This is a genomic window from Spirosoma arboris (genome assembly GCF_009754945.1).
Classification (GTDB): domain Bacteria; phylum Bacteroidota; class Bacteroidia; order Cytophagales; family Spirosomataceae; genus Spirosoma; species Spirosoma arboris.
This window is the reverse complement of the sequence record NZ_WPIN01000004.1, coordinates 1-57,671: the sequence shown is the minus strand read 5'-3', so window position 1 is coordinate 57,671 and position 57,671 is coordinate 1. Positions and strand designations below refer to the sequence as shown.

At 45.6% G+C, this 57,671-nt stretch carries 44 protein-coding genes (1 of these 44 running past the window's edge); 29 read left to right on the top strand and 15 right to left on the bottom strand.

The genetic code is table 11. The features are described 5' to 3' along the window. Positions 1–883, bottom strand: partial view of a D-arabinono-1,4-lactone oxidase gene (locus tag GO755_RS11475; protein WP_157584905.1) — the 5' portion only. It extends 464 nt beyond the left edge of the window; only the first 883 of its 1,347 coding nucleotides appear in the window; the start codon lies at positions 881–883; its stop codon lies off the left edge, out of view. Between the two features lie 77 nt (positions 884–960). On the opposite strand from GO755_RS11475, the gene glpK reads away from it, so the two are divergent. After that, on the top strand, positions 961–2,460 hold the full coding sequence (glpK, locus tag GO755_RS11470) for a glycerol kinase GlpK (protein WP_157584904.1): 1,500 nt from the start codon (positions 961–963) through the stop codon (positions 2,458–2,460). A gap of 73 nt (positions 2,461–2,533) precedes the next feature. On the opposite strand, the gene GO755_RS11465 is transcribed toward glpK, so the two are convergent. Then, the gene (locus GO755_RS11465; protein ID WP_157584903.1) at positions 2,534–3,649 is read right to left on the bottom strand and encodes a mechanosensitive ion channel family protein; all 1,116 of its coding nucleotides are present in this window, start codon (positions 3,647–3,649) and stop codon (positions 2,534–2,536) included. Between the two features lie 73 nt (positions 3,650–3,722). Then, positions 3,723–4,148, bottom strand: a complete 426-nt coding sequence (locus tag GO755_RS11460; protein WP_157584902.1) for a lasso peptide biosynthesis B2 protein — start codon at positions 4,146–4,148, stop codon at positions 3,723–3,725. Positions 4,149–4,706: 558 nt separating this feature from the next. Here GO755_RS11460 and GO755_RS11455 point away from each other — a divergent pair. The 3 genes from GO755_RS11455 (at position 4,707) to GO755_RS11450 (ending at position 9,196) form a co-directional block, all read left to right on the top strand. Then, entirely contained in the window at positions 4,707–7,811 is a 3,105-nt protein-coding gene (locus tag GO755_RS11455; protein ID WP_198174815.1) for a lamin tail domain-containing protein, read from the top strand. Between the two features lie 497 nt (positions 7,812–8,308). Continuing rightward, complete coding sequence (locus GO755_RS40900; RefSeq protein WP_198174814.1) at positions 8,309–8,461, top strand: hypothetical protein; 153 nt, start codon at positions 8,309–8,311, stop codon at positions 8,459–8,461. A 24-nt stretch (positions 8,462–8,485) separates the two neighbouring features. Beyond that, positions 8,486–9,196, top strand: a complete 711-nt coding sequence (locus GO755_RS11450) for a hypothetical protein (RefSeq protein ID WP_157584901.1) — start codon at positions 8,486–8,488, stop codon at positions 9,194–9,196. 8 nt (positions 9,197–9,204) lie between these two features. Here GO755_RS11450 and porU2 read toward each other — a convergent pair whose 3' ends face one another. From porU2 to GO755_RS11400, 10 genes are all read right to left on the bottom strand, one after another. Continuing rightward, the gene (gene porU2 / locus GO755_RS11445; RefSeq protein WP_157584900.1) at positions 9,205–12,438 is read right to left on the bottom strand and encodes a putative type IX secretion system sortase PorU2; all 3,234 of its coding nucleotides are present in this window, start codon (positions 12,436–12,438) and stop codon (positions 9,205–9,207) included. A gap of 60 nt (positions 12,439–12,498) precedes the next feature. Beyond that, positions 12,499–13,950 carry a DUF1501 domain-containing protein gene (locus tag GO755_RS11440; RefSeq protein WP_157584899.1) on the bottom strand — a complete coding sequence of 484 codons (1,452 nt, stop codon included), beginning with the start codon at positions 13,948–13,950 and terminating at the stop codon, positions 12,499–12,501. A 5-nt stretch (positions 13,951–13,955) separates the two neighbouring features. After that, positions 13,956–17,429, bottom strand: a complete 3,474-nt coding sequence (locus tag GO755_RS11435) for a DUF1553 domain-containing protein (RefSeq protein ID WP_157584898.1) — start codon at positions 17,427–17,429, stop codon at positions 13,956–13,958. Between the two features lie 122 nt (positions 17,430–17,551). Then, the gene (locus tag GO755_RS11430; protein WP_157584897.1) at positions 17,552–19,093 is read right to left on the bottom strand and encodes a c-type cytochrome domain-containing protein; all 1,542 of its coding nucleotides are present in this window, start codon (positions 19,091–19,093) and stop codon (positions 17,552–17,554) included. A gap of 13 nt (positions 19,094–19,106) precedes the next feature. Continuing rightward, a complete protein-coding gene (locus tag GO755_RS11425; protein WP_157584896.1) occupies positions 19,107–20,177 on the bottom strand; it encodes an NHL repeat-containing protein in 1,071 nt (356 codons plus the stop codon). Positions 20,178–20,364: 187 nt separating this feature from the next. Then, complete coding sequence (locus tag GO755_RS11420; protein WP_157584895.1) at positions 20,365–20,829, bottom strand: DUF4890 domain-containing protein; 465 nt, start codon at positions 20,827–20,829, stop codon at positions 20,365–20,367. A 97-nt stretch (positions 20,830–20,926) separates the two neighbouring features. Then, positions 20,927–21,409: a GAF domain-containing protein gene (locus GO755_RS11415; protein ID WP_157584894.1), complete on the bottom strand. Its 483-nt coding sequence runs from the start codon at positions 21,407–21,409 to the stop codon at positions 20,927–20,929. Between the two features lie 88 nt (positions 21,410–21,497). Then, positions 21,498–22,004, bottom strand: coding sequence for a hypothetical protein (locus GO755_RS11410; RefSeq protein WP_157584893.1), 507 nt, complete (start codon positions 22,002–22,004; stop codon positions 21,498–21,500). A gap of 75 nt (positions 22,005–22,079) precedes the next feature. Beyond that, on the bottom strand, positions 22,080–22,916 hold the full coding sequence (gene mreC, locus GO755_RS11405; RefSeq protein ID WP_157584892.1) for a rod shape-determining protein MreC: 837 nt from the start codon (positions 22,914–22,916) through the stop codon (positions 22,080–22,082). An 84-nt stretch (positions 22,917–23,000) separates the two neighbouring features. Beyond that, positions 23,001–24,026, bottom strand: a complete 1,026-nt coding sequence (locus tag GO755_RS11400; RefSeq protein ID WP_018619308.1) for a rod shape-determining protein — start codon at positions 24,024–24,026, stop codon at positions 23,001–23,003. A 191-nt stretch (positions 24,027–24,217) separates the two neighbouring features. On the opposite strand from GO755_RS11400, the gene GO755_RS11395 reads away from it, so the two are divergent. From GO755_RS11395 to GO755_RS11370, 6 genes are all read left to right on the top strand, one after another. Next, positions 24,218–25,720: a GH3 auxin-responsive promoter family protein gene (locus GO755_RS11395; protein WP_157584891.1), complete on the top strand. Its 1,503-nt coding sequence runs from the start codon at positions 24,218–24,220 to the stop codon at positions 25,718–25,720. Positions 25,721–25,805: 85 nt separating this feature from the next. Continuing rightward, positions 25,806–26,978, top strand: a complete 1,173-nt coding sequence (locus GO755_RS11390; RefSeq protein WP_157584890.1) for a 1-deoxy-D-xylulose-5-phosphate reductoisomerase — start codon at positions 25,806–25,808, stop codon at positions 26,976–26,978. 158 nt (positions 26,979–27,136) lie between these two features. Further along, the gene (gene rseP, locus GO755_RS11385) at positions 27,137–28,453 is read left to right on the top strand and encodes an RIP metalloprotease RseP (RefSeq protein WP_157584889.1); all 1,317 of its coding nucleotides are present in this window, start codon (positions 27,137–27,139) and stop codon (positions 28,451–28,453) included. Between the two features lie 82 nt (positions 28,454–28,535). Next, on the top strand, positions 28,536–29,033 hold the full coding sequence (locus GO755_RS11380) for a DUF6702 family protein (protein ID WP_317165842.1): 498 nt from the start codon (positions 28,536–28,538) through the stop codon (positions 29,031–29,033). Positions 29,034–29,212: 179 nt separating this feature from the next. Continuing rightward, complete coding sequence (gene lon, locus GO755_RS11375) at positions 29,213–31,708, top strand: endopeptidase La (protein ID WP_157584888.1); 2,496 nt, start codon at positions 29,213–29,215, stop codon at positions 31,706–31,708. Between the two features lie 94 nt (positions 31,709–31,802). After that, positions 31,803–33,038 (top strand): AGE family epimerase/isomerase, encoded by a 1,236-nt coding sequence (locus GO755_RS11370; RefSeq protein WP_317165841.1) that lies wholly within the window; start codon positions 31,803–31,805, stop codon positions 33,036–33,038. Here GO755_RS11370 and GO755_RS11365 read toward each other — a convergent pair. Together GO755_RS11365 and murQ are read right to left on the bottom strand one after the other, a co-directional pair. Next, a complete protein-coding gene (locus GO755_RS11365; RefSeq protein ID WP_157584887.1) occupies positions 33,032–33,601 on the bottom strand; it encodes a hypothetical protein in 570 nt (189 codons plus the stop codon). The genes GO755_RS11370 and GO755_RS11365 overlap by 7 nt on opposite strands. 164 nt (positions 33,602–33,765) lie before the next feature. Next, positions 33,766–34,575 (bottom strand): N-acetylmuramic acid 6-phosphate etherase, encoded by an 810-nt coding sequence (murQ, locus tag GO755_RS11360; protein WP_157584886.1) that lies wholly within the window; start codon positions 34,573–34,575, stop codon positions 33,766–33,768. 125 nt (positions 34,576–34,700) lie between these two features. Here murQ and ilvD point away from each other — a divergent pair, with 125 nt between their 5' ends. The 19 genes from ilvD to GO755_RS11265 all read left to right on the top strand — a co-directional run bounded on the left by ilvD (position 34,701) and on the right by GO755_RS11265 (position 57,584). Then, positions 34,701–36,401: a dihydroxy-acid dehydratase gene (gene ilvD / locus GO755_RS11355; RefSeq protein WP_157584885.1), complete on the top strand. Its 1,701-nt coding sequence runs from the start codon at positions 34,701–34,703 to the stop codon at positions 36,399–36,401. Between the two features lie 62 nt (positions 36,402–36,463). Then, entirely contained in the window at positions 36,464–38,209 is a 1,746-nt protein-coding gene (ilvB, locus tag GO755_RS11350; protein WP_157584884.1) for a biosynthetic-type acetolactate synthase large subunit, read from the top strand. Then, complete coding sequence (gene ilvN / locus GO755_RS11345; protein ID WP_157584883.1) at positions 38,206–38,739, top strand: acetolactate synthase small subunit; 534 nt, start codon at positions 38,206–38,208, stop codon at positions 38,737–38,739. The genes ilvB and ilvN overlap by 4 nt, the downstream gene beginning before the upstream one ends. Before the next feature lie 119 nt (positions 38,740–38,858). Beyond that, positions 38,859–39,158 carry a GIY-YIG nuclease family protein gene (locus tag GO755_RS11340; protein ID WP_394351021.1) on the top strand — a complete coding sequence of 100 codons (300 nt, stop codon included), beginning with the start codon at positions 38,859–38,861 and terminating at the stop codon, positions 39,156–39,158. Between the two features lie 105 nt (positions 39,159–39,263). Next, positions 39,264–40,307, top strand: a complete 1,044-nt coding sequence (gene ilvC / locus GO755_RS11335) for a ketol-acid reductoisomerase (RefSeq protein WP_157584881.1) — start codon at positions 39,264–39,266, stop codon at positions 40,305–40,307. 105 nt (positions 40,308–40,412) lie between these two features. Beyond that, on the top strand, positions 40,413–41,702 hold the full coding sequence (ilvA, locus tag GO755_RS11330) for a threonine ammonia-lyase (RefSeq protein WP_157584880.1): 1,290 nt from the start codon (positions 40,413–40,415) through the stop codon (positions 41,700–41,702). 48 nt (positions 41,703–41,750) lie between these two features. After that, entirely contained in the window at positions 41,751–42,611 is an 861-nt protein-coding gene (locus GO755_RS11325; RefSeq protein WP_157584879.1) for a helix-turn-helix transcriptional regulator, read from the top strand. A gap of 127 nt (positions 42,612–42,738) precedes the next feature. Next, entirely contained in the window at positions 42,739–44,751 is a 2,013-nt protein-coding gene (locus tag GO755_RS11320; protein ID WP_157584878.1) for a M1 family metallopeptidase, read from the top strand. Between the two features lie 235 nt (positions 44,752–44,986). Then, positions 44,987–47,341 (top strand): outer membrane protein assembly factor BamB family protein, encoded by a 2,355-nt coding sequence (locus GO755_RS11315; RefSeq protein WP_157584877.1) that lies wholly within the window; start codon positions 44,987–44,989, stop codon positions 47,339–47,341. A 58-nt stretch (positions 47,342–47,399) separates the two neighbouring features. Further along, complete coding sequence (locus tag GO755_RS11310) at positions 47,400–47,837, top strand: DUF1801 domain-containing protein (protein ID WP_157584876.1); 438 nt, start codon at positions 47,400–47,402, stop codon at positions 47,835–47,837. Between the two features lie 113 nt (positions 47,838–47,950). Continuing rightward, a complete protein-coding gene (locus GO755_RS11305; protein WP_157584875.1) occupies positions 47,951–48,769 on the top strand; it encodes an SDR family oxidoreductase in 819 nt (272 codons plus the stop codon). 18 nt (positions 48,770–48,787) lie between these two features. After that, positions 48,788–49,690, top strand: a complete 903-nt coding sequence (locus tag GO755_RS11300; protein ID WP_157584874.1) for a helix-turn-helix domain-containing protein — start codon at positions 48,788–48,790, stop codon at positions 49,688–49,690. A gap of 301 nt (positions 49,691–49,991) precedes the next feature. Then, the gene (gene leuC, locus GO755_RS11295) at positions 49,992–51,395 is read left to right on the top strand and encodes a 3-isopropylmalate dehydratase large subunit (protein WP_157584873.1); all 1,404 of its coding nucleotides are present in this window, start codon (positions 49,992–49,994) and stop codon (positions 51,393–51,395) included. 81 nt (positions 51,396–51,476) lie between these two features. Next, positions 51,477–52,073, top strand: a complete 597-nt coding sequence (leuD, locus tag GO755_RS11290; RefSeq protein WP_157584872.1) for a 3-isopropylmalate dehydratase small subunit — start codon at positions 51,477–51,479, stop codon at positions 52,071–52,073. Between the two features lie 82 nt (positions 52,074–52,155). Then, positions 52,156–53,676, top strand: coding sequence for an alpha-isopropylmalate synthase regulatory domain-containing protein (locus tag GO755_RS11285; RefSeq protein ID WP_157584871.1), 1,521 nt, complete (start codon positions 52,156–52,158; stop codon positions 53,674–53,676). A 75-nt stretch (positions 53,677–53,751) separates the two neighbouring features. Beyond that, entirely contained in the window at positions 53,752–54,447 is a 696-nt protein-coding gene (locus GO755_RS11280; RefSeq protein WP_157584870.1) for a class I SAM-dependent methyltransferase, read from the top strand. A 101-nt stretch (positions 54,448–54,548) separates the two neighbouring features. Then, a complete protein-coding gene (leuB, locus tag GO755_RS11275; protein WP_157584869.1) occupies positions 54,549–55,625 on the top strand; it encodes a 3-isopropylmalate dehydrogenase in 1,077 nt (358 codons plus the stop codon). Positions 55,626–55,885: 260 nt separating this feature from the next. Continuing rightward, the gene (locus GO755_RS11270; RefSeq protein ID WP_157584868.1) at positions 55,886–57,025 is read left to right on the top strand and encodes a 2-isopropylmalate synthase; all 1,140 of its coding nucleotides are present in this window, start codon (positions 55,886–55,888) and stop codon (positions 57,023–57,025) included. Positions 57,026–57,122: 97 nt separating this feature from the next. Then, on the top strand, positions 57,123–57,584 hold the full coding sequence (locus GO755_RS11265) for a hypothetical protein (RefSeq protein WP_157584867.1): 462 nt from the start codon (positions 57,123–57,125) through the stop codon (positions 57,582–57,584). Positions 57,585–57,671 lie beyond the last annotated feature (87 nt).

Here is a 57,671-nt window from a genome sequence, read left to right as displayed (position 1 = left end):
CAGGCACACCCATTTGCTCTGTACAATTGACAGCAGACAATTCGGCAATGGGGTGAAGATTTTTCGTGGCACGTTTTGCCCCATAAAATTCAGGTTTGGCGTCGAACGTCTTTCCTTTTTCAATTCGACTTTTTATCCAGACTTCGTTGATACGCTTCTTTTGCCAATCAGTGAACAAACTCACGCTGTAGCCACTCGACACAATGGCTTCGAAGTGTTGCTGAAGTTGGGCTAGTGGCAGGTTTTCATAAACATCCTGTCGCATCATAAACGTCGGCTGAATATCCAGCGTGACTTTGGTAACGACGCCCAGAGCACCTAAATGAACAACTGCTGCCCTGAATTGCTCACCGTCTTTAGCCCGCGATAATGTGCGGATTTCACCTTTGGCCGTAACGATTTCCATAGCGGCAACCGCTGTCGAAAGGTTACCATTTTTCACGCCCGAACCATGCGTAGCCGTGGCACAGGCACCGGCAATAGAAATATGGGGTAACGAAGCCAGATTATGTAACGCAAATCCTTTTTTATCAAGATAAGGAGCCAATTGGCCATACTTCATAGTGGCGTCAACCGTCACGGTATGAGCTTTGGTATCCAGCGAGATAACATCATCCATCTCGCCCAGAGAAATAAGATTATTCGTGCTGTCGGCAATGCCGTTAAAGCAGTGGCGTGTGCCGAGTACTTTCAGTTTACTGTATTTTTTGACAAGTTCCTGAACCTGCGGAATCGACTTGGCTTTGTATAATTTATCAGTGCTATACTGGTAATTACCAGCCCAGTTTTTGAGTTTATCGTCTGCTGCCCAACTTGTTAGTGGTGCTAATATAGGGGTTGCCATTAATGCGGAGGATAATTTCAGAAAGGTTCTTTTTTTCATTGGTATAGGGTTTTTCGCTAAACTAATTGGATAATTTGACAATATTACGCTCCTAAACGAATATCCCTAAACACCTTATGCCTACCTACGTAGCCGCCATTGACCAGGGAACAACCAGTACCCGCTGCATCGTATTCGACCGACAGGGCCAAATTGTCTCTGTGGCTCAGAAAGAACATAAACAAATTTACCCACAACCCGGCTGGGTCGAGCATGATCCCGAAGAAATCTGGCGGAATACGCTTGAAGTTGTCGCCTTAGCCCGGATCAAAGGCAAACTCTCTGTACAGGATATTGCAGCCATCGGCATCACCAACCAGCGCGAAACCACTGTAGTCTGGAACCGAAAAACGGGGAAACCTTACTACAATGCGATTGTCTGGCAGGACATGCGTACAGCTGATTTAGTTGCTCAATTTTCAGCAGATGGAGGGCAAGATCGTTTTCGAACCCAAACAGGGCTCCCCTTAGCTACCTATTTCAGTGGATTGAAACTAAAATGGCTGTTAGACAACGTAGCAGGCCTTCGCGAAGACGCTGAGCGTGGTGACGCTCTTTTTGGCAACATGGATACCTTCGTGGTGTGGAACCTGACAGGTGGCCCACATGGGGGTCTTCACCTCACCGATGTAACAAACGCCAGCCGGACTCAATTAATGAACCTTCGCACCCTTAATTGGGACGACGCCTTACTCAGTGATTTTACGGTACCACGAGCCATGTTACCTCAAATCCGACCTAGTAGCGAGATATACGGAAACGTGACATCAGAAGTTTTGCCGGGTGTCCCAATCGCTGGTATTCTCGGCGATCAGCAGGCAGCTCTGGTTGGCCAAACCTGTTTTGAAGCGGGTCAGGCGAAAAACACCTACGGTACTGGCTGCTTCCTACTCATGAACACTGGGACCGAATTACGTGAGTCTACTTATGGATTATTAACGACGGTAGCGTATCAATTCCAGAACGAGCCTGTTCGATATGCACTCGAAGGCAGTGTAGCCATTACAGGCGCGCTCGTACAGTGGCTTCGTGACAATTTGGGTATTATCAAGAAAAGTACTGATATCGAAACACTCGCTCGTTCGGTAGACGACAATGGTGGAGCTTATTTTGTGCCTGCTTTTTCGGGCCTGTATGCACCCCACTGGAAAGCCGACGCCCGTGGCGTTATTGCTGGCCTGACGCGTTTCGTGACTAAAGGTCATTTGGCACGGGCCGTATTGGAAGCAACTGCTTATCAGACGGTTGATGTCGTTCGAGCGATGGAGCAGGATGCGGGCGTTTCTCTCAAATCGCTACGGGTTGATGGCGGTATGGTTGTCAACTCACTACTGATGCAGTTCCAGGCTGATGTACTGAATGGTCCCGTCGTTTGCCCGCGCATGACCGAAACAACGGCCCTTGGAGCCGCTTATGCCGCTGGACTTGCTGTAGGCTACTGGCAGAATCTGGATGACTTACGTCAGAATTGGGGAATCGCCAAAACCTACGAACCCGACATGGATGAAGCTCAACGAGCGCGACTCATGCGAGGCTGGCAAAAGGCCATTGAACGGTCGTTTGGCTGGGAAGAATAGAGGGATGTAGGATATATGATGTATTGCTTTCGCGCAGCCACATCATATATCCTATATTATACGTCATATATCTTTACACTTCTTTTTCCACTGGCTTGAGTTCCTCAGCCAATACTAATCTGGTTTGCGGTAAGCTTTGCGGATATTCATCGCGGATGAAGGCAATTAGTTGCTCCCGCATGTGGCAGCGCAAATCAAAGGCCGATGGTGCGTCTTGAGCTGACACCAATATACGTATCTGAATACAGGTTGGCATTGTATCGGTTACCTGCACAGCAAAGGCATCACCTGTCCAAAGCGGATCATTTTCGGCTATCTTTCTGGCTTGTGCCCGGACTTTATCGACGGGTACGTTATAGTCCATATACAGAAAAATAGACCCGACAATAGACGCGTCGGATCGAGTCCAGTTTTCAAAGGGCGTTTCAACGAAATAGGTGATTGGGAGAATCAATCGACGACGATCCCAAAGCCGTACAATAACACTTGTCATATTAATTTCCTCAATACGTCCCCACTCCTTTTCAACGACGACGGCATCATCCAATCTAATCTGCTGATTAAAAGCAATTTGGATACCAGCCAATAAATTTGCGAGTGTTTTCTGCGCAGCAAAACCAATAACGACCGATACAACACCCGCTGATGTCAGTACACTCAATCCTACTTTCCGACTTCCCTGAAACGAGATGAGCAGCAACGAAGTCCCCAGAATAATCACAACAATCGCTATCATTCGGCGAAAAAAACGAACCTGCGTAACGAACTTCCGTTGTGAGAGATTAACATCTTTCGTTGTGTCATACTCGTTGATCAATCGTAATTCGCCGACCTTCAATAATTGAATGACCAGCCAGGTCGTGGCAATTAGAAATAGAATTTCGGCCGTTTTATCGGCCATAGGATGCCGTCGAAGAAATCGCTCCGATTGTATATTGGTTGCCAGCAGAAAAAATAAGGAGGGTACAAACACCCAGAATGCCCAACGTGCATAGATTTTGAGCAAACCCAGGGTTCGAAACGACCGACGGCGCACGATAAACCGGATGATTTGTGTCACCACGAAATCAACTGCCAAGCCCAACAAGACAGCCGTTAATAGTAGTATCCATCCCGACAAATCACGATTGGGAATGTAGCCAAACCAGCGAACCACCGCCCTTATCCATATATCCAATTGTTGCTGCATAGACACTCTTATTACCTTATAGTCTAAACGGCTTAAGACTCTGTATGTCTTTTTTTAGCTGTTTTTTTATGGGTTATTGCCACACCCAAAGCGGTTTAAAGCTATTATCGGGTGATTCTCCAATTAGGATTCTCCCACTTTTCTCGACCCATGCGTGGGCTTCAAACGCCTGTTTTTTCTGAACACCTACTACTAGCTCAATACCTTTTTCTTTCCTTAGAAAATACGTTAGAGCCAAGGCTTGTGGCAAGCAAACCGCTGCAAGTGTACCACTCACCTTTTGTATAGCCCAAACTTGTCGTTCTATTAATTTGTCGGATGTAGTCGTGGACTTCCTTACTGTAAGCAATTTGCCATAAAGCTTCCTGAATTGCTGAAACGAAAGCAGTTTAAGGCCTGCTCGTATCACGATCATAATCGCGACTGTCTGTCCGATCAACAATTTGTCAGCAAGGGATAAATGAGAAAACTCACTAAACCGTTTCCACCAGTCTTTCATACACTTAAATCAGCCAGCAATTATTCAGACTTATACTACTCTTAAACTGCGCCAAAAATAATCTCTTTAGTACTACTGACTGTATGATTTAGCATCCTACCCGCTTATACGAATCCAGATAAAATTTGCTATCGGGCTAATTTTCCATAAAAGTAATGCGGAAGAATTTATTCTAGTCCAATACTGGCTAAACAAACAATAAACCAAAAGTTAACATATTGATAATAAACAATATATATCCTTTTGTTCTTATACCTTGAAAGGTTAAATCAGCTACTTATTATCGGTGCAGTTCTTTGTATATCAGTGGTATATATAGGGAAATTTATGCTCATTTTATCCTTAAAACATAGCGTATTCTGACCCAATTCGTTTGGGTAGGCTAACAGACTACGTTATTTCATAAAATTTTAAATTTTAATTTGTACATAATTATGAACATAAATAAATAATACACTAAAACACTCGTTGTACACGATTGTGTTTTTAATTTATAAAATAATTAAACGTTAAATCACTTCAATTTTTGCCACTCGGCGGTCTCTGAATCATTTTATTATGCTAAAAAACTTACTCTTCGTCCTATCTTTTCTTTTGGTAACGCACGCACTGCAAGCGCAGATGGCATTACCACTTAGCTCCTTAGCTAGTTCCAGTCCTTCGATGGCCTGGGCAGGTAATAACAAGAATCCAGGTCGCTATTCGGCAACTTCTGGTAGTTCAGCCAAGGTATTTACTACCCATGTTGCTAGTAAAGGGAATCTAGCCCCAACAGTATCCGCAAACATTGTTATTAGTCAAGTGTATGGTGGTGGTGGAAACGCTGGAGCTACTTACAAAAATGACTTTATTGAATTATTCAACCGAGGCAACACGCCTGTTAATATTGATGGATGGAGTGTGCAATATGCATCATCTTCAGGAACGAGCTGGCAGGTAACCAATCTTTCCGGCACAATCCAGCCTGGCAGATATTACCTAGTACAGGAATCGATTGGTTCAGGAGGTACTGTGAACCTTCCTACGCCAGATGCCATAGGGACTATAGCTTTGTCAGGAACTGCAGGTAAGGTAGCCCTGGTGAGTGTTCCCACAGCCTTATCAGGTTCATGTGCTGCAGGTGCTAATGTTGTTGATTTTGTTGGTTTTGGCACTGCCAATTGTTTCGAAGGCTCAGGCCCTACTCCAGCTCCCAGTAATACAACGGCTATTTTGCGAGGGAGCAATGGCTGTACAGAGACTGACAATAATTCCTCTGACTTTGCCACTGGCGCTCCCAATCCACGTAATATATCAGCATCGGCAAATCTATGTAATCCAACCGGGCCAGCCCTTAGTGTTTTGCCAACTACAAAATCGGGGATATACTACATTGTAGACAATGGCCCATCATCTCCTGTTTCATTTACAGTTACTGGCAGTAACCTGACGCCTACTACTTCTGTTACGGTTGTCCCTCCAGCTAATTTTGATATTTCAACTGATGGCACAACCTATGCAAACAGTCCTATTGAAGTTTTACCTTTAGGAGATGGGACGGTTAACAAAACTATCTATGCTCATTTAACTGCAGGGCTTTCTACCAGCACTTATTCAGGTAGCGTAACAGTAAGTAGTTCTGAGGTAACGGGAGCCAAAACCGTCGCTCTAAGTGGCGCTGTTTATCCTGCGGGCTCAGTAGGCCCATGTGGTACTTCTATTCCTATTGGTGCAGTCAGAGCCGGAACAGATGGTACTGTATATACGGTTACCGGTCGGGTAATTTCGAATATAGGCACCAATATTTATATTCAGGATGCAACTGGCGGTATTTTACTCTATACGGGTACAGGCACCACAACACCTATTCCAGAGCTAACTATTGGCGATGAAATTCAGGTAACAGGTACACTAAGTACCTACAATACAGACAAAGAGCTAGGCACCTTTACCGGATGCTTTGTCAATACGGGTGCGGCCAACGTAATACCAACCTCTACAACTGTTACAACAGCTACACTTTGCGATCATAAAGGGGAACTGGTAACCCTGCCTGGTGTAACGATTGCCTCATCAGCGACAGCCTTTGCGGGTAATACCAATTACACCTTAAGCGATGGCACGGTTATACGGATTCAGAATGGCACTAATCTGGTTACGGCATCCAAGCCTACGGGTACCATAGATATTACAGGTGTAGTTAGCCTGTTCAATAATGTTTGCCAGTTATTACCTCGTTCGACAGATGATGTTCCTGGCTCAACACCAACTGCGGCTGCATGTCCGGAAGTGGGTACAGGTGGATCAGGCACTGCGGTTACTGGCACCTTAGATATTGTCTGGTGGAATGTCGAATGGTTAGGCAACACAGGTTTTGGGCCTACAAATGAAGCGCAGCAACAAAGCAATGTAGCGACTCAACTCCAGACAATGAACAAGGATATCTATTGCCTGGAGGAGATTTGTGATCTTACCAAACTAGACGCTATTGTTGCTACTTTAAGTACAAACACAGGAAAATCATATACGTATACATGTGGTGCTGATCCAACCCGTACACCAGCTATTTACTATTCGCACTGGTTCGATGATCCAGAAGTAACAGGAGATGCGACAACATATGCCCAGAAAGTATGCTTTGTGTACGATAAAGCGATTGTCACCAATGTATCAGCAAGCCAGATTCTGACAGGTACTGCGGGTAGCAGCGATTGGGCATCAAACCGATTCCCTTTGCTAATGAATTGCGATGTCACGATAAATGGTATCAAGAAAAATCTTAAACTGGTTGGGCTTCATGCTAAGTCGGGTTCTGATGTATCATCATACAATCGCCGTATAGCTGATTTCAATTCCTTAAAAACATACCTTGATGCTACGTATCCAAACGATAACGTGCTAATTATGGGCGATTATAATGACGACGCAGATCAATCAATTTATATTGATGGAACCACCACTTTTGTTTCGTCATTTAGTGCTTTTACAACTTCTCCAGACTATACGGTTATCACCAAGCAACTCAGTAATTGTAATGTACCCAGTACGGCTTCTTATCCGGATATTATCGACCATTTAACGGTCTCGAATGAGATTAGCACAAACGGAACATTTACGGCAAGCGGTATACAGTACATAACAAATTCGGTAAATAATGTCCGACCTGTTACAGGGGGTACAACTACTTCCGACCACTATCCAGTAACAGCTCGTTTTCTGTTTGCCGCCCCGGATTTGACACCTACAATTGATCTACCTCAGGCTAACTTCAGTGATAATGCGACCAACACCTTCCTTGTTACTATAACAGAGGTTGGTAATATGCTTTCTGCTACTGGCAATACTGTTATAACAATCACGGCGCCAGTGGGCTATACCTTAGCTTATGATAATACGCTCACCACAATCAATGTCACAGATGGTGAGGCTAATCCAGTTACGGTAGATAATACAAAATGGAGTGTCACGAATAACTTGTCAGACAAGCAATTAACGTTGACCGCTGTCGGTGGGCAGCCTATTGCGGCAAGTGGTAAATCGGTTCTAGGCTTAAGCATTACCCGCACGAGTGCCAATGCAGGCAGTGCGTCAAATGTAATGGTTAATATCACGGATGATGCATCACAATTGTATGATAGTAACTCGACAAATAATGTCTATTCCCGAGTTATTAGCGGCCTTTGATCAGTTGTAGCTAACTTAATTGTACGCCAGCGAATTCAATTAGCTGACTATGTTGGGGATTATAAGCACCTGATAAGAATGTGTTAGCGTAAAATTGAGCATAAGGGATTCTAAAGCAAATGGGCTGACCGTCTTCAAGACGGTCAGCCCATTTGCTTTAGAAATAAATTGTAATGTGCTATTCACAGATCCACTTAGCTTCATAGTTTCTGTAAAAGCCATTTAAATACTCTATTTCTAAAAAATAAATTACATAAATTTACACACAATAAATTTATGTGTTTACGAAAAAACTATTAGTAGTGTCTCTACTACTTTATTCATTGACGAGTCTTTCTAAAGTAACAATATATACTTTCTTAAGCGCTGATTCTGGTAACCAAGCGCCGAAAGATGTTAATAGAGAGGTTTTCAATAGTCTACGTTCACATAAATAATCATTCAAAATTAGTATTCCGTAAGCTGTTTGAGTAACCTAAAATTTTCCATTTTATCACATGAAGCGTAACTACACCACCATCTCTGTAAAAAAGGTTAAACGAGCCTATAAACAACCGAAACTCATTAAGTACGGGCACGTCTCTCAACTAACACTGAAAGGAGGAAGTGCTTCTGATACCATGTCATCAGTAAATGACTTTCAGGCATAAGGCTGAAAAGGTTTGAAAGCCGTCATGCTTAAGGTTAAGCTCACCCAGAACAAGTTCAATGTAAGCGCTATCTGCATTTTACTACTTCTATATGCCTGCAAGCAGGTGACTATTAGCACGCAGTATGACGGCGACTATGCACATGCGGAAACAGGACGTTTTTGGATATATGAAGTCCAGGAAGAACAGTATTCGCTAAGTGATTCTTCAATTTCAAGTACTTATTTTTTCAAAGAAACGATTGGGGAGTTGCTGTCAACAACACAGGGAAGTAAAACCTATAAATTGACCCGCTACAAAAAAAGCCGATTGTCGGACAACTGGCGAGCTGATTCAATCTGGACTATGCAACAGTGGCCCGATAAGCTGATTCGTACCGAGAATAATATAGCTTATGTAAAACTCATTTTTCCGGTTGCTACTACTATTTCTTGGAATCAAAATGAGTATAATGCGCTGCCAGCCACCCTATATCAATACACAAAAGTTGGGAAGCCTTATAAGATCGGTACTATCAATTACTCCAATACTGCTCAGGTTACCGATAAGAAAAATGACTCAACGGCTATTTCTCTACATCGTCAGTTGGCAATATATGCTTATCAAACAGGGTTGATTTTTAAAGAAACTACAGATCTGGCCTATTGTCAAAGCTCGTCTAATTGTATAGGTAAAGGACAAATTGCTTATGGCTACCGTCAGCAATGGACATTGATTGAATCCGGTAAAGAATAACAATACGCCTACCGTTTCACGAGTTTACCTCTAACGGTCTCCAGCCTGCCGTCTTCCCAGGTTATTTCCAGACTACCATGATACAGGCCAGCGGGCTGCAATCGGAGATTTTCCCAATAGACTGTATTTTCACCAATAAAAGGCGTGACGAAATAGCTATCAACAAGTACGCCTATACTATTAAAAATCTGGAGTTTGGCTGTTTTGGGCACTATTTTCCCAGTGAGCGTAAAGCTGATTTGCACAACCTCATTACTTGGATTAGGATACGCTTTCCATTGAATTGGAGTCGATTCATCTATCACCTTAAATGTGATATCATACGGGTTTCCTGATGAATTTCCGGCCGCATCGCGGCCCATTGCCAGAAGTTCATATGTACCGGCAGCAAGTTGTACTAACGGATAGGTGGCCATCAACGACACAGATGAGATCGCCGACCCCGACTGTGGTTTTAAAGCTACAAATGGGCAGGAATCACATTGTTTTAGGTAAGCCTGCATATTGGCTAAATCGCCAATAGACAACTGATTTTCATCCGTTAAACCAATTTGAATGATGGGGTTAGCCGAAACGTAGTCCCCATTCTTAATAACTCGATTATCAATCGTGACTGACAATATTGGATTTAGTTGGTCGGGCAAAGCATTGATGGGATAAACGCTGCTTTTCTGGATTTCCGGCCAATCGGCTAAATCAATAGCTAGTTGATTATTAGCTTCATTGAGTTCGTCTATTGTCGAATCGCTATCAATGGTTATTTCTATTCGTCTTACGGAAAGCTCTTTCTTAATGGGGAAAAACAAGGTGTCATGAACAGCATCAACCAGAATGGAGAATTTCTGACTGGTTACTTCATTGTTCGTATATATTTTTCTTAGCGCTATTGAAACCGGTTGGTTTGCCAGGTATTTCCCGACATTAGCTAAAATCAGATTAACGGTAAGCGAGTCATCATTCGCAATAATCGTCCCTGATTTTCGAGTCTGAAGAAATAGACTACGAGCCACATAGTCTGGTTTCGACAACGGAAACACATGCAGAGCAGGATCACCTTGCAGAATAATCTGCTGCATATCACTCCTTAAGGTCAGATCACCACTCTGCGACGAAAGACTCTGATTAACAAGTTGCTGAATCTTCCCTAAAGTCAGGGTAATACTCGAACTGTCGGTAAAGAGCTTTTGATAAAACGTATAAACGTACTGCTGCGTACTGTTCGGGTAACTCCAAAATGAACTAGCTAAAACAGCAATTGCTCCCTTATCAGGTGTAATCAGCCAATCTGTACTGAGCGGATCGTATTTATAAAAAATGTTATTGACGCTACAACCATTGAAAAACAGGATAGGGTACTTTCCTTTATTATGAAAATTGCTGGTTGGGGCTGAACAATAACCGAAATTAAAGTCGAGTGTGTTCGACGATCCATGACCAGCGTAGCTAATCATGGAAACACCTTCATTCACCTCTTTAGAAATATCAATAGCTTCTACTTCGGTAACCGTTTTTTTAGAGATTGTTTTAACCTGTGCACCCATAAACTGATTTTCGGCAACCGGGCGAAGTTGCTCCATCAAGCTCTTTAAATAGAGAATTTCAGCTTTGTCATGACCGCCATTTAAATGCAATATTCGCTTTTGCCATTCATCAGGTACAGCTTGCTCAAACTCTTTTACTTTGGCCAGATAATTCAGTGCCTGCTGATTGGTTGTTACGTTGATTCTGCCACTGGAGATCGCCTGTACAAATTCAGGAAAGCCCGCCAATCCCATGGTTAACAATGCATCGGAACCCGGATATCCAAACGTTGGCACTAGGTCATCGGCTTCTGATATTTTCAACACATCTGGAAAACTAATCCCCCGCCCCAGCAAAAACAATTGCTTATCAGTCCCACCCGACAGCATAAAATCAGCAAAACGGCGAATCGCGATAGGACTCCGTTCGCCAAAATTAAACTGCTCGTAAATAGCCTTCGTTTCAATCACCAGCGGTTTATAGCTCCCTCCTGCTGCCGATAAACGGTAAGCAGCATATTGATTAGCTGACTCCAGCAGTGAACTGTGTGTAACAATTAGATAATTAGCCCCTTTAGGCTCAAGTACAGGAAAGTCAACAATTGAGGTAGCATTTACTTTCTTGATCTCATCACTAACAAACATTCGTTGTTGGGTGGCTGTATTAGGCACAACCAATTGCTTTGTTTGACTGGTTATTTTGGCAAGATTGTACTGATCGGTTATAATGTAGACAATGTGATCAGCGCTCAAATCACTAATCTGTACGACAGACTGATTCAGGTTATTAGGGCGCAAATTGAAATACTTACTTCGCTGACCATCTAGTGGAAAACTTTGTGGATAAACTACCTTCAAATAGGTCATTGAATACCAGTCGTAATTAGTCGCTTTCAATGTCTGCGTCTTCAATAAAACAGACTCATTGTTTATCGCATTTTCGGCCAGAGATAGGGTTATTTTTCGAGGGCTGAATGCGCCAACTACAACAGTATCTAATGGACTTTTTTCATCTAAAGCGTACCAGAGTTGGTGGTCATTGAGCGAGCGGCCATTTACCTGAAACTCTAAAATGGGCTGTAGTTCATCTGTATTGACTCGATTTTTGAATTTCAGGCTGAATCTGGCAACCGTGTCAGAGGTGATATATTTTCCTGTCCATCCCTCTCCTTCTTCAAAATAGCTTTGCTGTACAGAAGGCACTAACCCAATGGAATTATTGAATGAATATTGATCGGAGTAAACAGTAAGTTGTTCCTCCAGATGGTATTTCTCGAGAGCCTGATTCGTTGGTTTGAAAGGATAAGTCAGAATCCGTTTGCCTGGAGTTTGTCCAATCGTCAGAAAATAAAACGTTTCGTCGGAAAATAAACTGTGATAGGGATTGGCGCGAGAGGCATGATAGTAGACTAGACTGTCTTGTTCGCCCTTATTTTTTTCAGCGTAAAACTCAATAAAATCGGCAGAATCAAATCGCCCATCAGCCTCTCCGACTACTTCAATAGCCAGTTCACGCCCATGATGGAACAGTTGGAGATTTTGGGGATTGACCGTATCGACAGCAAAACCAGCACTTACTAGTTCGGCATAGCTGATGCGATAGATACCATTTTCAGTAATGCTGATCTTTGCATAGGACTGAGATGGAACGATCCATTCATTTCCATAACGTAATTGGGCCAGACTGCTATAGATAAGCAGAAACTGGAGAAGGAATAACACTAAAACTCTCAAGCACGGTAAGTATCTAAATATCCCATGCAAGGTACATTCAAACGATCACTATGCCAATAATGGCTTCACTACGTTACCATGCACATCGGTCAGGCGGTAACGTCGGCCCTGGCTCTTAAACGTTAGCTTTTCGTGATCCACGCCAAGCAAATGGAGAATTGTCGCCTGGAAATCATGAACATGAACAGGTTCCTTTATTACGTTATACCCAAAATCATCGGTTTCGCCATAGACCAATCCTTTTTTGACGCCAGCTCCAGCCATCCAGACCGAAAATGCTCGTGGGTGGTGATCGCGGCCGTAGTTATCGCGGGTGAGTTTTCCCTGCGAATAGGCTCCTCGTCCGAACTCTCCGCCCCAAATCACGAGCGTGTCGTCGAGTAGTCCACGCTGTTTCAAATCCATGATGAGTGCCGCCGAAGGTTGGTCAACGCTCTTTGCCTGGATTTTAATATCATTAGGCAAGTTTCCGTGCTGATCCCAACCCTGGTGGTATAACTGCACGAATTTCACATCTTTTTCAACGAGCTTTCTGGCTAGTAGACAATTGGCGGCAAACGTACCTGGCTTGCGACTATCTGGCCCGTACATATCGAAAATATAGTCTGGCTCCTTCGAAATATCGAGGGTTTCAGGAACAGATGTCTGCATGCGGTACGCCATTTCATACTGCGCCATCCGACTATTTATTTCGGGGTCCAGTACGTGCTTGAATTGTTCCTGATGCAGTTTACCCAGATAATCGAGCATACGCCGACGGCTGGATTTATCAATTCCCGGTGGATTATTGAGGTAGTAAACCGGATCTGGTCCAGACCGAAATACGACGCCCTGATGCACCGATGGCAGAAACCCATTGCTCCAGAGTTTAGCATACAACGGCTGGTCGCCATCGCGCCCTTTGGACAGAAGCACCACAAACGAAGGTAAATTCTGATTGTCAGAACCCAATCCATAGCTAACCCAGGAGCCTAATGAAGGACGTCCGGCTTGTTGGCTTCCCGTCTGAAAGAAGGTTACAGCCGGGTCGTGATTAATGGCTTCAGTATGTAAGGAGCGCACAAATGTTAGATCGCTGGCAATACTGGCCGTGTGCGGCAACAGTTCGCTAATCCACATTCGGCTGGGGCCGTATTGTGCAAATTTATACTTTGAGGCCGCTAACGGAAACCGACTCTGGCCCGCGCTCATGCCTGTCAGCCGTTGTCCATTCCGCACCGATGCAGGTAAATCCTGCCCCCACATAGCTTCGAGTTTCGGTTTGTAATCGAATAATTCTAACTGCGAAGGAGCACCACTCTGGAACAAATAAATCACCCGCTTCACTTTTGGCGGGAAGTGTGGTTTACCAACAGCGGGATTTTCTCCGGGCCCGGCAGCTCCAAACAAGTTGGTTGGATTCAAGAGTGAAGCCAGGGCAATGGTGCCTAAGCCCGCGCTAGCCTGACCCAGAAAATTCCGGCGGCTAAGCTGATCGTGTAATTGATCCTGAATATCCATAGCCTTTACCGTTTTATGATCGCTTCGTCGAAATTCATTATTGTACTTGTCACTACTGTCCAGGCAGCTAATTCGACCGGATTGAGTTTTTGATCAACCGGGTACTCGCCTACGGATAATAACTCTGCCGCCCGTTTCGGGTTCTGCTTAAAATCAGTCAGTTCCTCGGCGTAAAGCTGCTCCATAAGTGCAATTTCTTCGGGTCGGGCTGGGCGGCTGATTACGGCTTTGAAAATAGCCATTAGTCGCTCCTTTCCGACTGGTATGGCTGGCACTACGTGTTGCGCCAGTACACGCGCGGCTTCTACAAATTGCGGGTCGTTCAACGTAACAAGTGCCTGGAGCGGAGTACTCGTTTTCTGCCGTTTCACAATGCAGGTGTGTCGCTCGGCCGCATCGAAGTTGAGCATCATTGGTGCGGGAGATGATCGCTTCCAGATGGTGTACATCGACCGACGGTACAAACTATCGCCGTGATCCTGTTCGTATTTTACTGCATTTCGCGTAGCCAAAGCCTCCCAAATACCCGATGGCTGATAAGGCAGAACGCTTGGTCCACCTATTCGCTGAGTTAACAAACCGCTTGCTGCCAGAGCATTGTCACGTACTTGCTCAGCCGACATTCGGTAGCTTGGCCCACGTGTCAGGAACATATTTTCCGGATCGGTTTCTCGCGTTTTTTCGGGTACTGCCGATGCCTGTCGGTACGTTGCTGACATCACAATTAATTTGTGCATGGCCTTTGCATTCCAGGCATCGGGAGTTCCTTCCTCGCCACGGAATTTAACGGCCAGATAATCCAGCAACTCGGGATGGCTAGGCAAGGCGCCTTGATTACCAAAATCATCGCTGTTTTTAGCTAATCCCTGGCCGAAATATTGCTGCCACATTCGGTTTACCATAACGCGGCTAAACAAGGGATTTTTATCAGACAAAAGCCACTTCGCCAGACCAAGCCGATTCTTCGGCGTCTCCTCGTCCATTGGGTTCAGGCTATGCAAAACGGCGGGCGTCACCACTTCGGCAGGGGCATCGTAGGCACCCCGTTTCAGCAAATGCGTTTCGCGCGGCACCGGACGTTCCTGCATAATCATAAGCTGATCGGAGTTGGTATAGAGCATAAGTTGCTCTCCTCGCAATTTCATCGCTTTAGCGTAATCGGCCCGATAAACGGGGTCTTGATTTGTAATGTAGTAGGTATATAAGCCCGTTCGCTGAGTCGGTGTTCGGTTAGCAACAGGCGTTTTGAGGGCTATTGCCAATACATCAGGTTGACCCGCCAAAGCAGGCATTTCGAGCGGAGTCAGGCACCGCTTGTAGATGCGAAGCTCATCGACTGCAAAATCCTTGTAGAAATTATCGTGCATCCGACCTACATAAAAATTATGCTGTGCCCAGTGAGTCAGATTGCGACCATACACCATACTATGAATCAGATTATCGGCAATTACATTGGTGCGGACAGGTCGGCCATTTATGTATACAGTGATGCCTTTTGCCTGACCCGTTCCATCATAAGCAAACGCGACCTGAAACCATTGGTGAACAGGCACTTTATCAATCGTTTCAATATCAATGGCATTGGCGGGCCAAACGTGGCTAAAGGCTAACTTCAGTCGCCCATCGGCTAATAAATCAAGCTGATACCCACGCTGACCGTCCATTGGCCCAGTGGTTCGTCCCAGCAAGGTGAGCGCCATACCTGGTTTCGCCAGGTTAAACCAACTGCTAATAGTAAATGGCTCGTTTTGCTCAAAAGCACCAAACTTGCTCGGCAACTCGATATAACTATCACCGCCCAGGTATCGTGCTTTGCCAAAACGACCCGGCACCGAATAAGCTACTTTGTCGGGATCACCCCCTAACCGAGCGGGTAACGTATCATTGACCGTATTGGCAAACGCATTGCGGGGGTCTTTCCAGAGCTCTTCTTTCGTTTTTGGCTTTGGCGGCTCTTTCTTCTCGGCTACCTTAACCTCAGGCTTTTTAAGCTTGGCTTTGGCCTCTTCTTCTTTCTTTTTCTGGGCGTTCTCTAGCTTTCGCTTCTCATTCTGCGCTTTCACAAATGCGCTGATATCGGTCCGATCCGCTTCATCAAATGTATAATGCGCCAAAAGGCCAGAATCGATTGAACTTATTGAACGAGTCTTCGCCAGCCACTGCCCAAACCGTTGCTGATAATCGGGGCGATTTGGATTTAGTTTTTGTTCAAGCGGAGTAAGCTGGTCGCGAATAAATTTCAGTTTAGCATCTGTTTCGGGCTTTGTCAGCGTGATGGTCGGAGCTGCTTCACCATTGTACGGAATCTGGCCTCGCTCATTGTTGCTGTTGAAAAAGGCAAACAGCGAATAATAATCTTTCTGACTAATGGGGTCGTATTTATGATCATGGCAGCGAGCACACTCCACCGTTAGACCAAGCATCGCTTTTCCAAAGGTATTCGTCCGGTCGGCCACATATTCTACCCGGTATTCTTCGTCCACAATGCCACCTTCCTGACTTTGCTGATGGTTTCGGTTGAAGGCCGTAGCAATCAGTTTTTCCTTCCAGTCAGCCGAAGCTTTCAGATTGGGCAGTAAATCACCGGCTAATTGCCAGGTAATGAACCGGTCAAACGACAGGTTATGGTTATAAGCCCGAATAACCCAATCACGGTAGGGCCAGATCGTTCGGAGGCCGTCGTCCTGATAGCCATCCGTATCTGCATAGCGAGCCACATCGAGCCACTCAACTGCCTGTCGCTCACCATAATGAGGGCTTTTCAATAATCGGTTGACAACTTTCTCGTAGGCATTTGGGGACTTATCGGCCAGAAACGCATCGACTTCGGCAGGTGTTGGAGGAAGACCTGTCAAATCCAGACTAACCCTTCGTAATAAAGTTGTTTTATCAGCCTCAGGTGCGTGCGGCAACCCCTTGGCTTCCTGTTTGGCCAGAATAAATCGGTCAATGTCGTTTTTCACCCACTGCTCATCTTTCACCTTTGGAATATCCGGCAAGGTTGGTGCAATAAGCGACCAGTGTTCTTTGTACTCCGCCCCCTGCTCAACCCAACGAATAAGCATCGCTTTCTCTTCTGTCGTTAAGCTCAGATTGGATTTCGGCGTCGGCATCATTACGTCGGGGTCGGTGCTAATGATGCGATTTACCAGTTCACTCTTGGCCAGGTTACCCGGTACAATAGCCGTGTGACCACTTTTTGCCAATGCTTCATAGGCCCCTTCAGGCGTGTCTAACCGCAAACCTGCCTGTTGTTTGGCTTTATCGGGACCATGACACGCAAAGCAACGATCGGACAAGATCGGCTTGACGTGTAAATTGTAATCGACTTTTTCGGGAAGGTTTGATTCAACCGCAACAATCTCAGCTGGTTTTTCAACCGAACTGTGGCAGGCCGTCAACCAGACAGACGCGCCGAACAGACCAGCTGTTACGCTAAGAATAGTATATCGAAACCGTATGTCAGACCAGACGAGCATAGAATGAACCGCCGAGACGGAGGAACCGATTGATAATGAAATGATTTTACAAAAATAACGCCGAAACGCCCATAAAAATCATACTATATTTTCTCGTTGTCAGGCTATTTTGCTCATTCACTTTACTTCTTTGCTTCGCCCGATTTTGCTTCAGACGAGGTTGCTTTAGCCAACTCGGCAGCGGCTTTCTCACTAATACCGCCAATAACATCAAGAGTTGGCATGTTCTTTTTCAGATTGGCGATACCCTGTTCTGTTACTTTAGTTTGCCAGAGATAAACGGTTTTCAGGCTTTTCAAGTTCGTCAACTCGGCTAAACCGGCATCCGTTACCGCTGTTCCATAAAGATTCAGATATTCCAGATAATCTAATCCTTTAAGTTGCTTCAGTCCTGCATCGGTAACTTTTGTCTGTTCAAGGTGCAGCTTTTGAAGGTTCTTAAGCCTGGCTACCTGCGCCAGTGTCGCATCCGAAATTTCGGTATCGCCTAATTTCAGCCAGACAATCTGGTTACTCAGTTTAGGCAACAGTTGGGCCTGTGTATCATTGAATGTTTGGGCATTTACGGCGCTTACTTCCAACTGGTTTTGCTCTTTCGAGAGCGGTAAAACCAACAAACCCGCTTTCTTTAACTCACCAATAACTTTCGGATCGGCAGCGGCTACCTTCATTGTCAACACTGGCGACTCAGGAGCGGGGGGGCCGTCATTACGACCCGTAGCAACCTTCGCCCCGCCAGTTTCTAATGGACCGCCACCTCCCAAAGAGGCCAATACAGGGCGAATGGCATCGTTGACTTTCACTTCTGAGACTTTTTTGTCAAACGGTGCGCCCTGATCTATCCACCACGTTAGTAACGCAATCTGGCCTTCCTCCAATTGAGTTTTGCCTTTGGGAGGCATGTGATGTTCGTCGTCTTCAGGCAATAGGCATACTTTTATTAAATCACTAGTGGTTCCTTTTCCGGCTACAAATACAGGTCCATCCTCCGACCCTTTCTTAATCATATCGGGCGTATCTAACCGCAGACCCGCCTTCGATTTGCTGGCGTTATGGCATTGCACACAACGACTGTGGAGAATGGGGTTGACAATCTGCTGAAAAACCATCGCCTGATTAACGTCGGTGATTGGCTCCACTTTCAACTCCGGCAGTTTGTCTGGCACACCCGTAAGTGTTCTAATAGGCCCCGGCATGTATTGTGTGAGGTAGTCTGATCCATGCGTTAGGTTTCCACCCAAATGACCAGTTGACAACAACAAAATCAAGGCGATGCCCAATGCAGGCAGATACATGAGCTGTGAAAATGGAATAATCCGACCCAGATTTTCTGATTTGACAGCCCAGGCTAACCATGCAAAAACAGCCACCCCGATACCCTGCCATTGATGCGAGCTTAACGTATCGGTTTCATAACCGCCACCTTGCGATAGCATATACCCAAGCACACAAGCCATCGTAGCACTAACCGCCGACCAGAACAAAATCAGCGTAATTGTATGCGGACTAACTGAATTGCGTCGGGTCAACCGATCCAGTTCGAGAAGGCCGGCAATTAATAGGAAACCAATTGGTAAGTGAACAATGAGTGGATGAAAATGTCCCCAAAACAAAATCCAATCGGATGGTTGCGATGTGGACTGCACTAAAATCAGGTTATTCATAATCGGGCTACACTTAGGCTACTCGCTCTAATTTAATAGGATATGTTTTTTTAGATGCCCATTGAGCCACATAAATACTATCGTCACTATCGATCAGCACATCGTGCGGATGCAGAAACGTGCTAAGATTTCGGTCTTTGCGCTGTTCGCCAAGTTTGCCATTTTGATAAACAGGCTCCGTTCCTCCCGGCGTTGAAATAACCCGATCATTCTTATCTAAAATCGTAATATACCCGGAATCAGGGTAAGCATCGGACGTACTGCGGAATACGGCTCCGTAAATATTCTCGCCGTGAATGACTGGGCGACAGATGTACGACCCTGGCAAGGCAATCGTCGACAGATATTTCCCATCTAACGTAAAGCGTTTCAGCGCATTATGCCGACGGTCGGTAATTAAAAGAGTTGGATTAGCTGCTACGCGCCGATCAACCGTTATACCATGGCAGCAATCAAACGTATCGTTGGTTTCCCCCTTTCCGCCCCAATAGCGAATAAGTTTACCCGATTTATCAAACTGAGTCACGTAGTTTAGACCATAGCCATCCACTATGTAAATGTCGCCGTTAGCCGGATTAATAGCAGTTTCCGTCGGCCTGAACTGGGTTGGATAGTCATATTTCCCGGTTTCCTTCGGGTAGTCTATCTTCATCAATTCACGCCCTTTCAAGTCGGTTTTAATAACCTGATGGCGGTCGGTATCTGTAATTAATAAGTATTGGTCGTTACCTTCACCACCAAGCGTTAGCCCATGCCCGCCAGGGTAATCGTGCCCCCAGGTTTCGAGTAACTTACCTGACTTATCGTACACGAGAATATTATTTTTTGTCTCATTGGTCAGCAGAATGATCCGACCCTGGGCATCCTGAACCATCTCGTGACAGTCATTAACAGGGTTTTTACCAGCATCCAATACGCCCCAACCCGGCACTACGCGGTACCGAAATCCATTGTGCCCAAGTATGTCGGGTTCAATAATCTGTCTAGATGACTTAGCGGATAAACTGGCCGGAATCGCAAGACCAGCCGCTGTAATCAATGAAGTTTGCCGCACGAACGACCGGCGCGATAAGAAAGAAGCCATAGAGTATTGTAGCGTTTACCGAAAAAGGGAAGAGCAGGTTAACTTTACTGCAACTGGGTATACTTGATATAGCTAGCAAGATACTATTCTCGAACAGCATTTAGGTCAAACAGAAACGCGAAAGCCTGGTAGTCGAATACACAAATCGACTACCAGGCTTTCGCGTTTTCTAGCTTACTCGACCAGCTTAGTTCTGATCATTCTCATTCGTTGAGCCGCCAGGACCGCCATTACCCCGGCCTCGTCCCATACGACCCCGCATCGACTCAAATTTCGTGAACTGATCGGGGGTTAAAATCCCTTTTAGCTTACTTTTAAAGTCGTCTGCATTTGCGTTCAGCGCCTGATTTTTTGTCTTATTATCATCAGTGCCTTTTTGAATGGCATCCACTTTCTGTGCCCGCGCCAGTGTCAGATCATATACCTTTTTAGAGGTCGCATCATCCAGACCCAACTGTTTTGTCATTTGGTCTGTCATCCGTTGAGCCCTAGTAGCTGGATCGGCAGCCTGATATTGCTGCATACCCCGGCCTTTTCCTATGCGTTGACCTGTTTGAGTAGGAGCATCAGGAGTAGCGGTTTGCTGCGCTAAAAGTGGTAATGAGGACAGAGTGAGTAGCAGGCCACTCAAGGCAATTAATTTCTTAAACATGATCGTGCTTAGTTAATCCGATCATAAGACGACTGACATGACCAACGGTTTAAGAAACGTACTGAATTTAATTAGATCTTAATTGCTTAGGCAACTGTCAGAAGTTGGTTATCAACTGCGCAATTTGTTCCAATCCATTAGCATCAACCTCACTAAAATCGTTCAATTGATCGCTGTCTACGTCCAGTACCATAGTCACGTTGCCACTACGATCGAACACGGGTACAACGATTTCTGATTTGGACGCCGAACTACAGGCGATATGACCGGGGAATTGCTCAACGTCGGGCACAAGGATGGTTTCTCTGCGGGTGTAGGAAGCCCCACAAACACCCTTGCCAAATGCAATACGTGTACAGGCGATTGGCCCCTGAAACGGCCCTAAAACTAATTGGTTGTCTTTTTTGAGATAGAAGCCTACCCAGAAAAATCCAAAGGCTTCTTTCAAGGCAGCAGCAATATTGGCCAAATTGGCAACGAGATCTGGTTCGCCTTCAACGAGTGCGGCTATTTGGGGAATCAAGCTATCGTAAATAGCCTGGCGGTTTGCTGTCTGGGGAATACTAAGTGTTTCAGCCATTTTTTGTCATGCTGACGAAGGAAGCATCTTCGGTAGTTTGAATATACTGCCTCACCCGAAGATGCTTCCTTCGTCAGCATGACAAAAACTAATTCCGCGTGAAAAACTGAATTAGTACAATGCTTACGGTAGTAAATAACGTACTGGCGGCAACTCGAATAAGGGTAGGAATAATCAGTGCCAGGCTACTGGCTTCAATGAAAAATAAGGCGGTATGGTGAACCAAGGCCAGCACAAATACATACCTAAAAAATGCCCCTGTCCCCAACTCTTTCAGTGAAAACTCAATTCTCGACTCCAGCCCCGGCACATCAATTTGCGCCCGTACAATCAATGGACGACAATACGCCATCAATACTGTAGCAGCAGCATGCATACCAAGGGTATTATAGAATGTATCTATGGTAATGCCCGTTATAAATGCAATAATTAATAGCCAGGTAAGGCTGGTTTCGTTTGGCAAAAGCAGGATACAGGCGATATAGACAAAGCAGAAGGCGTAATCGAATAGCACCAGATTCCGCACCAGCAAAATTTGCAGAATGAGATACAGCAGGAACAGGAATACAGCGGATACGATTTCGCGAAAAGTCATTTTTAATAGTCGATTGTCGATAGTCGCCCGTCATCAGAAGCCACATACGCTTGACTGATGGCACCAACTTATGACTTATTTTTCTGTTTCAACCTGTTTTTCTAACTGGTCCTGTTCGGCCTGCAATCGATTTTCTACGATATACACGAATGATAGACTACTAAAATTCGTGGCCAGATCGAGCGTAAGATCATGAAATACCTGATTCGGCTGAACACCAATTGATCGGACACGACCAACCAAAATACCAGGCGGGAACGTAGAGTTACGCTCCGAGGTCACAACAGAATCTCCCTTACTGACAGGTTTTGTCAGCGAAATGTCATTTAGCTTAATTAGGTGTGGGTCGACGCCATCCCATTTAGCCGTTCCAATTTCGCCAGCCTTCACTAATTGGGAGGAAACCAAATATTCTGAATGCAGAATAGATGTGATAACCGAAAAACGTCGGTTGCAAATTTTCACTTTACCAACAACACCCGTCGGCGAAATAACCCCCATACCCGGCCGTATACCGTCATCCGTACCTTTATCAATCGTGATATAGTTATTGGCAAACTGCGTGGTATTATTAACCACTTTTGCCACTACAAACTTAAATCGATCGGCAAAGGCCGAATCAGCCTGGTACTCAGCGGGAGCGACTGGTTTGCTTTGAAGCAGTTGAGTCAATCGGGCGTTGAGTCGTTGATTTTCCAGCGCCAAATCGGCATTAACCTGACGGAGATTAGCGTACTGATTAGCTGCGTTCGACCAGGCCAGTACCTGGGCCGCGTACCGGTTTGAGGTGTTGAAGAAGGTAACACCCCAATAATTGCTGGTGTTGATGATGAAGTAAAAACAAAGTACTTCCAGCAACACAAACAAAATGAAGTTCCGGCTTCGGACAAAAAAATCAACTAACTCTCCCATAGGAAACTATATAGCCTGGATATCTATGTCTGAGTGTAGATGGGTTACACACGGATATAGACATCCAGGCTACACAAAAGTACTTTAACTAATCAATACAGACCGGTACATTTCCAGGTTCTTGATTACTTCACCTGTACCTTTTACAACGGCTTTGAGCGGATCATCGGCAACGTGAATCGGCAATTTGGTTTTAGCACCCAGCCGCTTATCGAGACCATGTAGCAAAGCGCCACCACCCGTCAGGTGGATACCGTTGGTATAAATATCGGCCGATAATTCCGGTGGCGAAATTTCGAGGGCTTTCATGGTAGCCTCTTCAATTTTCGAAATGGATTTATCCAGCGCGTACGCAATTTCACTGTAGGTAACCTTAATTTCCTTGGGAATACCAGTCATCAAATCACGACCCCGGATTTCGTAATCAGCTGGAGGGTTGTCGAGTTCTGGCAGAGCTGATCCAACTTCCATTTTGATTTGTTCGGCCGAGCGTTCGCCAATGAGCAGGTTGTGCTCCCGACGCATGTAATCCACAATGTCGCGGGTAAATACGTCGCCCGCAATACGAATCGACTGTTCGCAGACAATCCCCGACAGAGCAATTACCGCAATTTCGGTTGTACCTCCCCCGATGTCCACGATCATAGTTCCGTTAGGTTGCGTAATATCAATGCCGATACCAATGGCTGCTGCAATAGGTTCGTGCACCATATAGACTTCCTTAGCTCCGGCATGTTCGGCAGAATCCTTAACGGCCCGCTTCTCCACTTCGGTAATACCTGATGGAATACAAATAACCATCCGGTGCGAAGGCGAAAACAGCTTACTGCCGGTATCTATCATTTTAATCATCCCCCGAATCATCAGTTCGGCGGCTGTAAAGTCGGCAATTACGCCGTCTTTCAACGGGCGGATAGTCTTGATATTTTCATTGGTCTTTTCGTGCATTTGCATGGCCTTATGACCAATGGCCAGCACTTTACCGCTGACTTTGTCCATTGCAATAATCGAAGGCTCATCCACCACAATCCGATCCTTGTGAATAATCAAGGTATTCGCCGTGCCCAGGTCAATAGCAATGTCGCTGGTTAAAAAATTGAAAAGTCCCATTATAGGTTGACGCAGAACGCCTTATTACAAATACTGTTTTATTGAAAAGTGTGCAAAAATATAGATTATTCAAGAGAATGTCTTCAATGAATTTTGGATAATGCAAAATGAATAATGGGAAAAGTGCTCCAATAGCTCCTATCCCCTTTTTGTAGTATTCATTCTTCATTATACATTACTTTTGCATCATTATGGGAATTCGTTCAATTGTCAGTAAGCCTTTAGCCAAGTGGGTAGTCGAGCGTCAGCAAAACTGGATGTATCAGCCTGCCGAGGCTCAACAACGTTGGTTTCGGCAGTTGATCGACGGCGGACGTAACACCGTTTTTGGTCAGGACCATAAATTTAAGGACATTCAAACAATCGGAGAATTTAGACAGGCCGTGCCTGTTCGCGACTACGAAGACCTGAAGCCGTACATCGAGCAAATTTTGCACGGCGAAAGTGACGTACTCTGGAAGGGAAAGCCGCTCTATTTTGCAAAAACCTCTGGAACAACTTCAGGAGTCAAATACATTCCAATTTCCCACGAGTCGATTCCGAACCACATCAACTCAGCCCGTGATGCGCTGTTGAACTACGTCAACGAGACAGGCAAAAGCGCCTTTCTGGATAAGAAACTCATTTTCCTGTCGGGCAGCCCTGAACTCACCCAGAAAGAGGGAATCAACATCGGTCGGTTATCAGGTATTGTCAATCACCATGTTCCGGCTTATTTACGCACCAATCAGTTGCCCAGTTATGAAACCAACGTCATTGACGATTGGGAAACCAAGCTGGAAAAAGTTATCTACGAAACAATTACCCAACCTATGTCTTTGATCTCAGGGATTCCGCCCTGGGTACAAATGTATTTCGACCGTATTCAGGAGCGAACGGGTAAATTGATCAAAGATGTCTTCCCCGATTTTTCGCTGTTTGTCTATGGGGGTGTAAACTTCGAACCCTATCGCGCCAAACTATTTGAGAGCATCGGCAAGCGTATCGACTCGATTGAGACATACCCAGCCTCTGAAGGCTTCATTGCGTTTCAGGACAGTCAGACCGAAGAAGGTTTATTAATGCTTCTAGACAGCGGTATCTTCTTTGAATTCATTGCCGCCGACGAGTATTTCACCGAAAACCCACGTCGACTGACTATTGACGAAGTGGAGTTAGGCAAAAACTACGCGGTTATTATCAACAACAACGCTGGTTTATGGGGCTATTCTCTGGGCGATACGGTTAAATTCGTATCGCGGGAGCCGTACCGATTACTGGTAACGGGTCGGATCAAGCACTTCATATCGGCCTTTGGCGAACACGTTATTGGCGAAGAAGTTGAAAAGGCACTGAAAGGTGCCATGGAAAAACACCCTGAAACCGAGGTTGTTGAATTTACGGTGGCACCAATGGTTAGCCCGAAAGAAGGGTTACCCTATCACGAATGGCTGGTTGAATTTGCCACGCCCCCAAACGATCCGGTCGCCTTTGCCCAGGATGTAGACAACCGCCTGACGAAACTAAACGTATATTACGACGACCTCATTACCGGCTCCATCTTGCAACCGCTAAAATTAACGGGCTTGCCACGCGGTGCCTTTCAACGATACATGAAATCGCAGGGGAAATTGGGTGGTCAGAACAAGGTGCCTCGTTTGGCAAATGATCGGAAGATTGCGGATGGATTATTGGGAATAGGTGAAACTGTTTAGAGAATAGATCATATACGTTTTACGTCATCCGTGCCCTCGAAGAAGAACTAGCAGTGAAAGTCAATTTTGACTTGGTAAAAACTACATGACCGAATCTAAAAAACGCCATATCGCCATCCTCGGCTCGACCGGCTCCATTGGAACCCAGGCCGTCGATGTGATTAAGGCCCACCCCGACCAGTTTCAGGTTGAGGTACTGACAACGAACAACAACGCCGAATTACTCATTCAGCAAGCTGTTGAGTTGAAACCTAACGTCGTTGTCATCTGTAATAAAGACCGCTACGATCAGGTTTTCTCCGCTCTTGATCCGCTCGATATCAAGGTCTACGCTGGCGCCAAGTCGATTGCGTCCGTTGTTCAGATGGATACGATTGATATGGTGCTGACGGCTATGGTAGGTTACGCAGGCTTGTTGCCAACCATTAAGGCCATTGAAGCGGGGAAATCTATAGCGCTGGCGAACAAGGAAACGTTGGTTGTCGCGGGTGAACTCATTACCCAGTTGGCCGCTCAGAAAGCGGTGAATATTTATCCCGTCGATTCTGAGCACTCGGCTATTTTTCAGTGTCTGGTAGGAGAGTTTCATAACCCCATTGAAAAAATTATCCTGACGGCATCGGGTGGGCCATTTCGAGGGAAATCGCGGGAATTTTTGTCGACTGTTACGAAGGCGCAGGCGCTTAAGCACCCAAACTGGACAATGGGTGCCAAAATCACCATCGACTCGGCCACACTCATGAACAAGGGGCTTGAAGTTATCGAAGCCAAGTGGTTGTTTGGCCTTCGTTCCAATCAAATCGATGTTATTGTTCACCCACAAAGCATCATCCATTCTCTTGTGCAGTTTGAGGACGGAAGCCTTAAGGCGCAGATGGGTTTGCCTGACATGCGGCTCCCAATTCAGTTCGCTCTAGGGTACCCCAACCGGTTGAAATCGGATTTTCCACGGTTTAACTTCATGGATTATTCATCCCTCACATTTGAGCAGCCCGATCGGGAAACGTTTCGTAATTTACAACTCGCTTTCGATGCACTCGACAAAGGGGGCAATGCAGCTTGTATTATCAACGCAGCCAATGAAGTGGCAGTAGAGGCCTTTCTTCACGATCAAATTGGGTTTCTGGAAATCTCGGAGCTTATCGAAAGCTGTTTAGCTAAAGCGACTTTTATTCAACATCCAACTTACGACGACTATGTCAGCACAGATGAGGAAACCCGTCGACTGGCTAGAGAACGAATTAAAAGTTTGGTTTAGCTGTTTATATTATATCGTCTGTCCACAACGTTTTTATCGTCACGATGACCTGAAATAGTAGTTTGATGTTAGTGCGCTATTGACTACACAAGCTTACACTAACCAAATTCCAGTTGTTAAATAACCTTAAAAATTAGTCTTATCTCGGTTCTGAATACATGGAAATTTTAGTAATGGCAGGACAGCTCATTCTGGGCTTGTCTATTCTAGTTGGGTTACACGAGTTAGGCCATCTGCTGGCAGCTAAAGCTTTTGGCATGCGGGTAGAGCAATATTTTATCGGTTTCCCGCCCAAGGTCTGGAGTATTAAACGAGGAGAAACAGAATACGGTGTTGGTGCCATTCCGCTGGGTGGATTTGTAAAGATTTCGGGAATGATCGACGAATCACTCGATACGTCCCATACCGATACTGAACCTCAGCCTTATGAATTCCGGTCCAAACCAGCCTGGCAGCGTTTGATTGTGATGCTGGGTGGCATTATTGTTAATGTTATTGTCGGCATCTTGATTTTCGTGATTCTGGCTTACAAAAATGGCAATACCTATCTGGCGGCTAAAGACGCTAAATACGGTATTGTAGCTTACGATCTTGCTAAAAGCATTGGGCTACAAACGGGCGATAAAATCATTAAAGTCAACGGAAAAGAAATCACTGATTTCAACGAAATCCGCAGTTCTGATGTGTTTTTAGGTAATAATAGTTCGTATACTATCGAACGAAACGGTAAACAGATGGACATCTATATCCCGAATAATTTCGTGGATAAACTAGCTGATAAGAAAGCAGCGGGGCAATTTATTGAGCCAATTGAACCGTTCAAAGTTGCCGAGTTAGCGCCAGGTCAACCCGCAACAAAAGCAGGTCTTAAAGCAGGCGATGTTATTACCAGTGCCAATGGAAAACCTATCCGGTTTTATCATGAATTCACGGAAATCGTAAAGCCACTTAAAGCCAAGCCCTTAACACTTATTGTCAATCGCAATGGTAACCCTGTTACGCTCACGATGACCACGACGCCTGATGGCACCATCGGTTTCTATCCTGAATTATTGTTGCCTATAACTACGCAGGAGTACACGTTTGGTGAAGCCTTAAGTGTTGGTACTGAAAAGGCGTTTCAGGTTGTATTTGACAACATAAAAGGCTTCGGCAAGATTTTTCGGGGTGAAGTCTCCGCATCTAAAGCACTGAGCGGCCCGATTGGAATCGCCCAAAACCTGTTCGGTGGAATCTGGCGCTGGGATCGTTTCTGGACGGTTACAGGCTTACTTTCTATGGCGCTTGCGTTTATGAATGCACTACCCATTCCAGCTCTTGATGGTGGTCATGCCACTATTCTTAGCTATGAAATTATTTCAGGCCGCAAACCTTCCGACCGCTTTCTGGAAGGTGCGCAAAAGGTAGGTATGGTTCTACTACTCGGTCTGATGGCCTTCGCCATTTTTAATGATGTTTTCAAGGCTGTTTTTTAATTAATTAAACACAGAGAACACAGAGTTTCTCCACGGAGATCACGGAGCTTTGTGTTCTCTGTGTTAAAACCCTGTATTCTCTGTGTTCAAGCAATTAATTTGCGGTCTATTACTAATTAGCCTGACTGCCAGTCGCCCAGCGCATGATTTTCATGCTAGTGTTACACAAATGCAGTACAACGCGAAAGAGCGAACCTTCGAAATTAGTATTCGAATCTTTACGGACGATTTTGAGAAAGGGCTTTCGGCAGCTTCGAACACAAAAATTAACCTGGACGGACCGGGTGATAAAAATGATCCGTTAATCGAAAAATATATACAGGCCCATTTTTCATACGTAAATCCGCAGAAGCAAACCAAAACGATCAAATACGTTGGGCATGAAGTTGAAGCCGATGCCAACTGGCTTTACCTCGAAATGCCTTATACAGAACCATTTCGAGGTGGGTTATTAAAGCAAAACGCGCTAATGGAGCTATTTGAAGACCAGGTTAATATGGTTAATATCCAATATCAGGGTCAGAAAAAAACGTTTGTTTTTCGTAAAAATCAGCCTATCCAGGACATTTCGTTCGATTAATAAATTTCTAAGCCATCACGCTCCCTAATTAGTTAGTTTTGTAATAGTAACGATTGTCGTGCCAATTCGTCATAAGTGCATGATTGGCACGGCCCTTGCAACTACCTCATTTCCCTTGCCTTTCCTGATTTATTAGGAACCAACCCATTATTGAATGCTGCCAGACTGGCAGTGTGTGTATGAATTTAGAAAGAGAATTTGCGACCCGTTTGATGTTGGCCGATTTTGATTCGGATAATTTAGAAATTGTTCCTCTCGGTTCGCCAGAAGGATTAGATGAAGACTATGAATTACCGGCAAACCTTCCCATTTTGCCGGTTCGCAATACAGTTTTATTCCCAGGTATGGTAATTCCCGTCACAGTAGGGCGGGCAAAATCAATCCGCCTAGTAAAAAAAGCATATAAAGGCAATCGGATTATTGGTGTAACAGCTCAGCTAAATCAGCAGAAAGATGAACCTACGGCCGATGATCTTTACCGCTTCGGAACAGTAGCTTATATTATCAAGATGATTACCCTCCCCGATGGTAATATCACTATTATCATCCAGGGGAAGAAACGGTTTGAAATCCAGCAAATCACACAGGATGAGCCCTTTATAACAGCCCAAGTTCGTCAGATTGATGATGTTTTCCCTAGTGTAAATACCAATAAAAAAGAAGGGAAAGCAATGCTGCAATCGCTAAAAGATGCAGCCTATAAAACGCTGCGACTTAATCCAGAGATTCCACAAGAGGCCCGTATTGCACTTGATAATATTGAGAGTCCTACGTTTTTGCTGCACTTCCTGTCGTCGAATCTAAATGCTGATGTAGCTGATAAACAACGGCTTCTAGAACTAACTGATGGGAATCAGCAGGCGAGTCTGCTGTTAGAATACATGCTCCGTGAGGTGCAATTACTTGAGTTGAAACGCGAGATTCAGTCTAAAGCCTCATCAGATCTTGATCAGCAGCAACGCGACTATTATCTGCGCCAGCAGATGAAAGTTCTGCAGGATGAGTTGGGGATCGATAATCCCGACCGTGAGATTGACGAACTGCGGATGAAGGCCGACCGAAAGAAATGGTCGCCGGAAGTGCGCGGCCATTTCGATAAAGAATTAAACAAATTACAACGTATTAACCCGATGGCTCCGGAATATCCGGTGACGATGAATTACGTTGAGTTAATGGTTGACTTACCCTGGAACGAGTACACTAAAGATAATTTCGATCTTAAACGTGCACAGAAAATCCTAGACAGCGACCATTTCGGATTGGAAAAAGTTAAAGAACGGATTATCGAATACCTCGCCGTTCTTAAACTTAAAAACGATATGAAAGCCCCGATCCTTTGCCTCTATGGCCCTCCAGGCGTAGGTAAAACTTCGTTGGGCAAGTCGGTTGCAAAGGCACTAGGTCGGAAATATAGTCGTATGGCATTGGGTGGTGTTCACGATGAAGCCGAAATTCGGGGACATCGTAAAACGTACATTGGCGCCATGCCAGGCAAAATCATCCAGAATATCCGGAAATGCGGTACGGCTAATCCCGTCTTTATTCTAGATGAAATTGACAAAGTAAGCTCCGATTTCCGGGGTGATCCATCATCGGCCCTTCTCGAAGTACTTGATCCTGAGCAGAACTCGACGTTCATGGACAATTACCTCGAAACGGAGTTTGATCTTTCACGGGTGTTGTTTATTGCTACCGCCAACTCGCTTGACACCATCCACCCTGCCCTGCGCGACCGAATGGAGATTATCGACATTGCAGGCTACACCGTTGAGGAGAAAGTCCAGATTGCTAAAAAGTATCTGATTCCGAAGCAACGTAAAGATCATGGGCTGAAACCCAAAGATCTGGTGATTGAAGATAAAGCTATTCTACGCATCATTGAAGGCTATACCCGCGAATCGGGTGTGCGGAATCTGGAGCAGAAAATTGGGGCTTTGGTACGTAAAATAGCCAAATCCATTGCGATGGAGGAGGAATATAACCATACCGTCAAGGCCACTGATATTTCTAAAATGCTTGGCGCTGAGATTTTCGATAAGGAGCTCTATGCCGACGACGATATTGCCGGTATTGTAACGGGTTTAGCCTGGACACAGGTTGGGGGAGAAATTCTGCTTATTGAATCAAGCCTGAGTCGTGGAAAAGGTGTGCTTACCCTATCTGGGCAACTAGGCGATGTTATGAAGGAATCGGCAATTACAGCCCTCTCCTATCTGAAAGCCCATGCTGATGATCTAGGTATCGACTATCGAGTCTTCAGTCACTATGATCTCCATATCCATATTCCTGCTGGGGCTGTACCAAAAGACGGTCCATCGGCAGGGATTACGATGCTGACCTCAATGACCTCGATCTATACTCAGCGTAAGGTTAAGCCTTATTTAGCGATGACGGGCGAGGTGACACTTCGGGGCAAAGTATTACCCGTAGGCGGTATCAAAGAAAAGATTCTGGCGGCCAACCGAGCAGGCATTAAAGAAATTATTCTTTGCTCAAAAAATCGGAAAGACATTGAGGAGATCAATCAGTCTTATATTAAAGATCTGACTTTCCACTACGCTGATACCGTAGACCAAGTGCTAAACATTGCGCTATTACCTGGTCAGGTTGGTAAGCCAATGAAATTCGTGCTGCCCGAAGAAAAAGAGCACCGCGAGGTCGAGAAAGTGTATTAAGCCGATGTATGTATGGTGTATAATATAAGATGTATGCTGCAAGCAAAGCCAATCTATATCATACACCATACATCTTATACCACACATCCCTTCCGTGCTTGACTTTCAAAAACTCTCCGCTACGTATCAGCAGGCATTGCTTCGGCAAGTAGTGCCGTTCTGGCTTAAACACAGTCGAGATGAACAGTTCGGCGGATATTTTGATTTGTTATCAGCAACAGGCGATGTAATCGAAGGCGATAAATCTGTTATACAGCAAGCCCAACAAGCCTGGTCTTTTGCCTGGCTCTATAATACGCTCGATGGTCAGTCCACCTGGCTCGAACACGCTCGACACGGTGCTACGTTCTTAAGCCAATTTGCTCATACTGATACGCTTTCCTGTTACGCCCAACTCGACCGATTAGGCCGACCTGTAACGCCCGCCACTGAAATTATTACTGATTGTTCAGTAATAATGGCCTATGCACAACTCCATCGCGCAACCGGTGATGATGAGTGGGCCATGTTGGCCAAACAACTATTCACAGATCTGCAAGAGCGACGCAACGCGGTTCGAACAGAACAAGCGGTAGGGCTTGGCGGCTTTCGGCAAATCCAGCATTTGAGTGAACCTGTTGCTCTGCTTAAAACGCTGCTTGAAATCCAGGCTCTTTTGGATGAAGAAACCTGGAAACAAGCCACAGACAGTGTTGTCCAGGAATTACTGAACGAGTTCGTTGATCGTCGAACAGATGTACTCCGGGAGTTTGTTTTACCAGAAGGCTCGTTTATAAACACACCCGAAGGCCGGCGCATCAATGTAGGACTGACCTTCCAGACTGCCAGTTATCTCCTTGATTTCTCCGCAGAAAGCGGTCAGACTAAAACAAGCCCATTCAGTAATGCAAATCGCAAACTGGCAACGCAGGTTACCAGCTGGTGCTTACGTCTTTGCGAGCAAGCATGGGATGAAATGGCAGGGGGACTGAATCAGTACGTTGACATTAAACAACAACCGCTTCTCTTTCCCGATTGGCAACAGAAATGGGCTTGGGTACAGGTCGAAGCATTGGCCGCTTTGGTGAAAAGTTATTTCTACACTCGCCAGCCTGACTGCCTCAAGTGGTTTAAACGTATCCACGACTATACTTTTCATAACTTCCCCGATGCTAAACAGAGTGGGTGGCATTTAGTAATAGATCAACATGGCCAACCTCTGTTATCAGCTAAATCCCTTACCTCGGTCGGATGTTTTTCGCTCATTCGCTGCTTGGCAGAAACAGCGCAATTGTTGACGAAATGTGAGCAGGTTAAATCGAAACCGACAGGTATCCGCACGCTTTATTGAAGCTGTAAAATAGCCAGATCAAGATTGTTGGCTTCCGCTACCAGAAAGTTAATGGTCGAAGTTAGGTCGGGGAAAGCATCGACAGGAAATATATGGTTCCCAGCCTTAATGAACTTTGAGACAATCGTCTTTTGCTGAGTAGTATGGATGGCGTCGAGCTGATAAAGATCAATCGTTAGTTGACAATCGATTCTCGTAGATACGTTGATGCGTAATGGGGCAGTCTGTTCATAACTAAAACTCGTAATCACCTTTTCAGCAACAGACTTACCTGCTATTGCAAGTTTGATCTGCTTCACTAAAAGTGAAATAACAGGAGCCAGGCCATCTACAAAAAGAATCGCCGGATTTTGACTTAAAAAACTAGCTTTAAGCATTGTATTCGTCGCAGCATCAACACCCCGTCCAAATGCGACTACATCAAAATCAATTGCATTGAAATCCTGACTAGCTTGCTCAATAACGCTGGTCGCTTTTACAACGAAGCCTTCGTTTATTAAAGCTGATGCCAGATTGGTCAGCACGCTTGGATTACGACCGATAAGTAATATCTTTTTATCCATTCTTTTGTGGTGGGTAGAGGCTGTTTGTCCTTTCGACATCAGGAGAAATCTCAAGCTTGATTAATAAAAAACGTTGAGATTTCTCCTGATGTCGAAAGGACAAAAAATACAGTCATCGTTCGGAAAAGATAACCATGCGGCAACCAAACTACTTCACGATCAACTCATTTTTTAGCTTGAGCAAAACCCTCAATAGCACCACGTACATTCCCAAATTTCGCCAGTAACGCTTCAGCTTCGTCCCGACCAACGCCAATTTCGCTCATGACCATTTTGGCTGCCCGATCCTGTAGTTTAATATTCGTCAGTTGCATATCGACCATTTTATTCCCCTTCACCCGGCCTAATTGAATCATCACCGATGTTGAAATCATATTTAGGGCTAGCTTCTGAGCAGTTCCGGCTTTCATACGAGTACTTCCCGTTACAAATTCTGGTCCCGTAACGACTTCGACAGGAAATTCAGCCGCCTGTGCCACCGCTGAACCCTCGTTGCAAACAATGCAACCTGTCAAGAGGCCAGCTTTCCGGGCTTCCTGCAAGCCACCAATAACATAGGGGGTTCGCCCTGAGGCTGCAATACCAATAACGGTATCCTGCTCATCGGGTTGATAAGGTGCAATGTCTTTCCAGGCTTGTTCGGCATCGTCTTCTGCAAATTCCACGGCTTTGCGGATGGCGCCATCGCCCCCGGCCATCAGACCGATTACTAAGTCGGAAGGAACACCGTAAGTTGGTGGGCACTCTGACGCATCGACAACGCCAAGCCGACCGCTGGTGCCTGCGCCGATATAAATTAGCCGCCCACCCTGTTTCATCCGTTTGACGATTTCCGTTACTAGCGCTTCAATCTGCGGAATTGCTTTCTCAACGGCAAGCGGTACCGTCTTATCTTCCTTATTAATATTTGTCAGCAAGTCATGAACCGACATTTGCTCGAGATGGTCGTAGTGCGAAGCTGTTTCAGTTGTCATACCTCAAAAGTAATAGGTACCCATTTTAACTAACAAATAATCCGATTTTTCTTGTCTTTCATAAAAACATAACTTTTCTTTACAGCGTTATTACACCATCAGCGAAATTTCGCTAATTGTTAAGTATGATTGCCGAACAACCAACGACCGAACTAAACCGATTTAGTCGCACCCTAACGCAGGAAATCAGTAACCCAGCTGCTAAAGCCATGCTTTATGGAGTGGGCCTGACTGAAGACGACATGCAGAAACCCCAGATTGGCATTGCCAGTACGGGTTATGAAGGTAACACATGCAACATGCACCTGAATGGACTTTCTGTCTATGTAAAGCAGGGCATACAGGCGAATGGACTGGTAGGGTTAATTTTCAATACAATCGGTGTATCCGATGGTATGACGAACGGTAACGATGGTATGCGCTACTCGTTACCCAGTCGTGATTTAATTGCAGACTCTATCGAATCGGTTGTGTCGGCGCAGTGGTACGATGGTGTTGTGACAGTTGTTGGTTGCGATAAAAATATGCCCGGTGCGCTGATGGCTATGGCTCGCCTTGATCGACCAGGTATCATGGTGTATGGTGGCACGATTCGTTCGGGACATTATAAAGGACAGAAGCTAGACATCGTTTCGGCTTTTGAAGCACTTGGCAAAAAATACGCGAATAACATCTCCGACGAGGATTACGAGGGCGTTATCAAAAATGCGATTCCAGGGGCAGGAGCCTGTGGAGGTATGTATACGGCCAATACGATGGCTAGCAGCATCGAAGCGATGGGATTGAGCCTGCCTTTCAGCAGCACCTATCCAGCTACGCACGAAGGCAAGCAGGAAGAATGTAAAAAAATTGGGGCGGCTATGCGATTGTTGCTTGAACGTAACATCACACCTGCGGATATCATTAGCCGTAAATCACTCGAAAATGCCCTGACCATCGTTATGGCACTCGGTGGGTCAACCAATGCCGTGTTACACTATCTGGCTATTGCGCGGGCGGCTGGCATTCAGCTGACTCTCGACGAAATTCAGGCAATCAGTGACCGCACTCCTCTACTCGCCGATCTGAAACCAAGTGGTAAATACTACATGGAGGATATGCTCGCGATTGGGGGCGTTCCGGCCGTAACGAAATATTTGTACCAGAATGGATTCATTCATGGCGAGTGTATGACGGTAACAGGCAAAACTGTGGCCGAAAATCTGGAAGAAGCGCCTGATTTAAATTTTGAGACACAGAAGATTGTGTTTCCGCTAAGCCAGCCAATTAAGGCAACCGGCCATATTCAGATTCTACGGGGTAACCTGTCCCCAACGGGTGCTGTTGCTAAGATTACCGGCAAGGAAGGCCTAAAGTTCGCAGGTGTTGCCAAGGTATTCGAGCATGAAGGTGACATTATCGATGCCCTCTCGAAAGGTGAAATCTTACCGGGTCAGGTACTTGTGATCCGAAACGCCGGACCTAAAGGTGGCCCCGGTATGAGTGAAATGTTGAAGCCAACTTCAGCCATCATGGGCGCTGGCCTTGGCGATAAAGTGGCACTTATTACTGATGGCCGTTTCTCGGGTGGCACCCACGGTTTTGTAGTAGGTCACGTTACACCCGAAGCCTTTGAAGGCGGTCCAATTGCGCTAGTTCACGACGGCGACCATATCACAATCGACGCCACCACTCGCGAACTTATACTGCACATTTCGGATGAAGAAATGGCACAACGTAAAAGTGAATGGCAACAACCAGCTCCTTTGTTTACCAAAGGTGTGTTGGGTAAATACATTCGGAATGTAAAGTCTGCCAGTGAAGGCTGCGTAACGGATGAAGCCTAATAGAGACCAATAAAGTACAGTATACCAACAAGCTGAATACGACCTTAAACCGAACACACGTCATGGAAGCAATCGCCAGCGTTATCCCGGAGACCATCGAGAAACAAGAGGCTCCTGCCTACATCAACGGGTCACACGCCTTGATGAAAGCCCTGTTAGCCGAAGGCGTAGATACCATTTTCGGCTACCCTGGTGGAGCCATTATGCCTGTCTACGATGCCCTTTTTGACTATCAGGAGCAACTTAACCACATTCTGGTCCGGCATGAGCAGGGTGCTGGTCATGCCGCCGAAGGTTACGCTCGCGTGTCGGGTCGGGCCGGAGTTTGTTTGGTCACATCAGGTCCAGGAGCAACCAATCTGGTTACGGCCATTGCCGACGCGCTTATCGACTCCACACCAATGGTCTGCATTGTGGGTCAGGTCGCCAAAAAACTGTTGGGGACAGATGCTTTTCAGGAGGCTGATGTCATGGGTGTAACGATGCCCATTACCAAGTGGAATTACCAGATTACGGATGCCAACGAAGTACCAGAAATAATCTCAAAGGCTTTCTATATTGCACAATCGGGACGTCCGGGGCCCGTATTGATTGATATTACCAAAAGTGCACAATTGGAATTAATGACAAAGCCATTTGTGTATGAGAAGTGCCAGACCCTCATCAGCTATCGCCCACGTCTGGTACCGAAGCAGGAGCAAGTCGAAGCAGCAGCTAACTTAATTAACTCAGCCAAACGACCCTACATATTGGTTGGACATGGCGTTCAGATTGCCAGAGCTGAAGATGAACTCAAAGTTTTTGTCGAAAAAACGGGCATTCCAGTTGCTACAACATTATTAGGCCAGTCTACCATTCCAACCAATCACCCGCTCTATGTTGGTTGGTTAGGTATGCATGGCAACTACGGACCAAACGTAATGACCGATCACGCTGATGTAATTATCGCTATCGGTATGCGTTTCGATGATCGGGTTACGGGCGATGCCAGCAAATACATCAAACAGGCCAAAGTTGTTCATATTGAGATTGATCCATCGGAAATTGACAAAATCATCCGGGCCGACGCTCCTGTAGTAGGCGATGCGAAAGCGGCATTAAATGCGCTGCTTCCGCTCGTAAAACCGAACGACCACACAGTTTGGCGCAATGAGTTCAGGAAATACGATGCCGTCGAAAACGAGACCATTACGGTTCCTGAACTGACCAACACCAACGGTAAAATCAGGATGGCCGAAGTAATTGATATGCTCTCGACCAAAACTAAGGGCGAATCTATTCTGGTAACCGATGTAGGTCAGCACCAGATGATGGCATCGCGCTATTATCAGTTCCGGCGACCAAATAGTCTGGTTACGTCGGGCGGTATGGGAACGATGGGATTTGCACTACCAGCCGCTTTCGGGGCACAAGTAGGCGCACCCGATCGCCAGGTAGTAGCCATTATTGGCGACGGTTGTTTCCAGATGACCTTACAGGAGCTAGGTACCATTGTTCAGAATAAGCAGCCAGTTAAAGCCATCATTCTGAATAACAACTTCCTGGGTATGGTACGTCAGTGGCAGCAGTTGTTCCATGAACGTCGGTATTCATTCGTGGAATTACAAAATCCCGATTTCATTACAATTGCGAAAGGATTCGGTATGGCCGGACAGACATGTACAGAACGTGATAATCTATCCGATGCCCTCGACACGATGCTCAATTATGACGGGCCATTCCTGCTCGAAGTAATCGTTGAGAAAGAAGAGAATGTATTTCCTATGGTACCTGCCGGTGCCAGTGTAGCGCAAATCAGATTGAAATGACAACGTACACCATTTGCATATTCACTGAAAATACCATCGGATTGCTAAATCGCATCACGATTATTTTCACGCGACGACGTATTAATATTGAAAGCCTTACCGTGTCGGAAACGGAACGAAAAGGCATCTCGCGCTTTACAATTGTCATTAAACATGAATCGCGGGAAGACGTCGAAAAGCTTGTCCGGCAGATTCGTAAAATCGTGGAAGTGCTGGCGGTATTCGGCTATCTCAACGACGAGATTGTCTACAATGAAATCGCACTGTTTAAGATTTCGACATCCCTGGGCAGTAAATCGCTGGATGTCGAAACAATTAACAAGCAGTATAAAGCCTGGGTTGTTTACTGGGGCTTAGACTATGTTGTGATTGAAAAGACAGGCAATGACACCGAGATTTTCGAGTTTTTCGCTTATCTCAAACAATACGAGATCCTGGAATTTGTCCGCTCTGGACGTGTAGCTGTCGGCAAGACCGAGAAAGGTCTGGTCGAGTATCTACCCGAAGCGGAATGGGAATCTTACCTGTAGTTTTTGTTTTTTGTCATTCCGACGAAGGAGGAATCTTAAGGTTCCCTTATTAATAAATTAGGCAAGCTCTAAAACTCCTCCTTCATCGGAATGACAAAAAATAACCGATTTCTCCACTGATGAATTACGCCTTTTATGTCTATATCGTTACGAATCCAGATAAAACAGTTTTATATACTGGGATGACCAATGATTTAGTCAGGCGTTTACAAGAACATTATGAATCAAGAGGAGAATCTGAGAAATTTGCAGGACAATATTATTGTTACAACCTAGTTTACTGGGAGTTTCATAAATATGTACGGAATGCGATTTCTCGGGAAAAGGAAATTAAAGGCTGGCGTCGAGAAAAGAAGATAGCCTTAATTGAATCAATAAATCCAGAGTGGAAAACCTTGAACACTGAAATTCAAGGATAGTTTTTTTGTCTTTGTCATTCCAACGATAGGAGATATTAAGATTCCTCCTATCGTCGGAATGACAAAAAAATAACCCCAAAATCAGAGTACAAAAACCAATTAAACATGGCAACGATTAATTTCGGAGGAGTTGAAGAGCAAGTTGTAACACGGGAAGAGTTTCCGTTAGAAAAAGCACGTGAAGTACTGGCAAATGAAGTGATCGCCGTGATTGGATACGGTGTTCAAGGTCCTGGTCAGTCGCTGAACATGCGCGACAATGGTTTCAACGTTATTGTAGGACAACGTAAAGGTAAAACCTACGACAAAGCTGTTGCTGATGGCTGGGTTCCGGGCGAAACATTGTTTGAAATCGAAGACGCGCTGGAAAAAGGTACTATTATTTGCTTCCTGCTCTCCGATGCCGCTCAGATTGAACTCTGGCCAACTGTAAAAGCAGCTCTCAAACCTGGTAAATCACTATATTTCTCTCACGGATTCGGCGTTACGTATAAAGAGAAAACAGGTATCGTTCCTCCTGCCGATGTCGATGTGTTCCTGGTTGCCCCTAAAGGTTCGGGTACTTCCCTGCGTCGTTTGTTCGTAGAAGGCAAAGGTCTGAACTCTTCGTTCGCTATCTACCAAGATGCATCAGGCAATGCACGCACGAAAGCCATTGCTATGGGCATCGGTGTTGGTTCGGGCTACTTGTTCGAAACCGATTTCTACAAAGAAGTAACGTCTGATCTAACCGGCGAACGCGGTACGCTGATGGGTGCTATTCAGGGTATTTTTGCCGCTCAATACGAAGTATTGCGCGCCAATGGCCATAGCCCATCGGAAGCATTTAATGAAACTGTTGAAGAGTTGACACAGTCACTGATGCCGCTGGTTGCCGAAAATGGTATGGACTGGATGTATGCGAACTGTTCCACAACTGCTCAGCGTGGTGCATTAGATTGGTGGAAACCTTTCCATGATGCTACTAAGCCAGTATTCGAGCAATTATACAACTCGGTAAAATCGCAGGAACAAGCTGAAATCAGCATTACTCGCAATTCTCAGCCCGACTATCGTGAAAAACTGGAAGTCGAACTGGCTGAACTGCGTGACTCCGAAATGTGGCAGGCTGGTAAAGCGGTTCGGTCACTGCGCCCAGAGCGGAGCTAATTAGGGTCATTTATTGTCTTTAGGTAGTCATTCATTGCCATTTGTCGTAATTTCGGCAAGAGGCAATGAATGACTATTTAATGACACCGCGCGGGCGGACCCGAAATGGCAAGTAATGACAAAGTAGTAGTGATTGATAAAGACGCGAAACTAACTCTCCCCGACCTGGATAATATTTATCTGGCCGCCGAACGACTTCAGAGTGTTGCCGCTCATACGCCGTTACAGGAAAACATCAATCTGTCTGACCGGTACGGAGCCAACATTTTCTTAAAACGCGAAGATTTGCAAGTCGTACGTTCCTACAAAATTAGGGGAGCTTACAATAAAATGGCCAGCCTGTCTGCAGAGGCTTTAGCCAAAGGGGTCGTGTGTGCCAGTGCCGGAAACCACGCGCAGGGGTTAGCCTATGCTTGTAGAAAAATGGCCGTACATGGCACCATTTTCATGCCTACAACCACACCGAACCAGAAAGTAAAACAGGTACGGATGTTTGGGAAGGAGTTTGTTGAGATACGACTAATCGGCGATACGTACGACGATGCTTACAATGCGGCTATGGACTATGTCAATACCCATGATAGTACGTTTGTTCATCCTTTCGATGATGTGCTAGTCATGGAAGGGCAGGGAACTGTTGGGTTGGAGATTCTTCGGGATGCCACAGGCAAAATAGATTACCTGTTGATGGCGATTGGCGGAGGAGGCTTGGCATCGGGCGTTTCAACGGTGTTTAAACAACTCAGTCCTAAAACCAAACTCATTGGGGTAGAACCACTTGGGTCGCCATCCATGAAAGTTTCTATCGACGAAGGTCACGTTATTGCGCTTGATAAGATCGATAAGTTTGTCGATGGAGCCGCCGTAAAACGTCCGGGGGATATGACGTTTGAAATCTGTCGCAAAAACCTCGACCGTGTTCTGCTAGTACCTGAAGGTAAAGTCTGTACAACAATCCTGAAGCTTTACGACGAAGATGCTATCGTGGCCGAACCTGCTGGTGCGCTAACCATTGCCGCACTGGATATGTTGAAGGATGAAATAAAAGGCAAGAACGTAGTATGCCTGGTTAGTGGCGGCAATAATGACATCACTCGCACCGAAGAGATTAAGGAACGCTCCTTGCTATACGAAGGGCTGAAACACTATTTCATTATTCGATTTCCACAACGTGCCGGTGCCTTTCGCGACTTTCTAAACGTATTGGGCCCTAACGACGACATTAGTCGCTTCGAGTATGTAAAGAAAACAAACCGGGAAACCGGTCCTGCTGTGGTAGGTATCGAGTTAAAACACCGCGAAGATTTCGAACCGCTCATTCAGCGAATGCAGGCACAAAATATCGTGTTCGAGTACCTGAATGATCAGCCTGATCTGTTCCAGTTTTTGGTGTAATCAGGGTCTTATACAGTCGTTCTTGCGGGATAATTAAACTCGTGATCCATGCTCCGCGTCCCATCCTCCATTCAGGACAATCAGTTTGAATCGCTGAATATTCAGCGATCAGATGCTTCGGAGATGAAGTTTGTGGCCTACCGCAGCGATGTATATCCTGAGCGTAACGAAGTGTTTTTCGAGGAACACGCCGTCATTGTCGTACTAAAAGGAGAGAAGAAATTCAGTTCGCCCACGCAGGAGTTACACGTCAGTACAGGCGACATTCTGTTTTTCCAGCGCGGCTGCTATTCGATGAACGAATCGATCGACACCAATTATCGAAGCCTGGTGTTTTTCGTAAATGAGAAAATGCTGAAAGAGTTTGTTAGCCAGCATCTATCTATATTTCAGGTAGCCTCGACAACCCTACCGACTGACCTCATTTTAGCCTTCTCATCGTCACCCACTTTTGCTACGTTTATTGATTCGTTATTACCCTATTTCGGTTCTAAAACTCCCTTTCTGAACGATCTGCTCCGGCTTAAATTTCAGGAATTATTACTCCACCTTCTCGAACTCGATACGTTAGGGCAGCTACGGGCCATTCTCTGGCATATCTATCAGGGTCAGAAAACCGACCTCGATTACCTAATGAGTACCTACTTCCTTAAACCTCTATCGATGAGCGAATTGGCTCGCCTATCTGGGCGAAGCCTGTCGGGGTTTAAACGCGAATTTGAAGAACACTTTCATACATCGCCTGGTCACTGGGTACGCCAGAAACGGCTTGAACATGCTCACTTTTTGCTACGAAACACAGAAAAGAACGTATCGGAAGTAAGTATGGAAATTGGATATGAGAGTGTTTCCCATTTTATTAAAGCTTACAAGCAACAATACGGTTTTACACCCAAACGGAGTAGTTGAACTGCAAGTGGTCAAGCTATAGCAGGAATTCTTGCCTATCTAGCATATAAAATTTAGCAATACCCTAATCGTTGGCATTACGGCAATTATTATCGAGATTAACAAGATTTGTAACACTTCCTCACTCATGATCGCACGAATAACCATCCCTCTATTACTGATAACCGGCACGTTTGTCTCAGCCCAGCAAGCTAATCCTCCAATCCGGAAAAGAGTTGAAACCTCGAAGCGTTCGATTCGGCTCGATGTTCCGATGACAAACTCCATCCAAAACGCATTCAAGGCGGGTACGCGTGATTTCTCTGGCAAACCGGGACCCAATTACTGGCAATTAGAGGCTGACTATACCATAAAGGCAAGCCTTGATCCAGCAACACAGGTAATTACTGGGTCAGAAAAAATCAGCATGCATAACAATAGTCAGTACGATCTAAAAACGATTGTTCTGCGCCTTGATCATAACCTGTTTCGGCCGGAAGCCCAGCGCGGGGCGTCTGTGCCAGCCGAATCAACCGATGGTATGGTTTTAACTAGCCTGAAAGTAGCTGGTCAGCCAGTGGATCTTACAGCTGTAGCTCCCACTCCGTCGTCATTTGGTCGTAGTACAGCACCCACTACCAAAATGACTGTATCCGGGCTAACCCAAACGATAGCCACTATAAATCTGGTTGATCCGGTCAAAGCAGGAACAACAGCTGAACTAGAAATCGAATGGCACACCAAGCTTCCCGGTGGCCCAAATGGACGAGGTCACCGCATGACGCAACGGTTTGACAGCAAGCTTTTTCAACCCACTCAATGGTACCCGCGTCTTGGGAAATACGATGATCTGCGTGGTTGGGAAACAAGCCCTTACCTTGGCCCTTCAGAATTCTACAATAACTTCGGCAAATTCGATGTGTCTATAACCGTACCTGGCGGATGGATTGTCAGCGGTACAGGCGTCCTTCAAAACCCAAACGAGGTTTTGACCCAAACGGCAAGACAGCGGCTTTCCACCGTCCTAAACTCCAACGATGAGGTAATCATTGTGGGTGAAACAGAAAAAGGCGCTAGCCAATCAACGGCTCCGGGCGACAAGCTCACCTGGCATTTTGTGGCCGATAAGGTTAATGATTTTGCCTGGGCAACCGCCGAAAACTTTGTCTGGAAAGCAACCCGTGCCACTATTCCCGGCAAAGGCGCTATTCCGATTCACATGGTTTATCTCCCTGAGCGAGCCAAACTCTTTGAAAAAGCGGGTACGATTACACGACATGCGCTCGAGTTTTATTCGGCACTTTGGGCACCTTATCCATTCCCGCAATTGACCCTGCAGGATGGCCCAAGCGCAGGCATGGAATATCCGATGGTCATTAACTCGAATCAGGGTGCTGCCGATCATGAAACCGGGCATGAGTGGTGGCCTATGATGTTGGGCACGAATGAGACGCGTTATGGTTGGATGGACGAAGGTTTCAATCAGTACATGAATATCCTCTCGGCCGCCGACCGAGATGGGAAACCCTATAACCTAGATGGTTTGGGGCAAAGCTATGGCCGCACGAGTGGCGACGAAAACGAAGCCCCCATGATGTGGAGTGCCAATGATGCCGGCAGTGGCTATCGGTTTCAAACCTACGGCAAAGCCCCGTTGATGCTCTCCATGCTGGGCGGAATTGTAGGTGATCAGGCAGTGATAAACGCCATGAAAAAATATACGGCAACATGGGCGTTCAAGCATCCGTCGCCCTGGGATTACATCTTCTTCATGAACAATGAATTAGGCCAGAATCTCGAATGGTTCTGGTACTACTGGTTATGGACAACGGAGACTGTTGAAGGATCAATTCAGGGAGTAAAAACAGCAAATGGCCAGACTACGGTAACCGTTCATGAGGCAGGCCAGATGCCATCGCCGGTTGTGCTGAAGGTTGAGTTTGAAACAACAGGCCCTGCCATTAAAACGATGCCTAACGCTAAAATGATCGATGCCACTACGGCCGAAGTTACCTGGCCTGCATCCGTTTGGTTTGATGGCAATCGTACGTTTAATGCGGTTATGAATTTCGGCGAACGCAAGATCAAAAAGATAACGTCTGACCCACATGGCCGCTTTCCAGATGCCAATCCTACCGATAACGTTTGGCCACGAGAGTAGTAGGATGGGAGGTAAGGCCTAGAAACCAAGAATTATTTTTTTGTCATTCCGACGACAGGAGGAATCTTAAGCTTGACTAATACGCAACGTTGAGATTCCTCCTGGCGTCGGAATGACAAAAAAGCGGTTCAATTTCAAAGAAATAAGACGGTTTTAGAGGCTTCTATATTAAAAATACATGCTACGGTATTTACACTTTTAACTGGACTGTATATCCCCTGCTAACTTTCTTTAAATGAAAAATCGCTTCCTACTCGTTTGCGCAGTAGTCTTCAATCTACTTTTTTGCTTGTGCCTGAAAGCGCAACAGCCTACAGCTAAAAAAGGAGAATTAACTGCGAACTCGGGCATTTTCACCAAAAAGCAAGTTGAAGCAGGGGCAGCTCTATTTGCTACGCATTGCGCTGCCTGTCACGGAAGAGATTTACGGGGAACGGAAGGCGGCACTGCGCTGATTGGGGATCGTTTCATAAGCAAGTGGGCCGGTAAATCGGTAGGGCAATTGTTTGATTTGACAAAATCGACCATGCCCAAAATGAATCCTCATTCGCTGGACAATACAGCTTATTCGTCCCTATTGGCGTTTATTCTGAACACCAACGGATTTCCTAATGGAGATGTTGCCTTGTCTTCGAAGAAGGAAGTATTAGCGGCTATTTCATTAGGCACACCTTCTTCGCGGGTAAGTATGCAGTTTAAGCCTACTGCCTACAACGCAAAACCAACCACAATTGAAGCCGACTGGCGACAACACCGGGGCGACTACGCTAGCTCGAACTACTCTCCTTTAGAGCAGATCAATAAAGAAAATGCCAAAAACCTAAAAATCGCCTGGCGATGGAAAACCGATAATTTCGGATCGAGCCCGGAATTTTATTTTAAATCGACCCCCTTGATGGTAAATGGGGTCTTGTACACCACTGCCGGTTTGAGCCGAACAGTAGCCGCCATAGATGCCGAAAATGGGGAGACACTCTGGACCTTTCGGTTCGACGAAAAAGAGCGAAAAACCTATGTACCCCGACAGAATTCCGGGCGGGGAGTAGCTTACTGGGCATCGCCCTCAACTGGGAAAGATCGGATCATTTACATTACGCCAAGTTTTCAACTAGTCGCTTTGGATGCTAAAACGGGGCATTTAATCCCTGATTTTGGCGACAGCGGGGTTGTGGATTTGAAGAAAGGCTTAGACCAAGAAATTGATCCAATTACCGCAACAATTGGCTCCACATCTCCGCCCATTATTGTCAATGACGTTATCATCATGGGGGCAAGTTTTCCTGTTGGTTTGGCACCTGTTTCTAAAAAACAGGTTCGGGGAGATATTATGGGGTATGATGTAAAAACCGGAAAGAAGCTATGGATTTTCCACACCATACCGCAGCAGGGCGAGGTCGGAAATGAAACCTGGGAAAAGGAAAGCTGGACGTATACCGGAAATGCTGGAGCCTGGGCACCGCTGACGGCTGATCCTGAATTGGGCTATGTTTATTTACCTTTGGAGGCCGCTACGGGCGATTTCTACGGTGGACACCGGCCAGGCAACAACCTGTTTTCGCAGAGTCTGGTTTGTTTAGATGTGAAAACGGGCAAGCGCGTATGGCATTATCAGTTGATTCACCACGACATCTGGGATTATGATTTACCAGCTCCGCCTATTCTGGCCGATATTCGTGTAGATGGGAAACCTATAAAGGCAGTTGTTCAGGTTACCAAGCAGGCGTTTGCCTTTGTCTTTGATCGCGTTACCGGGAAACCCGTTTGGCCGATCGAAGAGCGACCTGTGCCCCAAAGTGATGTGAAAGGCGAATGGACATCGCCCACGCAACCTTTCCCAACAAAACCAGCCGCTTTCGATCGACAGGGGTATTCAGATGATATTCTGGTGGATTTTACGCCCGAAATCAAAAAAGCAGCGTTAAAGATTGTCAGCCGCTACAAAAAAGGGCCGCTTTATACACCCATCAGCACCTACAATCCACCCAATAATTTAGGAACGCTAATGCTTCCCGACGCCGTGGGTGGTGCCAATTGGCAGGGCGGTGTTATGGACCCCGAAACCGGGATGCTGTACGTTTCGTCCAGTACAGTTATCCGGCCCATGAGCCTGGAGTCTGCCCCTAACATATCGGATATGGATTACGTAGCCTATATGGGCAATGCCCGAATTGGTCCCTATGGTTTGCCGTTAGTAAAACCGCCCTACGGCCGAATCACGGCCATTGATCTGAATACCGGCGATCACAAATGGATGGTACCGAATGCCGATACACCAAGTTGGGTGAAAGATGTTCCTGCCTTAAAGGGAATTAAAATTCCCAGAACTGGATTGCCCGATCGGGTTGGCATGCTCGTAACGAAGACCCTGCTATTTGCTGGCGAAGGTGCAGGCTTGTATGGTTCAGATGGCGGTGGCGGAAACAAATTCAGATCGTACGACAAACAAACCGGAAAAATCCTTTCGGAAATTGAATTGCCCGCCAATCAAGCTGGTTTACCCATGACCTATTCTATCAATGGCAAGCAATATATAGTGGTAGCTGTTGGGGCAATTGGCCATCCGGGAGAACTCGTTGCGTTATCACTTTGATAAAGTAAACGGAATCTAAAGAACAGTAAAAGCTCATTCGATACATTGAACCTTGATTATGAACGTAGAAGAGCAAATCAACAATTATATCGCCAGTCGGCCTGAACCAAAACGGAGTGATATGCAGGAGTTGCACCGACGTATCCTTCAAGTGTCACCAGTCTCTAAACTATGGTTCGTCGATGGCAAAAACAGCGACGGTAAAACTGTTTCTAACCCGAACATAGGCTATGGGTTTTACACCATAAACTATGCTGATGGCACAAGCAGAGCGTTTTATCAAATTGGTTTGAGTGCCAATACAACCGGAATCTCGGTGTACATCCTTGGTTTTAAAGATAAAACGCATCTAGCCAAAACGTATGGAGAAAAACTTGGGAAGGCAAGCGTGACTGGCTATTGCATTAAGTTCAAAAGACTAAAAGATATAAACGTTGATATACTTGAAGCAGCTATAAAAGATGGATTTGAGGCTCAGGATGAAAAGGTGAGCTGATGGAGTAACGACGTTTTAAAGGCAGCCTTCAAAAGTATAAAACAAACCCCGAAATATATAAGCCGCCCGCTAGCCAACTATTGAGCTTTGTACGACAAAACAAAAATCAAAAAATGGCAAAGACAATAGTAATTACAGGGGCATCGTCGGGCATTGGAAAAGAAACCGCTAAACTGTTTCAACAAAAAGGCTGGAACGTAATTGCCACCATGCGTTCCCCTGAAAAGGAGCAAGAGTTAACGCAATTGGACAATGTACTGGTTACAGCGTTAGATGTACAAGGCATCGAATCAATCCAAAAAGCGGTTAAAGAAGGCGTCGAAAAATTTGGTACCATTGACGCCTTGGTCAACAACGCAGGTTACGGATTGATGGGTGTTTTTGAAGCAGCGACAACGGAACAGATCAAAAGACAATACGCCGTAAATGTGTTTGGCTTGATGGATGTAACCCAGGCCGTTTTACCTCACCTAAGAGCCAATGGCGGTGGCACAATCATCAACATTTCTTCTTTTGGCGGTGTTGTCGCCTTGCCATTCGGCAGTTTGTACAACAGCACAAAATTTGCAATTGAAGGTCTTTCCGAAGGCTTGTCTCACGAATTGGCTCCATTAAATATTGCCGTTAAAATAATAGAGCCCGGTTCAATCGCTACAAATTTCCGTAACACAAGAGAAACCGTTACGAGCGATCTACCGGCTTACAGCAATGACGTTTTTGGTAAATTCTTTGGGCGCTTTATGGAAATGACGGGCCATCTACCCAAAGCAAGTGCCGCCGATGTTGCCCATACAATTTACGAAGCCGTAACCGACGGGAAACTCAAATTGCGGTATGTGGTTGGCGAAGACGCGCAGTTTTTCATCGATCTGAAAACGAAAAATAATGATGAGGACTTCATCCTAAAAATGCGAAACCAGCTAATCAATTAGGGCTATATACTACAGACTATGCAAACCAAATACGTAGATATTCAGTCAATAAGCGATTTGCATACGCTGTATGGGTGGTCGAAGCCCAGGCACCCGTTGGTTTCATTAATAGACCTGAAAGAAGCAAACAGAAGTAATATCCAGAACGATACATTTTACCGTCTGGGCTTTTATGGCATCCATTTTAAAAAGATAACCGGCGTTTTAAACTATGGCATGTCGCACTACGATTTTACGGAAGGCACTTTAATGTTTGTTGCTCCCAATCAGGTTATTTCATCAGACCCCGACCTCCAAATAGAAGAGGCCTGGGGCCTGGTATTTCATCCTGACCTGTTGAACAGTTCGCCTTTAGGCAACAAAATGAATGCATACTCTTTTTTTCATTATGATATAAATGAAGCACTGCATATTTCAGAAGATGAGAAACTGATCGTAAAAGATTGTGTAGAGCGAATTAGAAAAGAGTATTCCCAAAATATTGATAAGCACACTCAACTGCTCATTCAAACAAATATTGAGTTATTACTAAACTACTGCGATAGATTCTACGACAGACAATTTCTTACAAGGTCGAAAGTCAATAATGACATTGTACAGCGTTTTGAGCGAATGCTTAAAGAGTATTTTAACAATGAAACACTGATCGACATGGGCTTACCCGATGTGCACTATTTTGCATCAGCCCTTAATTTATCGGCCAATTACCTATCCGATCTGTTAAAAAGATACACAGGAAAATCAACGCAAGAGCATATTCATCTGCAATTGACAGAAAAAGCAAAAACGCTTTTATGGGGCTCCGACAAACCAATTAGTGAAATTGCATTCGAACTTGGGTTTGAACATCCATCCCATTTCACAAAAATATTTAAAACGAAAACAGGCAAATCGCCAACAGAATACCGACACCTCAGCTAAAAACAGCGAGTAACATAGGCTGTCTTTCCCTCATTATCTCACAGAGAACTCGGTAACTCTATCTTTTACCCGCAAATACGGTTTTACAACCAATTTAACCTTCTGAACTAAAATCGCTATTTACTGGACGAATGACGGGATACGGGATTGAATAAGATTCTGCAACTTTGTAATCACGTTTCTCCGCTTTTTGTCATTCCGACGTCAGGAGGAATCTTAAAGGTTGACTAATAGGAAACACTAAGATTCCTCCTGACGTCGGAATGACAAAAAGGTATTTAACAGTTACCTACTGACCACTATGAGTACCCCAAAAACCCTGTTCGACAAAGTATGGGATGCACACGTCATCCGACAGGTTAAAGATGGTCCCGATGTATTATTCATCGACCGTCACTTTATCCACGAAGTAACCAGCCCAGTAGCATTTCTGGGTCTCGAAGGTCGTGGTGCACCAGTGCTGTTTTCGGGACGCACATTTGCAACCGCCGATCACAACACGCCAACAATCAACCAGCACCTGCCTGTAGCCGATCCCATGTCGGCTAATCAACTGGCAGCGCTGGAGCGCAATGCAGCTAAATACGGTATCTCGCACTGGGGCCTTGGCCACATCAAAAACGGTATTGTCCACGTAGTAGGACCCGAAAATGGAATTACGCTACCCGGTATGACCATCGTTTGTGGTGATTCACATACGTCAACTCACGGTGCGTTTGGTGCGATTGCATTTGGTATTGGTACGTCGGAAGTTGAGATGGTTCTGGCAACGCAGTGTATCATGCAGCCTAAGCCAAAGAAAATGCGGATTACGGTCAATGGTAAAACGGGCAAAGGCGTATTACCGAAAGACGTGATTCTGTACATCATCTCGCAGACTTCAGCTAGTGGAGCTACGGGTTACTTTGTGGAATATGCAGGCGAGGTATTCGAGAATATGACGATGGAAGGCCGGATGACGGTTTGTAACATGACCATCGAAATGGGTGCTCGGGGTGGCATGATCGCACCCGATCAAACTACCCTTGACTATCTGAAAGGTCGCGAACTGTCGCCCAAAGGCGAACAGTGGGACAAACTAGTTCCTTATTGGGAGACCCTCAAAACCGATGAAGGTGCTACGTTCGATGTAGATTTGACTTTCGACGCAGCCGATATTGAGCCGCAAATCACCTATGGCACAAACCCAGGCTTAGGAACGGGTGTTACGCACCAAATTCCACTAGCTGAAGCCGTAAAAGATGGTTCTGCCAGCTACAAAAAATCGCTTCAGTACATGGGCTTCGCCGAAAACGAATCCATGATTGGCAAACCCGTCGATTTTGTATTCCTGGGCAGTTGCACAAATGGCCGTATTGAAGATTTCCGGGCATTTGCCTCTATTGTGAAAGGTCGCCAGAAAGCCGACAATATCACGGCCTGGTTGGTACCGGGATCGCACGTGGTTGAGAAACAAATCAAAGACGAAGGTATTCTGGATATTCTGACCCAGGCTGGTTTCGAACTGCGTCAACCCGGTTGCTCAGCTTGTCTCGCCATGAACGAGGATAAAGTTCCTGCTGGTAAATACGCTGTGTCAACGTCAAACCGCAATTTCGAAGGTCGTCAGGGTCCAGGTGCACGCACACTGCTGGCTAGTCCGCTAGTAGCTGCCGCTGCTGCCGTTACAGGTGTAGTAACCGATCCTCGCGAGTTCCTTAATTAGTCTGACGTTTGTCGAATGGGCCACAAGCGCTTACTTATACAGGCGGGGTAACCTTAAACGACAAATTAACTTTTTCCAAAAATGGCTTACGACAAATTCACTATACTCCGGAGCAGTGCCGTTCCCATGCCGATTGAGAACGTTGACACTGACCAAATTATCCCTGCCCGCTTCCTGAAAGCCACCGAGCGCAAAGGATTCGGCGACAACCTCTTCCGCGATTGGCGCTACAACAATGACAATACGCCCAAGGCTGATTTTGTGTTGAACGATCCAACTTATTCGGGTAAGATTCTGGTTGGCGGCAAAAATTTTGGTAGCGGCTCAAGCCGTGAGCACGCAGCCTGGGCCATTTATGACTATGGTTTCCGCTGCGTTGTATCGAGCTTCTTTGCCGATATTTTCCAGAACAACTCAATTAACGTAGGCATTCTGCCAGTGCGGGTGAGCCCTGAGTTTCTGGAAAAAATCTTTGCGGCTATCGAAGCTGATCCAAAAACTGAACTGGAAGTAAACCTCCCGGCACAAACGATCACGATACTGGCTACGGGTGAGAACGAAAGCTTCGCCATCAACGAATACAAAAAGCATAACCTCACCAATGGCTACGATGATATCGACTATCTGCTGTCGATGAAAAATGAAATCGAAGCCTTCGCCGAAAGCCGGCCATTTTAAAGGCGAAAGCGTGAAAGAGTGAAAGAGCGAAAACAGATGCGCCAGCCACTCTTTCGCTCTTTCACTCTTTCACTCATTAAGAATGAAACGTCGTTACATTGAAATCATGGACACGACACTTCGCGACGGTGAACAAACCAGCGGAGTGTCGTTTTCTGCGTCCGAGAAGTTAGCTCTGGCGCAATTGCTACTCACCGAAGTTAAAGTAGATCGGGTCGAAGTTGCTTCGGCAAGGGTATCAGCAGGCGAATTAGAGGCTGTTCAGCAGATTACCGCCTGGGCCGCCAATGCCGGACTACTCGATAAAATTGAAGTGCTCACATTCGTTGATGGACAAGCTTCTCTCGACTGGATGCGTGCGTCAGGTGCAAAAGTGATGAACCTGCTTACGAAAGGTTCGCTCAATCATCTGGTTCACCAACTCAAGAAGACACCGGAAGAGCATTTTTCGGAAATTCGACAGGTTGTTAATGATGCCCATCAGTCTGGTTTATTGGTAAATGTTTATCTGGAAGACTGGAGCAATGGCATGCGCAACTCGCCTGATTATGTACTTCAGTTTCTGGATTTTCTTCAAACTCAACCAATTCGACGGGTGCTGTTACCCGATACGTTGGGCGTCCTGACTCCGGCTGAAACTTATACATTTATCAGCCCCTTAGTAACTCGGTATCCTAACCTGCATTTTGACTTCCATGCCCATAATGACTACGATCTCAGCATCGCTAACGTAATGGAGGCTATCCGGGCAGGCGCACACGGTATACATTTAACCGTGAATGGCTTGGGTGAACGTGCTGGGAATGCTCCAATGGCCAGTGCTATCGCGGTTTTGCGCGATTTCATGCCGGATGTCAGAACTGGTGTTGTCGAGAAATCGCTGTATCAGGTCAGCAAGATTGTCGAGACCTTCTCGGGCCTTCGGATTCCCGATAACAAGCCCGTTGTTGGCGATAACGTATTTACCCAAACAGCGGGGATTCATGCCGATGGCGATAAGAAAAATAACCTATACTTCAACACATTACTTCCCGAACGCTTTGGCCGCAAACGCAGTTATGCGCTCGGAAAAATGTCGGGGAAAGCAAACATCGAGAACAATCTTCGCGAGCTAGGTATTTTATTATCGGAAGGCGACCTTAAAAAGGTAACCCAGCGAGTTATCGAATTGGGCGATCAGAAAGAAGCTGTTACGCGTGAAGATTTGCCATACATTATCTCCGACGTACTGAATACCAATGCAATAGCTTCGCGCGTAGAAGTTCTTAATTATGTCTTAACGCATTCCAAAGACCTTAAACCTTCTGCCACCTTACGGGTCCGGATTGACACAGAACTTTTTGAAGAAAACGCACAGGGCGACGGTCAGTATGATGCGTTTATGAACGCTCTGAAAAAGATTTACAGCAAGAAGAAGCTAACCCTGCCTACGTTGACTGATTACGCGGTACGAATCCCGACAGGGGGCCGAACAGACGCCCTTTGCGAAACGATTATTACGTGGAAGTATAACAGCCGTGAGTTCAAAACCAGAGGGCTCGATTCTGACCAAACTGTATCGGCGATTAAGGCAACTCAAAAAATGCTGAATACGCTGGATTAAAAATGACGATTCGTTTAATAACTTCGTGTTCAATTTTATAGAGCACCAAACGGTATCACGTTCAATTCGTCCTTTATGAGTCAGGCAAAACAAACGGCGGAAAAAGTAGAGTACAACGGGTCAGACAATTTGGCTATGATGAGCCACGCTGTCAATTATAATAGCGGTCTGTACAATTGGGTAGCGCGCGACGTTCGTCCGGGAGAGGCCGTATTAGATTTCGGTGCTGGTAATGGTGAATATGCCAATCGATTCCCTTTAGGAAGCGTAGACGCAGCCGAAATTGATCCTGACCTTTTGCCTTTGATCAAGCAGCCTGTATATACTGATATCAGTCAGCTCACGAAGAAGTATGATTTGATTTACACAATCAACGTACTAGAGCATATCGAACACCACGGCGAAATTGTAAAGGAGCTATTTACGAAACTCAAGCCCGGTGGTCGGATTAAAGTATTCGTGCCCGCCCGTCAGGAAATTTTCAGCAACATGGACGAGCATGTTGGTCATTACCGTCGCTATGACAAAAAGCTGGTTCGCCAGATTTTAGAAGATGCCGGTCTGAAAGTGACCGACTGTCGGTATTATGATTTTGCGGGTTACTTTATCTCGTTACTCTATAAATGGCTTGGTAAAGACGGGCGGATTACGAAAGAGTCAGTCATTCTTTACGATAGGGTGGTTTTTCCGGTAAGCCGTGTATTCGATGTGCTTACAGTAGGTCAGGTTATTGGTAAGAACGTCATTGCCGAAGCTGTTCGTCCTCAATAGTTTACAAGCGTTAAAAGAACTCTTTTTATTTAATTCCATCTAGCTATAAGTTCCCTAAAGAAAGATTGAGCACAGATGCGCTTCTTCTTTCATTTTAAGAAATGAAAAAACACATTCTAGTAGTCCCCGGCGATGGCATTGGAGCCGAAGTAACCGCAGTTGGCAAACAGGTTTTAGAAGTGATCGCCGAGAAATTCGGACATGAATTTTCGTACGATGAAGCCCTCATTGGCCATGTCGCTATCGAAGCCACGGGGTCTCCCCTACCCGCCGAAACATTAACTAAAATGAAAGGTGCTGATGCCATTTTGTTTGGCGCTGTAGGGCACCCAAAATATGATAATGACCCATCGGCAAAAGTCCGGCCTGAACAAGGTTTATTGCAGATGCGTAAAGAATTGGGCTTGTATGCTAACCTTCGCCCTATCAAACTCTTTGACGAATTGCTGGATGCTTCGAGCATCAAACCAGAGATTTTGCGTGGCGCTGACATTTTATTCTTTCGCGAGTTGACCGGCGATGTTTACTTCGGTAAGCGTGAACGACTCGATGAAGGAAATACAGCCTATGATACCATGATCTACAGCAAATACGAAGTGGAACGTATTGTTCGCAAAGCCTTCGAAGCCGCTCAGACGCGTGGTAAAAAATTGTGTTCTGTCGATAAAGCAAACGTACTCGAAAGCAGCCGTTTGTGGAGAGAAGTGGTTCAATCCCTGGCACCCGAGTATCCAGATGTTACAGTTGAGCATCAATTTGTCGATGCTATGGCAATGCTTTTGATTAAAGATCCTAAACGCTATGATGTTGTCGTAACAGGTAATCTTTTTGGCGATATCCTAACCGATGAAGCTAGTCAGATTGCTGGTTCTATGGGTATGCTGGCTTCGGCTTCGATTGGTGATAGCACGGGGGTTTATGAACCTATTCATGGCTCGGCACACGATATTACAGGCAAAGGTGTAGCAAATCCGTTAGCGTCGGTTCTATGCGTAGCTTTGTTATTGGATATTTCATTTGGCCTTAAAGCAGAAGCCCAAACAGTTATTGACGCCGTAGACGCTATTTTAAAAGTAGGTTTCCGTACACGCGATATCGCAAATAGCAGTACCCCAGCTGATAAAGTTTTAGGAACTGACGCCATGGGTGAGCAGATTTTACAACGTTTGAAAGCTTAATACCAGGCAATAGTACGTTGAAAAAATTTGCATATTTCCTTGCACTCTTTTTCAAAATGGTTATTTTTGTAGCGTATTTACGCGATCAGCGAAATTTCGCAAACTAGATTATGCCTATTTCCCTTACTTACCGACTGCAAAAACTAAACGTTTTTTAGAACGGAGAGAAGGATATGCCATACGAAAAGGCCCTTTCTCGACAGGAAAGGGCCTTTTTTATAGATTAAAAGAATTTTTACGTTTTCAATATATATCGGACCATGAGCCAACGAGTTTATATTTTCGATACCACTTTACGCGATGGCGAACAAGTGCCAGGTTGCCAGTTGACCACAGAAGAAAAGATTGTGGTTGCTAAAGAACTGGAACGGATGGGTGTCGATATTATTGAAGCAGGCTTCCCTATTTCAAGCCCAGGCGATTTCCGTTCTGTTGTCGAAATATCGAAGTCCGTCACAGAGCCTACCATCTGTGCCCTCAGTCGGGCTGTAAAAGGTGATATTGATGCGGCTGGCGAAGCACTTAAGTGGGCTAAACGAGGTCGGATTCATACGGGAATTGGCTCGTCGGATATCCACATCCGAAATAAATTCGGAAGCACGCGGGAAAAAATTCTTGAACAAGCTATTGCTGCCGTCAAACATGCTAAAACCTATGTTGAAGACGTAGAGTTTTATGCTGAAGATGCTGGTCGGGCTGATTTGGCCTTCCTGGCACAACTCACAGAAGCTGTTATTGCTGCTGGTGCAACAGTTGTCAATATTCCAGATACGACAGGCTATTGTCTGCCAGACGAATACGGTCGAAAAATCGCCTACATTTATGAACATGTCTCAAATGTTCATAAAGCAACCATTTCTATTCACTGCCACAACGACTTAGGTCTTGCAACAGCTAATACGCTGGCTGGCGTCATGAATGGCGCACGGCAGGTAGAAGTGACCATGAATGGCATTGGTGAACGTGCCGGCAATACATCGCTTGAAGAAGTCGTGATGGCAATAAAAGTAAAAAAGGAGTTAGGTTTATATACAAACATTGATTCGACTCGCCTTTTCCCAGTAAGCAATTTAGTCTCGCAGATGATGCGCATGCCCGTACAGGCTAACAAAGCTATTGTTGGACGCAATGCATTTGCCCACTCATCTGGTATTCACCAGGATGGATTCCTGAAGCACTCTGAGAACTACGAGATCATGAACCCACATGATGTAGGTGTCCCAAAATCATCGATTGTACTAACGGCTCGCAGTGGCCGTCACGCCCTAAAGCACCGGCTTGAGTTACTTGGCTTCCGCTACGACAAACCAACTCTTGATGGAATTTATACACGTTTCCTCGATATGGCAGACATTCGTAAGGAGGTTAATGATAAAGATTTAATGGAATTAGTTCGCTAATCTAAAGCCCGTCTCAAAACGGGCTTTTTAGTTTTTACCTATCGAACAAATTGGTACCATGGGCTGTTTCGCCAATAAATTATAAATCCTCAAAATTATGGCACGTCCAACTCCTGAATTAATTAATGCCCTACGTCGAACGGCACAGAATTTGAGAAATGGAGCCGCTTACCAGTGGGGGCACATGGGTGGCTGTAACTGTGGTAATTTGGCTCAGGAGCTCACAAAACTCAATAAAGATCAAATCCATCAATACGCCATGCAGCGACACGGTGACTGGAATGAACAGGCTGAGGATTATTGTTCAACTAGCCAAATGCCCATTGACCTTCTAATTAACGAAATGCTAAATGCCGGACTAACGCTCGAAGATCTAAAGCATCTTGAACGGCTGGATGACCGCCAAGTATTGGCTCGTTTCCCCATCGAAAAACGCTTTTTAAAGCATAACATTCGTGAAGATGTTATCGCCTATATGACTGCCTGGGCTGAGTTACTGGAGGAACAGCTGCTCGCTAAAATAACCTTGCCCACTTTACAGGAAATTGAATTTGTATAAATAATGTATTGGGCAGGCATTGGCATGCACTATTCCAATACTCCCTAAACGCAAAAAGGGTCTATCATCTTTCGATAATAGACCCTT

Bases quoted from the DNA above. Each gene is read 5' to 3' on its own strand.
- GO755_RS11450 (WP_157584901.1), top strand. From the start codon at position 8,486: ATGCTTAAGGTTAAGCTCACCCAGAACAAGTTCAATGTAAGCGCTATC.
- ilvA (WP_157584880.1), top strand. From the start codon at position 40,413: ATGGCAAGTAATGACAAAGTAGTAGTGATTGATAAAGACGCGAAACTA.
- lon (WP_157584888.1), top strand. From the start codon at position 29,213: ATGAATTTAGAAAGAGAATTTGCGACCCGTTTGATGTTGGCCGATTTT.
- GO755_RS11425 (WP_157584896.1), bottom strand. From the start codon at position 20,177: ATGGCTTCTTTCTTATCGCGCCGGTCGTTCGTGCGGCAAACTTCATTG.
- GO755_RS11305 (WP_157584875.1), top strand. From the start codon at position 47,951: ATGGCAAAGACAATAGTAATTACAGGGGCATCGTCGGGCATTGGAAAA.
- GO755_RS11315 (WP_157584877.1), top strand. From the start codon at position 44,987: ATGAAAAATCGCTTCCTACTCGTTTGCGCAGTAGTCTTCAATCTACTT.
- GO755_RS11455 (WP_198174815.1), top strand. From the start codon at position 4,707: ATGCTAAAAAACTTACTCTTCGTCCTATCTTTTCTTTTGGTAACGCAC.
- GO755_RS11285 (WP_157584871.1), top strand. From the start codon at position 52,156: ATGAAACGTCGTTACATTGAAATCATGGACACGACACTTCGCGACGGT.
- glpK (WP_157584904.1), top strand. From the start codon at position 961: ATGCCTACCTACGTAGCCGCCATTGACCAGGGAACAACCAGTACCCGC.
- GO755_RS11390 (WP_157584890.1), top strand. From the start codon at position 25,806: ATGACCGAATCTAAAAAACGCCATATCGCCATCCTCGGCTCGACCGGC.
- GO755_RS11280 (WP_157584870.1), top strand. From the start codon at position 53,752: ATGAGTCAGGCAAAACAAACGGCGGAAAAAGTAGAGTACAACGGGTCA.
- ilvD (WP_157584885.1), top strand. From the start codon at position 34,701: ATGATTGCCGAACAACCAACGACCGAACTAAACCGATTTAGTCGCACC.
- rseP (WP_157584889.1), top strand. From the start codon at position 27,137: ATGGAAATTTTAGTAATGGCAGGACAGCTCATTCTGGGCTTGTCTATT.
- leuC (WP_157584873.1), top strand. From the start codon at position 49,992: ATGAGTACCCCAAAAACCCTGTTCGACAAAGTATGGGATGCACACGTC.
- GO755_RS11435 (WP_157584898.1), bottom strand. From the start codon at position 17,429: ATGCTCGTCTGGTCTGACATACGGTTTCGATATACTATTCTTAGCGTA.
- murQ (WP_157584886.1), bottom strand. From the start codon at position 34,575: ATGACAACTGAAACAGCTTCGCACTACGACCATCTCGAGCAAATGTCG.
- GO755_RS11270 (WP_157584868.1), top strand. From the start codon at position 55,886: ATGAGCCAACGAGTTTATATTTTCGATACCACTTTACGCGATGGCGAA.
- GO755_RS11300 (WP_157584874.1), top strand. From the start codon at position 48,788: ATGCAAACCAAATACGTAGATATTCAGTCAATAAGCGATTTGCATACG.
- GO755_RS11310 (WP_157584876.1), top strand. From the start codon at position 47,400: ATGAACGTAGAAGAGCAAATCAACAATTATATCGCCAGTCGGCCTGAA.
- ilvC (WP_157584881.1), top strand. From the start codon at position 39,264: ATGGCAACGATTAATTTCGGAGGAGTTGAAGAGCAAGTTGTAACACGG.
- mreC (WP_157584892.1), bottom strand. From the start codon at position 22,916: ATGGGAGAGTTAGTTGATTTTTTTGTCCGAAGCCGGAACTTCATTTTG.
- GO755_RS11340 (WP_394351021.1), top strand. From the start codon at position 38,859: ATGAATTACGCCTTTTATGTCTATATCGTTACGAATCCAGATAAAACA.
- GO755_RS11320 (WP_157584878.1), top strand. From the start codon at position 42,739: ATGATCGCACGAATAACCATCCCTCTATTACTGATAACCGGCACGTTT.
- GO755_RS11265 (WP_157584867.1), top strand. From the start codon at position 57,123: ATGGCACGTCCAACTCCTGAATTAATTAATGCCCTACGTCGAACGGCA.
- GO755_RS11365 (WP_157584887.1), bottom strand. From the start codon at position 33,601: ATGGATAAAAAGATATTACTTATCGGTCGTAATCCAAGCGTGCTGACC.
- GO755_RS11420 (WP_157584895.1), bottom strand. From the start codon at position 20,829: ATGTTTAAGAAATTAATTGCCTTGAGTGGCCTGCTACTCACTCTGTCC.
- GO755_RS11415 (WP_157584894.1), bottom strand. From the start codon at position 21,409: ATGGCTGAAACACTTAGTATTCCCCAGACAGCAAACCGCCAGGCTATT.
- ilvB (WP_157584884.1), top strand. From the start codon at position 36,464: ATGGAAGCAATCGCCAGCGTTATCCCGGAGACCATCGAGAAACAAGAG.
- GO755_RS11430 (WP_157584897.1), bottom strand. From the start codon at position 19,093: ATGAATAACCTGATTTTAGTGCAGTCCACATCGCAACCATCCGATTGG.
- GO755_RS11465 (WP_157584903.1), bottom strand. From the start codon at position 3,649: ATGCAGCAACAATTGGATATATGGATAAGGGCGGTGGTTCGCTGGTTT.
- leuB (WP_157584869.1), top strand. From the start codon at position 54,549: ATGAAAAAACACATTCTAGTAGTCCCCGGCGATGGCATTGGAGCCGAA.
- GO755_RS11400 (WP_018619308.1), bottom strand. From the start codon at position 24,026: ATGGGACTTTTCAATTTTTTAACCAGCGACATTGCTATTGACCTGGGC.
- GO755_RS11440 (WP_157584899.1), bottom strand. From the start codon at position 13,950: ATGGATATTCAGGATCAATTACACGATCAGCTTAGCCGCCGGAATTTT.
- GO755_RS11395 (WP_157584891.1), top strand. From the start codon at position 24,218: ATGGGAATTCGTTCAATTGTCAGTAAGCCTTTAGCCAAGTGGGTAGTC.
- ilvN (WP_157584883.1), top strand. From the start codon at position 38,206: ATGACAACGTACACCATTTGCATATTCACTGAAAATACCATCGGATTG.
- GO755_RS11410 (WP_157584893.1), bottom strand. From the start codon at position 22,004: ATGACTTTTCGCGAAATCGTATCCGCTGTATTCCTGTTCCTGCTGTAT.
- GO755_RS11325 (WP_157584879.1), top strand. From the start codon at position 41,751: ATGCTCCGCGTCCCATCCTCCATTCAGGACAATCAGTTTGAATCGCTG.
- GO755_RS40900 (WP_198174814.1), top strand. From the start codon at position 8,309: ATGAAGCGTAACTACACCACCATCTCTGTAAAAAAGGTTAAACGAGCC.
- leuD (WP_157584872.1), top strand. From the start codon at position 51,477: ATGGCTTACGACAAATTCACTATACTCCGGAGCAGTGCCGTTCCCATG.
- GO755_RS11460 (WP_157584902.1), bottom strand. From the start codon at position 4,148: ATGAAAGACTGGTGGAAACGGTTTAGTGAGTTTTCTCATTTATCCCTT.